Origin of the sequence: Methylobacterium sp. Leaf456 (assembly GCF_001425465.1) — a bacterium.
In the GTDB taxonomy this organism is placed as follows: domain Bacteria; phylum Pseudomonadota; class Alphaproteobacteria; order Rhizobiales; family Beijerinckiaceae; genus Methylobacterium.
Genome location: NZ_LMQV01000002.1, coordinates 334,410 through 392,080, shown reverse-complemented (window position 1 = coordinate 392,080; position 57,671 = coordinate 334,410). Strand labels below are relative to the sequence as shown.

Annotated in this window: 42 protein-coding genes (1 of these 42 only partly in view); 30 read left to right on the top strand and 12 right to left on the bottom strand. The window is 67.4% G+C overall.

The features are described 5' to 3' along the window. From ASG52_RS03935 to aat, 7 genes are all read left to right on the top strand, one after another. A protein-coding gene (locus ASG52_RS03935; RefSeq protein WP_200945566.1) for a mitochondrial fission ELM1 family protein crosses the window boundary here: on the top strand, positions 1-367 show its end. Its footprint begins 695 nt before the window's first position; 367 of the gene's 1,062 nt are visible here — the last part of the coding sequence; the start codon falls outside the window, past its left edge; its stop codon occupies positions 365-367. A 139-nt stretch (positions 368-506) separates the two neighbouring features. Continuing rightward, entirely contained in the window at positions 507-1,481 is a 975-nt protein-coding gene (trxB, locus tag ASG52_RS03930; RefSeq protein ID WP_056239264.1) for a thioredoxin-disulfide reductase, read from the top strand. 241 nt (positions 1,482-1,722) lie between these two features. Beyond that, a complete protein-coding gene (locus ASG52_RS03925; protein WP_056239522.1) occupies positions 1,723-2,613 on the top strand; it encodes a LysR family transcriptional regulator in 891 nt (296 codons plus the stop codon). A gap of 286 nt (positions 2,614-2,899) precedes the next feature. After that, entirely contained in the window at positions 2,900-3,355 is a 456-nt protein-coding gene (gene aroQ / locus ASG52_RS03920; RefSeq protein WP_056239261.1) for a type II 3-dehydroquinate dehydratase, read from the top strand. Positions 3,356-3,373: 18 nt separating this feature from the next. After that, positions 3,374-3,850, top strand: coding sequence for an acetyl-CoA carboxylase biotin carboxyl carrier protein (accB, locus tag ASG52_RS03915; RefSeq protein WP_056239258.1), 477 nt, complete (start codon positions 3,374-3,376; stop codon positions 3,848-3,850). A gap of 10 nt (positions 3,851-3,860) precedes the next feature. Continuing rightward, complete coding sequence (gene accC / locus ASG52_RS03910; RefSeq protein WP_056239255.1) at positions 3,861-5,228, top strand: acetyl-CoA carboxylase biotin carboxylase subunit; 1,368 nt, start codon at positions 3,861-3,863, stop codon at positions 5,226-5,228. A gap of 153 nt (positions 5,229-5,381) precedes the next feature. Then, complete coding sequence (aat, locus tag ASG52_RS03905) at positions 5,382-6,056, top strand: leucyl/phenylalanyl-tRNA--protein transferase (protein ID WP_056239251.1); 675 nt, start codon at positions 5,382-5,384, stop codon at positions 6,054-6,056. Between the two features lie 6 nt (positions 6,057-6,062). Here the strand turns inward: aat and ASG52_RS27600 are convergent, their stop codons facing one another. After that, positions 6,063-6,794 carry a TetR/AcrR family transcriptional regulator gene (locus tag ASG52_RS27600; protein ID WP_162249966.1) on the bottom strand — a complete coding sequence of 244 codons (732 nt, stop codon included), beginning with the start codon at positions 6,792-6,794 and terminating at the stop codon, positions 6,063-6,065. A 47-nt stretch (positions 6,795-6,841) separates the two neighbouring features. Here ASG52_RS27600 and ASG52_RS03895 point away from each other — a divergent pair, with 47 nt between their 5' ends. Beyond that, complete coding sequence (locus ASG52_RS03895; RefSeq protein WP_056239242.1) at positions 6,842-7,324, top strand: monooxygenase family protein; 483 nt, start codon at positions 6,842-6,844, stop codon at positions 7,322-7,324. Positions 7,325-7,387: 63 nt separating this feature from the next. Here the strand turns inward: ASG52_RS03895 and ASG52_RS03890 are convergent, their stop codons facing one another. After that, positions 7,388-8,050 carry a DUF2155 domain-containing protein gene (locus tag ASG52_RS03890; RefSeq protein ID WP_056239239.1) on the bottom strand — a complete coding sequence of 221 codons (663 nt, stop codon included), beginning with the start codon at positions 8,048-8,050 and terminating at the stop codon, positions 7,388-7,390. 506 nt (positions 8,051-8,556) lie between these two features. Between ASG52_RS03890 and ASG52_RS03885 the strand changes: the two genes are divergently transcribed. Beyond that, positions 8,557-10,704: a patatin-like phospholipase family protein gene (locus ASG52_RS03885; RefSeq protein ID WP_162249965.1), complete on the top strand. Its 2,148-nt coding sequence runs from the start codon at positions 8,557-8,559 to the stop codon at positions 10,702-10,704. 7 nt (positions 10,705-10,711) lie between these two features. Here the strand turns inward: ASG52_RS03885 and ASG52_RS03880 are convergent, their stop codons facing one another. Beyond that, entirely contained in the window at positions 10,712-11,128 is a 417-nt protein-coding gene (locus ASG52_RS03880) for an NADH:ubiquinone oxidoreductase subunit NDUFA12 (protein WP_056239233.1), read from the bottom strand. Between the two features lie 495 nt (positions 11,129-11,623). Between ASG52_RS03880 and ASG52_RS03875 the strand changes: the two genes are divergently transcribed. The 8 genes from ASG52_RS03875 to ASG52_RS03840 all read left to right on the top strand — a co-directional run bounded on the left by ASG52_RS03875 (position 11,624) and on the right by ASG52_RS03840 (position 24,200). Then, entirely contained in the window at positions 11,624-15,355 is a 3,732-nt protein-coding gene (locus ASG52_RS03875) for a vitamin B12-dependent ribonucleotide reductase (RefSeq protein WP_056239231.1), read from the top strand. A gap of 771 nt (positions 15,356-16,126) precedes the next feature. Next, positions 16,127-16,783 carry an RNA polymerase sigma factor gene (locus tag ASG52_RS03870; protein WP_156383770.1) on the top strand — a complete coding sequence of 219 codons (657 nt, stop codon included), beginning with the start codon at positions 16,127-16,129 and terminating at the stop codon, positions 16,781-16,783. Then, positions 16,780-17,379 (top strand): helix-turn-helix domain-containing protein, encoded by a 600-nt coding sequence (locus tag ASG52_RS26860; protein WP_156383769.1) that lies wholly within the window; start codon positions 16,780-16,782, stop codon positions 17,377-17,379. Before ASG52_RS03870 ends, ASG52_RS26860 begins: the two co-directional genes overlap by 4 nt. 2 nt (positions 17,380-17,381) lie before the next feature. Continuing rightward, complete coding sequence (locus tag ASG52_RS03860) at positions 17,382-20,744, top strand: UvrD-helicase domain-containing protein (RefSeq protein WP_082552325.1); 3,363 nt, start codon at positions 17,382-17,384, stop codon at positions 20,742-20,744. 108 nt (positions 20,745-20,852) lie between these two features. After that, a complete protein-coding gene (locus tag ASG52_RS03855; RefSeq protein ID WP_056239224.1) occupies positions 20,853-21,551 on the top strand; it encodes a multiubiquitin domain-containing protein in 699 nt (232 codons plus the stop codon). Then, positions 21,548-22,168: a putative metal-binding protein gene (locus tag ASG52_RS03850; RefSeq protein WP_056239221.1), complete on the top strand. Its 621-nt coding sequence runs from the start codon at positions 21,548-21,550 to the stop codon at positions 22,166-22,168. Before ASG52_RS03855 ends, ASG52_RS03850 begins: the two co-directional genes overlap by 4 nt. Positions 22,169-22,233: 65 nt before the next feature. Next, positions 22,234-22,653 carry a Mov34/MPN/PAD-1 family protein gene (locus tag ASG52_RS03845; RefSeq protein WP_286158930.1) on the top strand — a complete coding sequence of 140 codons (420 nt, stop codon included), beginning with the start codon at positions 22,234-22,236 and terminating at the stop codon, positions 22,651-22,653. 2 nt (positions 22,654-22,655) lie between these two features. Beyond that, the gene (locus ASG52_RS03840; RefSeq protein WP_056239216.1) at positions 22,656-24,200 is read left to right on the top strand and encodes an E2 ligase fold family C protein; all 1,545 of its coding nucleotides are present in this window, start codon (positions 22,656-22,658) and stop codon (positions 24,198-24,200) included. 72 nt (positions 24,201-24,272) lie between these two features. Here ASG52_RS03840 and ASG52_RS03835 read toward each other — a convergent pair whose 3' ends face one another. From ASG52_RS03835 to ASG52_RS03820, 4 genes are all read right to left on the bottom strand, one after another. Beyond that, entirely contained in the window at positions 24,273-24,695 is a 423-nt protein-coding gene (locus tag ASG52_RS03835) for a hypothetical protein (RefSeq protein WP_056239214.1), read from the bottom strand. A 115-nt stretch (positions 24,696-24,810) separates the two neighbouring features. Next, positions 24,811-25,383 (bottom strand): helix-turn-helix domain-containing protein, encoded by a 573-nt coding sequence (locus ASG52_RS03830; protein WP_056239212.1) that lies wholly within the window; start codon positions 25,381-25,383, stop codon positions 24,811-24,813. A 121-nt stretch (positions 25,384-25,504) separates the two neighbouring features. Then, positions 25,505-26,332 carry a hypothetical protein gene (locus ASG52_RS03825; protein ID WP_056239209.1) on the bottom strand — a complete coding sequence of 276 codons (828 nt, stop codon included), beginning with the start codon at positions 26,330-26,332 and terminating at the stop codon, positions 25,505-25,507. A gap of 15 nt (positions 26,333-26,347) precedes the next feature. Further along, positions 26,348-28,198, bottom strand: a complete 1,851-nt coding sequence (locus tag ASG52_RS03820) for a DUF262 domain-containing protein (RefSeq protein ID WP_162249964.1) — start codon at positions 28,196-28,198, stop codon at positions 26,348-26,350. Positions 28,199-28,804: 606 nt separating this feature from the next. On the opposite strand from ASG52_RS03820, the gene ASG52_RS26855 reads away from it, so the two are divergent. From ASG52_RS26855 to proA, 3 genes are all read left to right on the top strand, one after another. Beyond that, a complete protein-coding gene (locus ASG52_RS26855) occupies positions 28,805-29,860 on the top strand; it encodes a hypothetical protein (RefSeq protein ID WP_156383768.1) in 1,056 nt (351 codons plus the stop codon). Between the two features lie 448 nt (positions 29,861-30,308). Continuing rightward, positions 30,309-34,448, top strand: a complete 4,140-nt coding sequence (locus tag ASG52_RS03810; protein ID WP_056239202.1) for a lysozyme inhibitor LprI family protein — start codon at positions 30,309-30,311, stop codon at positions 34,446-34,448. Further along, a complete protein-coding gene (proA, locus tag ASG52_RS03805; RefSeq protein WP_286158929.1) occupies positions 34,445-40,423 on the top strand; it encodes an anti-phage protein ProA in 5,979 nt (1,992 codons plus the stop codon). Before ASG52_RS03810 ends, proA begins: the two co-directional genes overlap by 4 nt. Positions 40,424-40,623: 200 nt before the next feature. Here proA and ASG52_RS28610 read toward each other — a convergent pair whose 3' ends face one another. After that, positions 40,624-40,890 carry a helix-turn-helix transcriptional regulator gene (locus ASG52_RS28610; RefSeq protein ID WP_082552323.1) on the bottom strand — a complete coding sequence of 89 codons (267 nt, stop codon included), beginning with the start codon at positions 40,888-40,890 and terminating at the stop codon, positions 40,624-40,626. A gap of 46 nt (positions 40,891-40,936) precedes the next feature. Between ASG52_RS28610 and ASG52_RS03800 the strand changes: the two genes are divergently transcribed. From ASG52_RS03800 to ASG52_RS03775, 6 genes are all read left to right on the top strand, one after another. Beyond that, the gene (locus ASG52_RS03800) at positions 40,937-41,890 is read left to right on the top strand and encodes a 3'-5' exonuclease (protein WP_353612451.1); all 954 of its coding nucleotides are present in this window, start codon (positions 40,937-40,939) and stop codon (positions 41,888-41,890) included. Between the two features lie 4 nt (positions 41,891-41,894). After that, positions 41,895-42,236: a hypothetical protein gene (locus ASG52_RS03795; protein ID WP_056239192.1), complete on the top strand. Its 342-nt coding sequence runs from the start codon at positions 41,895-41,897 to the stop codon at positions 42,234-42,236. 583 nt (positions 42,237-42,819) lie between these two features. After that, a complete protein-coding gene (locus ASG52_RS03790; protein ID WP_056239190.1) occupies positions 42,820-43,548 on the top strand; it encodes a hypothetical protein in 729 nt (242 codons plus the stop codon). Beyond that, positions 43,545-45,872 (top strand): TnsB C-terminal domain-containing protein, encoded by a 2,328-nt coding sequence (locus ASG52_RS03785; RefSeq protein WP_056239188.1) that lies wholly within the window; start codon positions 43,545-43,547, stop codon positions 45,870-45,872. The genes ASG52_RS03790 and ASG52_RS03785 overlap by 4 nt, the downstream gene beginning before the upstream one ends. 111 nt (positions 45,873-45,983) lie before the next feature. After that, entirely contained in the window at positions 45,984-47,024 is a 1,041-nt protein-coding gene (locus tag ASG52_RS03780; protein WP_056239185.1) for a TniB family NTP-binding protein, read from the top strand. Then, the gene (locus tag ASG52_RS03775; protein ID WP_056239183.1) at positions 47,021-48,859 is read left to right on the top strand and encodes a TniQ family protein; all 1,839 of its coding nucleotides are present in this window, start codon (positions 47,021-47,023) and stop codon (positions 48,857-48,859) included. Before ASG52_RS03780 ends, ASG52_RS03775 begins: the two co-directional genes overlap by 4 nt. A gap of 693 nt (positions 48,860-49,552) precedes the next feature. On the opposite strand, the gene hpxZ is transcribed toward ASG52_RS03775, so the two are convergent. From hpxZ to ASG52_RS03755, 4 genes are read right to left on the bottom strand one after another with little or no spacing between them, the layout of a single operon-like run. Beyond that, positions 49,553-49,939, bottom strand: coding sequence for an oxalurate catabolism protein HpxZ (gene hpxZ, locus ASG52_RS03770; RefSeq protein WP_056239182.1), 387 nt, complete (start codon positions 49,937-49,939; stop codon positions 49,553-49,555). Further along, positions 49,939-51,351, bottom strand: coding sequence for an AtzE family amidohydrolase (locus tag ASG52_RS03765; protein ID WP_056239181.1), 1,413 nt, complete (start codon positions 51,349-51,351; stop codon positions 49,939-49,941). The genes hpxZ and ASG52_RS03765 overlap by 1 nt, the downstream gene beginning before the upstream one ends. After that, positions 51,348-51,548: a DUF4089 domain-containing protein gene (locus tag ASG52_RS03760; RefSeq protein WP_056239180.1), complete on the bottom strand. Its 201-nt coding sequence runs from the start codon at positions 51,546-51,548 to the stop codon at positions 51,348-51,350. The genes ASG52_RS03765 and ASG52_RS03760 overlap by 4 nt, the downstream gene beginning before the upstream one ends. Before the next feature lie 26 nt (positions 51,549-51,574). Next, a complete protein-coding gene (locus tag ASG52_RS03755; RefSeq protein ID WP_056239520.1) occupies positions 51,575-52,237 on the bottom strand; it encodes a cysteine hydrolase family protein in 663 nt (220 codons plus the stop codon). Positions 52,238-52,626: 389 nt separating this feature from the next. Here ASG52_RS03755 and ASG52_RS03750 point away from each other — a divergent pair, with 389 nt between their 5' ends. From ASG52_RS03750 to ASG52_RS03735, 4 genes are read left to right on the top strand one after another with little or no spacing between them, the layout of a single operon-like run. Further along, positions 52,627-53,655 (top strand): hypothetical protein, encoded by a 1,029-nt coding sequence (locus tag ASG52_RS03750; RefSeq protein ID WP_056239177.1) that lies wholly within the window; start codon positions 52,627-52,629, stop codon positions 53,653-53,655. Positions 53,656-53,657: 2 nt separating this feature from the next. Next, positions 53,658-55,223, top strand: coding sequence for an ABC transporter ATP-binding protein (locus ASG52_RS03745; RefSeq protein WP_286158928.1), 1,566 nt, complete (start codon positions 53,658-53,660; stop codon positions 55,221-55,223). Further along, a complete protein-coding gene (locus tag ASG52_RS03740; protein ID WP_056239174.1) occupies positions 55,213-56,304 on the top strand; it encodes an ABC transporter permease in 1,092 nt (363 codons plus the stop codon). The genes ASG52_RS03745 and ASG52_RS03740 overlap by 11 nt, the downstream gene beginning before the upstream one ends. After that, positions 56,304-57,230, top strand: a complete 927-nt coding sequence (locus ASG52_RS03735) for an ABC transporter permease (RefSeq protein WP_056239171.1) — start codon at positions 56,304-56,306, stop codon at positions 57,228-57,230. Before ASG52_RS03740 ends, ASG52_RS03735 begins: the two co-directional genes overlap by 1 nt. Positions 57,231-57,671: the final 441 nt, after the last annotated feature.

Genomic DNA, 57,671 nt, shown 5'->3' with positions numbered 1-57,671 from the left:
CGGCTTCCTCTGGGACGGCAGCGGCGCCAACCCCTATGTCGGCATGCTGGCCATCGCCGACCACATCGTCGTCACCTCGGATTCGGCCAACATGGTCGGCGAGGCGGCGAGCACCGGCGTGCCCCTCCTGCTGTTCGATCTGCCGCGTACCTATATCCGGCATCGGCGGATGTTCGCCGGGCTCGCGATGGCGGGTGCGCTCAAACCGTTCATCGGCCGCCTGGAGGCCCTGCGCTACGCACCGATCGACGCGACCCCGGAGATCGCCGAGGCGATGGCCAAGGCCTACGCGGCGCACCGCGAGCGGTTCGATCCGGCCCGCAAAGCCGTGCCGGCGAAGGCGACCGTGGCGAAGGGATCGATCTAGGCGAAGCGTACCGCCCGGAACGGGACATCGCGGCGGCATCATTGGCAAAAAATTTCTCAGCGCGCCGTGGCAGAGTGCGCGCGAATCGACAGGACGACGGCGCCCCTCGGGAGCTGCCGGAAACGAGGAGACGGCAGAGATGGCCCACACCCACGCGAGACTCGTGATCATCGGCTCAGGCCCGGCCGGCTACACCGCCGCGATCTACGCCGCCCGCGCCATGGTCGAGCCGCTGCTGATCTCCGGCTTCCAGCCCGGCGGTCAGCTCATGATCACCACCGATGTCGAGAACTATCCGGGCTTCGCGGAAGCGATCCAGGGCCCGTGGCTGATGGAGCAGATGCGCTCCCAAGCCGAGCATGTCGGCACCAGGATCGTCTCGGAATACATCACGAGCGTCGACCTGAAGAGCCGCCCGTTCCGGCTGGAGGCCGATTCCGGCGAGACCTACTCGTGCGACGCGCTCATCATCGCCACCGGCGCCCAGGCGAAGTGGCTCGGCCTGCCCTCCGAGGCGAAGTTCCAGGGTTTCGGGGTCTCGGCCTGCGCCACCTGCGACGGCTTCTTCTTCCGCGGCAAGGACGTGACCGTGGTGGGCGGCGGCAACACCGCCGTCGAGGAGGCCCTGTATCTGGCGAACCTCGCCAAGTCCGTGACGGTGATCCACCGCCGCGGCGAGTTCCGGGCCGAGCGCATCCTGCAGGAGCGCCTGTTCAAGCACGCCAACGTCACGGTGAAGTGGCACCACGCGGTCGAGGAAATCTGCGGCTCGGCCACGCCCCCCTCCGTCACGCACCTGCGCCTGAAGGACCTGCGCTCGGGCGAGATCGTCGAGCATCCGACCGACGGCCTGTTCGTCGCCATCGGCCACCAGCCGGCGACCGGCATCTTCGAGGGCCAGTTGCCGATGCGCCACGGCGGCTACATCACCGTGACGCCGGGCACGACCGCGACCGAGATTCCCGGCGTCTACGCGGCGGGCGACGTCACCGACGACGTCTACCGCCAGGCCATCACCGCGGCCGGCATGGGCTGCATGGCGGCGCTGGAAGCCGAGAAGTATCTGGCGGCGCTGGATGTCGGCGAGAGCCCAGCCAAGGCGGCGGCCGAGTAACGTTCGTCTGGGGATAAGGGTGGGCGCGGTTCGGCGGCGCCCACTTCCCTGTTGACGATCCTTTGACGCAACCAAATCGCAAGCTTGCCGTCCTAGCCTGAACCATGCAGGAACCCTACGGTTTCGCCAGGAGCCCTTCGCTCAGCGAATGGCGGCGACGCGTGTAGGGTGGATGTCGTGCAACGCCCGAAGGTCGCGGCCTCCCGTGACGGGCTGACCTCGACGGGCGGGAGTGACGGCCTTGGATTGGGACAAGATCCGGATTTTCCTCAACGTCGCGGAGGCCGGGAGCTTCACGCGGGCGGGCGACGACATCGGCCTCAGCCAGTCGGCGGTGAGCCGGCAGATCAGCGCGCTGGAGCGCGAGCTGAAGGCGCCGCTGTTCCACCGCCACGCCCGCGGCCTGATCCTGACCGAGCAGGGCGACCTGCTGTTCCGCGCCGCCCGCGACATGAAGCTGCGGCTGGAGAATACCCGCGCCCGCCTCGTTGAGACCAGCGAGCGTCCCTCCGGGGATCTCCGCGTCACCACCACCGTCGGCCTCGGTTCGTCCTGGCTCGCGGGGCGCATCTCCGAATTCCTCGACCTCTATCCGGATGTGCGGGTCGAGCTGGTGCTCACCAACGAGGAACTCGACCTCGCCATGCGCGAGGCCGACATCGCCATCCGCATGCGCCGCCCGGCCCAGCCGGACCTGATCCAGCGGCGGCTGTTCACGGTGCATTACCACGCCTTCGCCAGCCCCGATTACGTGAAGCGCTTCGGTGAGCCCAAGTCCATCGCCGACCTCGACGAGCACCGCCTCGTCTCCTTCGGCGGCAACGAGCCGTCCTATCTGCTGGCCACCCACTACCTCTCCAGCATCGGCCGCGAGGGCGAGGACCGCCGCCCGGTCCACTTCACGGTCAACAACATCAACGCCCTGCACAAGGCGATGGAGGCCGGCATCGGCGTCGGCATCCTGCCCGACTACGCCGTCGACGGCGACGAGAACCTCGTCCAGGTCATGCGCGAGGTCGAGATGCCGACCATGGAGAGCTACCTCGTCTACGCCGAGGAGATGCGCACCGTGGCCCGCGTCCAGGCGTTCCGGGACTTTCTGGTGAACAAGGCCCAGCGCTGGACCTACTGAGGCCCCTTCCGAGTCACCCTCCCCGTCATTCCGGGGCTCGCCGAAGGCGAGAACCCGGAATCCACCCGCGATGCGCGGCTGTTGGCGACGTCGTGGCCAGTCGTGGATTCCGGGTTCCGCTGCGCGGCCCCGGAATGACGGCGCGGGTTGAAGGACAGTGTGAGCGCGGGGACGCCCACCTCACGTAAATCACGACCGCCCTTGTCGCGGGCGCGCCCCCTCGTCTAAGACCGGCCCTCCGCGCCGGGCGGCCTCCGCACCCCCGGCGATCAGAAATCCGGCTGGCATGACCGCGATTCACTGCCTCAACGGGCCGAACCTCAATCTGCTGGGCACGCGCGAGCCGGGCATCTACGGCGCGGCGACGCTCGCCGACATCGAGCGCGATCTGCAAGAGCGCGCGGCCCGCCTCGATATCGCCCTGACCTTCCGTCAGACGAATCACGAGGGCGAACTCGTGTCGTTCGTGCAGGAGGCGGGCCGTGCCGGAGCCGGGGTGCTCATCAACGCCGCAGCCTATACGCACACGTCGATCGCCCTCCGGGACGCCATCGCCGGCACCGGCGTGACCGCGGTCGAGATCCACCTCTCGAACGTGCATGCCCGCGAGGCGTTTCGCCATGTCTCCCTGATCGCGCCGGTCTGTGCCGGCGTGATCGCGGGTTTCGGTCCCTACAGCTACCTGGCGGGGCTCGACGCCCTCGCCCATCTCCTGCGCGGCCGCACTCCGTCCGCCTCCTGACTGCAGAACCAAGAGCCGATGGCCAAGAACGAACCCTTCGATCCCGATCTGGTGCGCGAACTCGCCAAGATGGTCGCCGAGACCGATCTGACCGAGATCGAGGTGGAGAAGGGCGACCTGCGCATCCGCGTCGCTCGCAAGATCGAGACGGTCGCGGTCCAGGTGGCCCCGCCCGCTCCCGCCCTAGCGGCGGCGCCCGCCCCGGCCGCGGCGATCCCCGCCGCCCTGGCCCCGGCCCCCGCCAAGGCCGGCGCGGGCCATCCGGGCGCCGTGCCCTCGCCGATGGTCGGCACCGCCTACCTGCGGCCCTCGCCCGAGGCGAAGCCCTTCGTCGAGGTCGGCACGCGGGTCCAGGCCGGCGACAAGCTGCTGCTCATCGAGGCGATGAAGACCTTCAACGACATCGTGGCGCCCCGCGCCGGCACCGTCACCGCGATCTTCGTCGAGGACGGCATGCCCGTCGAGTACGGCGAAGCCCTTCTCGTTCTCGAGTGATGGCTGGCGGATGTTCGACAAGATCCTGATTGCCAACCGCGGCGAGATCGCGCTGCGCATCCTGCGCGCGGCCAAGGAGCTCGGCATCGCGACGGTGGCGGTCCATTCCACGGCGGACGCTGACGCCATGCACGTGCGGCTGGCCGACGAGAGCGTCTGCATCGGCCCGCCGACCGCCCGCGACAGCTACCTCAACATTCCCTCGATCATCGCGGCCTGCGAGATCACCGGGGCGGATGCGGTGCATCCGGGCTACGGCTTCCTGTCCGAGAACGCCCGCTTCGCCGAGGTGCTGGCCCACCACAACATCGGCTTCATCGGCCCCAAGGCCGAGCACATCCGCGTCATGGGCGACAAGATCGAGGCCAAGCGCACGGCCAAGGCCTTGGGCATCCCCTGCGTGCCGGGCTCGGAAGGCGGCATCACCGACACCGACGAGGCCAAGCGCGTGGCGGCCGAGATCGGCTACCCCGTGCTGGTGAAGGCGGCCTCCGGCGGCGGCGGGCGCGGCATGAAGGTCGCCCGCACCGAGGCGGATCTGGAGCAGGCGCTCACCATGGCCCGCACCGAGGCCAAGGCGGCCTTCGGCGACGACGCGGTCTACCTCGAAAAGTACCTGACCAAGCCGCGCCACATCGAGGTGCAGATCCTCGGCGACGGCCAGGGCGGCGCCGTGCATCTGGCCGAGCGCGACTGCTCGCTTCAGCGCCGGCACCAGAAGGTCTGGGAGGAAGGCGGCTCGCCCGCGCTGAACGCCGAGATGCGCGCCGAGATCGGCGGCATCTGTGCCAACGCCATGCGCCAGCTCGGCTATATCGGCGCCGGCACCATCGAGTTCCTCTACGAGGACGGGCGGTTCTACTTCATCGAGATGAACACCCGGATCCAGGTGGAGCATCCCGTCACCGAGATGATCACCGGGATCGACCTCGTCAACGAGCAGATCCGGGTCGCCGCCGGCGGCGGGCTGTCGGTCGCGCAGGAGGACATCAAGGTCGAGGGCCACGCCATCGAGTGCCGGATCAACGCCGAGCACCCGGCGACCTTCCGGCCCTCCCCCGGCCTCATCACCTACTTCCACCCGCCGGGGGGCTTGGGCGTGCGCGTCGATTCGGCGGCCTTCCAGGGCTACCGCATCCCGCCGAACTACGATTCGCTGATCGGCAAGCTGATCGTTCACGGACGCACCCGCAACGAGTGCCTGATGCGCCTGCGTCGCGCCTTGGACGAGTTCGTGGTCGACGGCATCGACACCACGCTGCCGCTGTTCCGCACGCTGGTGCGCAACACCGACGTCCAGAACGGCCAGTACGACATCCACTGGCTCGAAGGGTTTCTGGAGCGCGAGGGGCTTTCGGAGACCGACCCGAAGCGCTGAGCGATCGGAGCACGAGACGAGAGCCGGCCCCGTCATAGGGCCGGCTTTTTCATGCCCTGCACCGTCATTCCGGGGCGCCGGAGGCCAACCCGGAATGACGGCAGTCGAGGATGGGGCTGGCGTTCCCGTCCCGCCGGAGCGACAACGTTTCCGATGCACGACAGGACTTCCGTGGACATCACGCCCGACATCCTGCTCAAGGCCTACGCGGCGGGCATCTTCCCGATGGCGGAGGATGCCGACGACCCGACGATCTACTGGGTCGAGCCGCGGGCGCGCGGCGTCCTGCCCCTCGACCGGTTCCATGTCCCGAAGCGCCTCGCCCGCACCGTCCGCTCGGACGTGTTCGAGGTCGCGACCGACCGCGACTTCGACGCGGTGATCGACGGCTGCGCCGCCCCCCGCCGCGACACCGACCGCACGTGGATCAACGGCCGCATCCGCGACCTCTACGGCGCGCTCTACGATCGCGGCGCCTGCCACACGGTCGAGGTCTATCAGGACGGGCGGCTGGTGGGCGGGCTCTACGGCGTCTGCCTCGGCGCCGCGTTCTTCGGCGAGAGCATGTTCCACGAGGCCCGCGACGCCTCGAAGGTCGCCCTGGTCCACCTCGTCGCGAGGCTCCGCCGCGGCGGCTTTCGCCTCGCCGACACGCAGTTCCTCACCGATCATCTCGGCCAGTTCGGCGTCGAGGAGGTGCCCCGCCACGTCTACAAGCGCCGCCTCACCGAGGCCGCCGCCGAGCGGGCGGAGTGGGGCGACCCGGCGCGGGTGTTTTCCGGGAGCGAGGCCTTGGCCGATCTCGGCATCAAGCGCGACGCGGACTGATCGGCGTCATCGCCGACGCGCGTCGAGGGCGAGCAGCCGCTCGGCCAGCGCGACGACGGCCGGGACGTTCCCGCGCAAACCCGCGCCGAACGACCCGTCGAGCGCCAGCACCGCCATGCCGTGGACCAGCGCCCAGCACCGCAACGCCTCGTCCGCGGCGTGCTCCGCCGGCACCAGAGCCGCGACGCGGGCGGCCAGCACCACGAAGGCATCGCCCGAGGCCTTCGCCAGCGCCTCCGGGGGCGCGGCCGAGCAGCTTTTGAACATCAGCCGGAACAGCCCCGGATTGGCCGCCGCGAAGGTGACATAGGCCACGCCCTGGGCGACCAGGGCGGCTTGTCCCTTATCGGACTCGTCCATCTCCGCGGCATGGTGGACATCGGATCGAGCGCGGGTCCCCTCCCCCTTGTCGGGAGGGGTTCGGGGTGGGGGTGGCTCAGAAGGCACCACCTCCGGCTCCTCCCCACAAGGGGGTGGAGAGACGCTTCCGTCCGCTGCCGCCAGATCGGCCCGCAGCCGCTCGAACCCGACCGTGGCGACGGCGGCGAGCAGGGCGTCCTTGTCGGAAAAATGCCGGTAGGGCGCCATCGCCGAGACGCCGGCCCGGCGCGCCGCCTCCCGCAGGCCGAGCGAGGCCGGATCGCCCCCCTCCTCAAGGATCGCGAGCCCGGCCGCGACCAGCGCCTCGCGCAGCTCGCCGTGATGATAGCCGGCCTTCGCCGGCCGCGATGTTGACACTGTACGCGCCGCTTCTATGATGACGGTGTAAACATGGAGTTGGTGCCATGCCGGTGGATGCAGTGCAAGAGGCGGCTCAGGAGACGCGGCCCGACCGGGAATCGGTCGATCTCTCCGGCTATCCCGATCTCGTCGTGGTCTATCTCGGCTTCCGGGTCGGCACGTGGCGGGGCCTGATGGCGCTGCTGGGCATCACCCGCGGCCTCGGCGCCATTCAGCGGCAGATGCCCGAAGGGCTCCTGGTCCACGAGAACCTCGTGTTCGGCCTCAACCATGTTGGCATGCGCCAGTACTGGCGCGATCTGGAGAGCCTGGAGACCTTCACCCGCTCCGACCCGCACCGGACATGGTGGCGCAAATTCGCCCGCGACCGCTCCGGCACCGCCTTCTGGCACGAGGCCTACCGCCTCTCGGGCGGGATGGAGGCGATCTATGTCGGTCTGCCGAACCCCATCGGGCTGGCGCGCTTCGCCGGCTCGCGCAAGCCCGATGGGCCGTTCATGTCTTCGCGGCAAAGATTAGCGGGTTGAGGCAGGGCTCCACCCTGCACCCGCGAAAGGGCTCGCCCTTTCGAAACCCCAAGATTCCGGCAGCTACCGGAACAGCGCGTCGAAGAAGTTCTGCGGCTCACGCGGCTGTGGCGGGGCCGGGGCCGGGCCCTCGTTGTTCGGGAAGAACTTTCGCGAGGGCTTCTGCTTCGGCTGGACCGGCACGCCGCGCGGCCCCTCGACATCGACCTGACCGGCTTGGTTGACCTGCTGCGCGGTCTTGGTCGGGTCGCTGCCCTTCTTGCGGCCGGCCTTCTCCTGGCGCGAGGCGAGCGCGGGCACGTCCTCCTGGTCCTTCGCCTCGGCGATCACGTCGGTGCCGCCCTTACAATCGGTCAGCCACACGTCGTAGATCGGGTGCTCGATGGCGTGCAGCCCCGGGCTCGACGCGAACATCCAGCCGGTGAAGATGCGCCGGTACTTGCTGTCCAGCGTCACCTCGTCGACTTCGAGGAAGGCGGTGGTCTTGGGCGTCTCGGTGGGGGGGCGCGAGTAGCAGACCCGCGGCGTCATCTGCAGCGCGCCGAACTGCACCGTCTCGTCGATGGCGACCTCGAAGGTCACGATCCGCCCGGTGATCTTGTCGAGCCCGGAGAACACCGCGGTCGGGTTCTTGATCTTGTCGGCCGAGGCCGGCAGCGCGGCGAGGCCGAGAGCGCACACGGCGAGCGCGGTCCGGCGCAACGATCTGGCGGTGATGCGGCTCAAGGCGCCCTCTTGAGTCTTGTCATGGAGCGAGGATAGGTCCGGCCGTTCTCAACACCCCAAGGGTGGTGGAAAAAGGGCGGCCAGCCCGATCGCTGGCGCCCGAGCGCCAGGAATGCCCGTCTCTACCGCGCTCAACCTGTCGCCGCGAACCAGGCGGCGGGCGCCGCAACGGCGAAGGCTCACGCGCCCGCCGTCCGAGAAAAGGGCACCGCGATGCCGACCAGACTCATCGGGGAGCGGCACAGGGATGCGTCGTCGCCTCCAAAGGCAATAAATCTTTCCCGCATCATCCGGCCAAAACACATCAAATATTTCAATATTTTTAAATATCATCGGATACACAATATTATATGAGGCCAAAAAAATCTTTCAATTTTTTATAAAGCCTAAATCGAAATAGGCTCATATAATGAAACATTATATTTGAATTGCTCTGTAAAATTGTTGACCGTCATGATATGAGCCATTATAAACGAAAATTATTTTGCCAGTCTATTGGACGAATCATGAACGATAGCATTGAAAATTCCACTGGGGCCGTGCCCCGATCCGGGAAGCCCGATTTCGAGATCGGCCTAGCGCTCGCAGGAGCCATTTCGGCCGGCGCCTATACGGCGGGCGTCATCGACTTTCTCGCACAAGCCTTGAACGAGTGGGAGAAGGGGCGATCGAAAGACGCTCCGTCCCATCGTGTGAAGATGCGAACGATCGCGGGCGCGTCGGCCGGCGCGATCACGGGGGCACTCGGCATCGTCGCGCTCAAGCGAGGACTCTCGCCCGAGGCGTTGTCGGAGGCCGAGATCGGAGAGGCGGACTATACGTCCAAGGCTCCGCCGCAGAGGATCCGCTGCGTGCTTCCAAGCTTGCACAAGGCGTGGGTCGAGCAGCCGCGCATGGTCGCCGAAGCCGGGAGCAAGGCCAAGGATCTCCTCGGCAGCGACGATTTGGCCGAGATGCGTCGCGTGCTCTCTCTCCTGAATGCCAAGCTAGTCGACGACATCGAGAACGATGCCCTCGCCTGCCCACCCTTCGCGTCTGTCCCGGAGGACCAACCGGATCACCTCAAGATCTGCCCGGGACCGTTCCCGTTCCTCGCGGCGACGATGCACATCTTCATGACCGTGACCAATTTGCGCGGCATTCCGTTCAATCTCTTCTTCGGCCAAGCACGATACGGGATGCTTACTCACGGCGACCGCCTGCACTACCAAATCGAGAATATCGGCGCCCCTCTTACTCAGAACACGCGTTGGGACACAAAGCAATTCCTGCAGCTCGACCAAAAGATAACGCTCGATGCGAACACGCTTCCGTCGCGCCTCGGCGCGGAGGTGCCGCCGGACTGGAAGTCGTACGGCAACAGCGCCCTCGCCTCGGCCGCGTTTCCCGGCGGACTGGCCCCACGACTGATCGACACACCGTTCTCGCAATATATTGCGCGACAATATCCGATGCCGGTGCAATACGGCACGATCAAAGCAAACTTTCCTTCGGCTTGCGATCTCAAGAAGAGCTTCCGGTTCCTCTCCATCGATGGCGGAGTCGTCAACAACAGCCCGTTCGATTTCGTCGAGGCGGCCCTGTGGGATTTCGACGAACCGCGTGAGGCCAGCCGGTCCGCGGATCGGGCGGTCCTCATGGTGGCGCCGTTTCCCGAGCCGCCCACGTTTCTCGATCAGGGGCAGCCGGAGGCCGAACTCGGAGCGGTCGTCAAGGCGCTGCTGCCGACCTTGCTCAACCAAGCCCGGTTCCGATCCTCGGAACTCGGGCGCGCACTGGACAGCCAGGACCGCAGCCGGTTCCTGATCTCGCCGGTCCGTTCGCTGAAGGAAGGCGAGACGGAGACCTATCCGATCGCCTGCGGCCTGCTGGGTGGGTTCGGCGGCTTTCTCCACGAGCCGTTCCGCGCGCACGACTATCAACTTGGGCGCAGGAACTGTCAGCATTTCCTGGCCACCGTCTTCAGCCTCCCGCCGCAGAGCCCGAGCATCAAGGGCGAGGGGCAGGTCAACACCAAACACCGGGGCGATTGCTACGACTCGCCCGGGGAAGTGCTGATCATCCCGCTCCTTGGCGAGGCCGCTCGCGAGGTCGGCCTGCCTCCCTGGCCGCAGATCACGGGCAAGGATCTCCAGACCCTGTTACGGCGCATCCAGAAGCGGCTTCGCACGATACAAGGGCCGCTGATCGAAGCCCAGATCGGTAAATCGGTCGTCCAGCTCGTAGCGAACATCCTGCTCAATGCCAGCAGCGGCCGAATCCTTCGGTTCATTGAGACGAAGATTCTCGCCGACCTCGTTCGGCGCAACCAGATCGTCGGCTGGGAGCTACCAGCCGAGTTGCTCGCCGCGGACACCTCTGGCCGGGTGGCGATCAAGGCGGACGATGCCCGCGCCGTCCTGGCCCAGCTGATCCTCAGCGGAAAGGACGGCGCGACGGCGCAGGAGATCGCGCCTGCGATCCATATCGACGAACCAATCGTCCGGTTGACGCTCGCCCGCTTGACGAATCTTCCGGTGGACCGGACGCAGGCTGTCCTACGGAACGGCGAGCGCTACAGCCTCCAGATGTTCATCCCCACCGGTCTCCGCGCGCTACCGCTGGTGGGGAAGTACCTCGAGCATTATCGCCCGCAGCCCTTCCGCTACACCTGAGGCCTGCTCACTCCCCGGGCGTCCACGGCACGTAGTCGCCGGTCGCGGCGGGGCGCGCGCCCCAGGAGAGCTGCGAGCCCTTCGGCCGGTAGGCGGCGGCCGTGCCGGTCAGGTTCTCCTCGTGGGGCTTCTGCCACTCGCGCGGGCGGTAATCCTCCTCGCTCGGGGGAGTGTCGCCGTTGTGGCAGAGCCATGCGCGCCAGCCGGGGGGCACGCGGGAGGCGTCGGCATAGCCGTTATAGACCACCCAGCGCCGCTCCGGGCCGACCGAGCGGTCGATCAGCGGACCCAGCGCCTTGTAGTACTTATTGCCGAGTTCGTCCGTGCCGACGAACTGCCCGCTGCGCGCGGTGATGAGCGCGAGCGACACCGTCTGCCCGTTCCACCACGTGAAGATGCGCAGCAACGTGTCCTTGAGGGCCATGGTTCCTCCCGGCGCGCAGGCCGGCTCGTTCACGATGCGCGCGTTATGCGGCAGCCCGCACGCGCCGTCCAGCGAGACCGCGCCTCTGTCGCATTTTCGGCACGCCGCCCGGAGTTCCGAACGCCCGTTTACCATGCCATCGGCCGAGCCGGCGCGGTTGCCTGTGAATCCAAAATTTTTCGCAGGCGAATCCGAGAGGCCGAAACGGCACTTAGCGGAACGGCCGCGATATCCACAGGATTATGCCGCCAACCACTACATCTAGCGCGGAACACGGGTAGCCGGCACTAGTTATTGACGTCAGAGGCAGCCGGGCCTTAAGGTTCGGGCATCGCTTCGGACGGGTCGGCGCCGGGTCCAAAACCCGGTTCGCGCACCGGTCGAACGGTTTCGTGCGAGGGTCACGCGGCCGGAGCGGACATTCTGCTTTCCATCCTGACACGGTGCGGCACCTCCCGCACCGGGCGCTTCCACGCGTCTCACGGGGAAATGTTCATGCGTTTCGAGCGGCGCTACACCACGGCCGGCCAGTCCCCCTACGCTTCCATCGCGTTCCGCGAGGCGGTAAGCGAAATCCGCAACCCCGACGGCTCGGTGGTCTTCCGGCTCGCCGGCATCTCCGTGCCGGAGAGCTGGAGCCAGGTCGCCGCCGACGTGCTGGCGCAGAAGTATTTTCGCAAGGCCGGCGTCCCGGCCCGCCTGAAAAGGATCGAGGAGAACAGCGTTCCCTCGTTCCTGTGGCGCTCGGTGCCCGACGAAGCCGCGCTCGCCGCGCTGCCCGAGGACGAGCGTTACGTCTCCGAGATTTCGTCCACCCAGGTGTTCGACCGGCTCGCCGGCTGCTGGACCTATTGGGGCTGGAAGGGCGGCTATTTCTCCTCGGAAGAGGACGCCTCGGCGTTCCAGGACGAGCTGCGCTTCATGCTGGCGCGCCAGATGGTGGCGCCGAACTCGCCGCAATGGTTCAACACCGGCCTGCACTGGGCCTACGGCATCGATGGCCCGAGCCAGGGCCACTATTACTGCGACTACCGGACCGGCGAACTGGTGAAGTCCGCCTCGTCCTACGAGCACCCGCAGCCGCATGCCTGCTTCATCCAGGGCGTGCAGGACGACCTCGTCAACGAGGGCGGCATCATGGACCTGTGGGTCCGCGAGGCGCGGCTGTTCAAGTACGGCTCCGGCACCGGCTCGAACTTCTCGATGCTGCGCGCCGAGAACGAGAAGCTGGGCGGCGGCGGCAAGTCGTCGGGCCTGATGTCCTTCCTCAAGATCGGCGACCGGGCGGCGGGCGCGATCAAGTCCGGCGGCACCACGCGGCGCGCCGCCAAGATGGTGATCGTCGATATCGACCACCCGGACATCGAGGCCTTCATCGACTGGAAGGTGAAGGAGGAGCAGAAGGTCGCCGCCCTGGTGACCGGCTCCAAGGTCGTATCAAAACACCTCACCGCGGTGATGAAGGCCTGCACCCAGTGCGAGGCGGAGGGCGACGCCTGCTTCGATCCCGAGCGCAACCCGGCGCTCAAGCGCGAGATCAAGGCCGCCCGCAAGGCGATGGTGCCGGACGCCTACACCAAGCGCGTGGTGCAGTTCGCCAAGCAGGGCTTCACCAAGATCGAGTTCCCGGTCTACGATACCGACTGGGATTCGGAGGCCTACCTCACGGTGGCCGGCCAGAACTCCAACAACTCGGTCTCCTTGACCGACGAGTTCCTGCGCGCCGTCGCGGCCGACGAGGATTGGGCGCTGACCGCCCGCACCACCGGCAAGGTCACCAAGACCGTCAAGGCGCGCGAATTGTGGGAGAAGATCGGCGAGGCCGCCTGGGCCTCGGCCGATCCGGGCCTGCACTTCAACACGACGATGAACGACTGGCACACCTGCCCGACCGGCGGGCGGATCCGGGCCTCGAACCCGTGCTCCGAGTACATGTTCCTCGACGACACCGCCTGCAACCTGGCCTCGGCCAACCTGCTGACGATGTACGACCGCCAATCGAAGCACTTCGACGTCGAGGCGTTCGAGCACCTCAACCGCCTCTGGACGGTGGTGCTCGAAATCTCGGTGATGATGGCGCAGTTCCCCTCGAAGGAGATCGCCGAGCTTTCCTACAAGTACCGGACGCTCGGCCTCGGCTACGCCAACATCGGCGGCCTGCTGATGACCATGGGCCTGCCCTACGATTCCGAGAAGGGCCGTGCGCTCGCCGGCGCGCTCACCGCGATCATGACGGGCGTGGCCTACGCCACCTCGGCCGAGATGGCGGCCGAACTTGGCACCTTCTCGGAATACCCGCAGAACGCTGCTCACATGCTGCGGGTGATCCGCAACCACCGCCGCGCGGCCCACGGCGAGGTCCACGGCTACGAGGGCCTCAACGTCGCCCCCGTGCCACTCGACCTCGCCAACATCCCGCAGGCCGATCTCGGCGCCCACGCCAAGGCGGCCTGGGACCGGGCGCTGAGCCTCGGCGAGCAGCACGGCTACCGCAATGCGCAGGCCACCGTGATCGCGCCGACCGGCACGATCGGCCTCGTGATGGATTGCGACACCACCGGCATCGAGCCCGACTTCGCCCTGGTGAAGTTCAAGAAGCTCGCGGGCGGCGGCTACTTCAAGATCATCAACCAAGCCGCGCCCGACGCCCTGCGGGCGCTGGGCTATCGCGAGGCCGAGATCGCCGAGATCGAGGCCTACGCGGTGGGCCACGGCTCGATGGGTCAGGCGCCGGCGATCAACCCCGGTTCGCTTCGCGCCAAGGGCTTCACCGACGACAAGATCGCGGCGGTGGAAGCCGGCCTGAAGTCGGCCTTCGACATCAAGTTCGTGTTCAACCGCTGGAATCTGGGCGACGACTTCCTCACCCAGACCCTCAAGGTCCCGGCGGAGAAGCTCGCCGACCCGACCTTCGAACTGCTGCCGTTCCTCGGTTTCAGCAAGAAGGACATCGAGGCCGCCAACACCCATGTCTGCGGGGCGATGACGCTGGAGGGCGCGCCTCACCTCAAGCTCGAGCACTACGCGGTGTTCGATTGCGCCAACCCCTGTGGACGTACCGGCAAGCGCTACCTCTCGGTCGAGAGCCACATCCGCATGATGGCGGCGGCGCAGCCCTTCATCTCGGGGGCGATCTCCAAGACCATCAACATGCCCAACGACGCCACGGTGGACGACTGCAAGTCGGCCTACCTGATGTCCTGGCGCTTGGCGCTGAAGGCCAACGCGCTCTACCGCGACGGCTCGAAGCTGTCGCAGCCGCTCAACTCGGCGCTGATCGCCGACGACGAGGACGAGGCGGAGGAGACGCTCGAGGCGATCATCCAGGCGCCGGCCGCCGCCAAGGCGGCCATCGCGGCGGAAAAGATCGTCGAGCGCGTCATCGAGCGGATCGAGCGCATCCGCTCGCGTGAAAAAATGCCGGACCGGCGGAAGGGCTACACCCAGAAGGCGGTCGTCGGCGGGCACAAGGTCTATCTGCGCACCGGCGAGTACGAGGACGGGCGGCTCGGCGAGATCTTCATCGACATGCACAAGGAGGGCGCGACCTTCCGGAGCCTGATGAACAACTTCGCCATCGCGATCTCGCTGGGCCTCCAATACGGCGTGCCGCTGGAGGAATACGTCGAGGCCTTCACCTTTACCCGCTTCGAGCCGGCGGGCTTCGTGCAGGGCAACGACGCGATCAAGAACGCGACCTCGCTGCTCGACTACGTGTTCCGCGAACTGGCCGTGTCCTATCTCGGCCGCACCGACCTCGCCCACGTCAACCCGGCCGAGATCGGCGGCACGGTGCTCGGCGGCGGCGAGGGCGACACGACCCGCGAGACGACCAAGCCGGCGCCGGTCGCCTCCTCGGTGGTCTCCCGCGGTCTGCTGCGCGGCTCGGCCGACCGGCTCACCCTGATCCAGGGCGGTCCGTCCGGTTCGACCATCGGGGTCGGCGCGGCCTCGGCCGGCCAGACGACGCCGGCCGGCGGCGCGGTCCACGCGGTGCGCGGCGCGACCGCTCTCAAGGCGGAGCCGCAGGCACTGGGCCACATAGAGACCCTGCCCTTCGCCAAGCCGGAAGCGAAGGCCGAGCGCACCGTCGCGGATCGCCGCGCCGAGGCGAAGATGAAGGGCTATGTCGGCGAGGCCTGCCCGGAATGCGCGAACTTCACGCTGGTCCGCAACGGCACCTGCCTGAAATGCGACACCTGCGGCGGCACGACGGGCTGCTCGTAAACAGAAGCGCCTAACTGCAACGCAGAGGGGAGTTTTGTCCGGCGACAGATAGTTTTAGTCCTCGGACGCTAAGTTGGGGCTCGAACGAACCATAGTAGTAGCAAAGCGTGATGAAGCGTAGCCCATAAAATCGTCGTTTAGCCTGTAACCCAGCGTGATGCAGCCCATAAGCTCGTTGCGCTGGGTAAGCGAGAATAACCTGCGATTTCAACGCGATGGCTTCTTCAGGGCGAACGCTTTCCTGCCGTTTAGCCCATATACCTGTCGTACCGGTATAATTTTGCCCGTATAGGCGTCGCATGTGTAGCCATTACGAATACGTCAGATTGGCTATTCTTCCCTCATCTTAGCTACGATCACGGACCAATCTGACGATCTGCCTACGCAGAGCAGGCTAAGGCAGTACACCTACGCAGACCGGGCAGACCGCGCCCGGCCTGTATAAGACTTAACTGATGACGCGTAACGGCAGGCGACTCTTCCGGGTCGCCTGCCAAAAGGATTCGTCCAGCGAAAAGGATGAGACAGCCCGACGCGGCCGCGAAAGGCAAAACCGTGTTGCAACGACCGCGAGACACAACCGCGGTTCGAATGGGCGGGGATACAAATCCCGTCGGACCACCCTGTACTGGCCGGCGTTTCGGGCCGCTCGCTTTGGATCATGAAACCGAAGCTCTGCCGCTGCGGTGCGAGAATTTTTCTGCCCGCACTACCGGATCACAGCCGGCCCTCGCGCTCTGGGGGGCAGGCTCTCGCAGGATGAGGGCTCGTATGAACGCCAGCATTGGTGCCTCGCAGGAGCGACTGCGTGAGAAGTGGAAAGCCATCGTCGACGAGAATGGCTTGTCGGGACAGGATCCTCGGCAGATCGTGGCCGCGTGCCGCCAACTCTCTCCTGGTGGTAACGCACGTCTGTGCGGAGTCCTGGTCCAGCATCTCGCCGCGCGAGCTGATCGGATCGTGCACGCTATGTACGGGTATCGCCAACGGAACGACAGTGATGACCCTGTGGCCGAGGTCGTCGAGGATCTAATCGATGACATTCTCGATCTGCAATCCGCGGACGGTGCCGGGTTCGAAAAGTCCTTTAAGGGCAAACTGCGGCACCGTCTTATCGACAAGATTCGCAGGCGTAACGTTCGGCAGAACATCGAACAGCCTGCTCCATGCGATGCCAGCAATCAGCCGATCGAACCACCGGATGAATCGTCCCTGGGCCCGGAGGATCATGCCGTGATCGCAACCGTGCTCGGACAGCTTCCGGAGAAACACCGATTGGCCTACCAGCTCCATGAGGCTGGCTTCCCATACAGTTCGAAGACAGGAGCCAGCATCTCGTCGATGTTGAAGATCACGCCGAAGACGGCAGAGGATTGGGTCGATCGTGCTACGCAGCAGATCATGCAATTGCTGGGACAGCAGCCATGAGCGATGCGATCGAGCGACTGGAAGACGTGCTCATCCGCTTCCATGAAGCGGTTAATGCGATCACGCCCGGGATAATCGACGCCTGGATCTCAGATTACCCTCAGTATGCCGATGCCATTCGCGCTGAAGCGCTTGAAATCCTCAAGCTCCCCTATCATGGCGGAGCAACAGCAGCGGAGTATCAACCGCGAGACTATACCGCCAAGGTGCAGGCTGCTGTACGCCGTACGACCGAGCAGGATAGCAAGGCTGAGGTTCCGGATCTCCGGACGATGCTCGAACGACAAGACCTCGACGTTAGAACCTTCGCGGCCAAGCTTGGTATCGCGCGGTCGATCGTGTCGGATATCGGCACAGGCCAAATCGTCCCGTCAACGATCCCAGGGTGGTTCAAGCGCGCGGGAGCCGAATGTCTCGGATGCGCAATCGAATGGTTCGAGGCCATCCTAGAGAACTCGCGACCACGCGCACTGACGGCGGCATTCAAAGCGTCCGAACCGCCGACGACGGGTCGGGCCCGAACATGGGACGAAGCGATTCGCGCGTCCAGCATGTCCGAGGATCGCAAGGCATTCTGGCTAACCGGTAGGGGGTAGGCGTGGACGCTTGGCGCGGCATCCGGGTCATTGCGCGACGCGTACACGCTGAAGCTGCCGCACGGGCCGTCGACGGAACAGGAGCAGCTCTCGTCGCAGCGGCTCTGCAGATCGCCGACCTTGAAGTTGACACGCTCGAACCCGGAACTGTGTACGGCCCAGAAGTCATTGGGGCGCTGGAGCGAGGTGACGGCTTCATTCGTCTTGCAGGGCATCTTGACGCCGGTCAAAGGACGATCGTCACCGCGCACGAGATTGGGCATTTCTATCTACATGACGAGCGCCAATCGCTCGTGCGCTCGACCGAGCCCGGTTTCGGCGGTCAGGCTTTTGAAATCGGCGCGGAACGGGTCGTCGCCTACTCGCCGCGCGAGCGGCGCGAAACACAGGCCGACGTGTTCGCACAGGAGTTCCTGCTGCCGGCCGACCTGCTGCGCCAGCGTTTGGTGCGTGATCGCCAGACGCCCTCGCAGATCGCGGGGGAGGTCGGGCTTCCACTGCCGTTCGTGACGATGCAGGCGATCCGCGCAATGCTTCTGCCGCCGCTGCCTGAGCTGGACGCGATCGAGGAGCCGCCGCCGGCGATCCCGCTCGACCCGGACCAGCGGACCGCCGCGGAATGGGACGAGCGGCCGCTCATCCTCGACGCCGGGCCGGGCACCGGCAAGACGCGCACGCTCGTGGGGCGGATCGAGTACCTCCTCGGCATCGGCGTTCAGCCGTGGGAGATCCTCGCGCTCACCTTCTCGAACAAGGCGGCTGCGGAGATGCGCGAGCGGGTCGAGCGCCTCGACGCGGCCGCGGCCGCGCAGATGTGGATCGGCACCTTCCACGCGTTCGGCTTGGAGATCCTGCGCCTGTATGCGGCGCAGGCGGGGCTGCGCACCGACTTCGACGTCCTCGACGAGGCGCACGGGCTTGGCCTGCTCGAAGATATACTGCCGGACCTCAAGCTCCGGCATTTTCAGAATCTGTGGGACCCGACGCTCGAGCTGCGCCCGATCCTCCGGGCGATCTCGCGCGCGAAGGACGAGATGGTCGGCCCGGCCGCGTACCTCGCGGCGGCCGAGGCGGCGCTGGCCGCGGCCGAGACACAGGAGGCCGTCGAGGCGGCTGAGAAGGCGGTCGAGGTCGGCGGCGTCTACACGGCGTACCAAGAGGGGCTCGATGCCAGGGGCGCGGTCGACTTCGGCGACCTCGTCGGCAAGGCGGCCAGGGTCCTCGCCGACCATGCAGGGGCGAGGGCGACCGTGCGGGACCGCCACCGGTGGATCCTCGTGGACGAGTACCAGGACGTGAACGCGGCCGGCACCGCGCTGCTGGACCAGATCGCGGTCGACGGGCGGCGCGTCTGGGCCGTGGCCGACCCGCGGCAATCGATCTACCGGTTCCGCGGCGCGGCCCCGGCCAACGCGGCTGGCTTCGCGTCCCGCTACCTGGACGGGCAGAGCCGTTCGCTCACCACGAACTACCGCTCGGGCGAGGCGGTGGTGAAGCTGTTCGAACACTACGGGCGGGACATCGCCGCGGCCCCCAAGCCACCGGTCGAATGGCATCCCCACCGGGGGGCGGCGGGGTACGTCGACCATCTGCAGGCCGAGGATCTGCGCTCGGAAGCCTACGCGGTGCGCGACCAGATCGAACGGTTCAAGGCCGAGGAAATCCCCTACGACCGGCAGGCCATCCTCGCGCGGACCCACCTGTGCCTCGCCCGGTTCGGCCGGCTGCTCCAAGAGTTCGACGTCCCGATCCTCTACCTCGGCGACCTGTTCGAGCGGCCGGAGATCCGGGACCTGCTCTCCGTCGTGTCGCTCGGGGCCGACGCGGACGCGGCCGGGCTGATCCGCGTGGCGCAGCTGCCGGAGTATGGCGCGACGCGCGCGGACGCGCTCGTAGCGATCCGGGAGGCGGACGCCGCGCGCGAGGATATCCTCGCGGTGTGCGCGCGGGCCGAGGCGATCGAGGGGTTCACGGATGCGGGGCGCGTGGGCCTAATTCGGCTGGCCGGTCAGCTCACCGGGGTCAACCGGGGTACGACGGCCTGGCGTATGCTTGTGGGCTACCTGTTCGAGGGTAGCGGCTATCTCCGGCGCTTCGTCGAAGACCCGAGCGTCCGGTCACAGCAGTGCCTCGTCGCGATCTACCAGCTGCTCAAGTTCGCCCGCGAGCACGCCGACGCCACCGGCGGGCGGGGCGGGCGGCGCGCGTTCTTGGAGCGGATCCGCCGCATCGAGCGCCTCGACGACGATCGCGCGTTCCGCGTCGTGCCGCCGGAGGCCGACGGAATCCCCGCGGTGCGCATGATGACTGTGCACGCGGCCAAGGGCTTGGAGTTTGCGGCCGTGCACCTGCCTCAAGTGGCCACGCGCTACGTGCCGGGCAAACGCCAGAGTGTGCGCTGCCCCGCCCCGCCCGGAATGGAGCATCTCGCGATTGGTCCGACTGACCACGACGCCGAAGAGGAGTGCCTCTTCTTCGTCGCCCTGTCGCGGGCGCGGGACGTCCTCTCGATTACCAGCGCCAAGCGCTATACGGCGAAGGCGACCTGCAACCCGTCGAAGTACCTCAAGGGCCTCGGGGCGCGGCTGCCGAAGCCCCGGCCCGCGCCGACGGTCGCCCCGGGGACGCGGCCGGTCGAGGTTGTGGCCGTCGTACCCGTGGACGCCCACGACGGGCGCGACCTGCTGATCTGGACGAAGTGCCCGGCGCGCTACCGCTACGAGGTGCTGGATGACCTCGGCGACCGGAGCGCGGCCGGGGCCTACCTCGCGTTCCACCGGTGCGTGCGGGCGACCATCGACTGGATCTCCACCCAGCAAGCCGGAGGCGAGGCCGTGGATCCGGCCGCGGCTCGCCAGCGCCTCACCGAGGTCTGGGCCGAGCACGGGCCCGTCGACCACGGGTTCGAGCCGGTCTACCGCGCCGCCGCCGAGACCATGGTCGAGAATGCCGTCGCGCTGCTCGACGACGGCGGTCGGGCCGTAGACCGACGGTGGCACGCCGCCACCGCAGGCGGCACGATCGGCGTGCGCGCGGACCGCGTCGTGGAACGCCCAGACGGGAGCATCGTAGCGCAGGTCTACCGGACGGGACGCAAGTCGAAGAGCGAGGCACAGAAAGCGATCTGGGAGCTCCTGGGCGAGGCACTCCGTCAGGCTCACCCCGACCGCACGGTCAGGCTGCAGGCGGTCTACCCGGCCACCCCCGAGGCGGTGGACATCGACCCGGACCAGGGCGGCGCGGGCCTCGCCGCGTACGCCGATGCCATCGCCGGGATTGAGGCCGGTCGCTTCCCGCCGACCCCATCGGGGGACTGTCCCACCTGCCGGTTCTACTTCGTCTGCACCGCCGAAGATTCTTTTTAGCTCGACTACCGAATCGCCGTCCCCGGCCGCGCTGGAGGGATCAGAAGGGCGGCCGCGGGGCCGCCCACGGGCGGCGAGAGTGCGATGCACGGACACGGAGAGGACCGCGTGGCGGTCCAGATCGGCGACGAGAACCTGAACTTCACCGAGGTCCACCTCACGGACCCGGTACCCACGGGGCGGCAGATCATCAGGGCGGCAGGCAAGCACCCCGTCGACGACTACGCCGCCCTCGCCCTGTTGCCGGACAACGCGCTGGAGCCGCTGCGGCTCGACGAGACCTTCGACCTGCGCCACCACGGTGTCGAGCGGTTCCTGGTTTGCCGCAGCGACACCCTCTACCGCTTCTTCATCGACGGGCAGGACCAGGAATGGCCGGTCCGCCGGATCACGGGCGTCGTCCTGAAGAAGCTCGCCAGCGTCGATCCCGCCGCCTTCGATGTGTACCTCGTCCTGCCCGGGGCCGACGACGTCCGCGTGGCCGATCACGAGATGTTCGACCTCGCGCGGGAGGGGGTTGAGCACTTTCAAACGGTCAAGCGGCGGCCCCCCGCCGCCCGCGACATCACTCTCAAGGTGGTCGTCAACGGTACCGAGATCGCGCTCAAGGTCCGCCCGGACACCCCGCTCGCGCAGGTCCGCACCGAGGCGCTGCGGAAGTCCGAGAACGTCGGGCGGCCCGAGGACGAGTGGCAGCTGAAGGATGAGCAGGGCACCCCGTACGACCTGACGCAGACCGTCGCTGGCGTCGGGCTGCACGATGGCGACCTCGTGTGGTTGAGCCTCAAGGCGGGGGTCGCCGGGTGAGCGGCCCGCAGACCGTCGACCCTGCGGTCTCCCGCGCGAAGTTCGCGCGGGAGGTCACCGCCTATCGGGCCCTGGAGGGGACCTACCGCAAGCGCGGCCAGATCCTCCTCGACGCCGAGTTCCCCGAGGTGTGCGTGATGTTCGCGGCCCCCAAGCTGCGCCCGTCGCCCATCGTCGCCTGCGTGGTCGTCGATTTCACCGATTACGACGTCCGGCCGCTTTCGGTGCGCTTCGTCGACCCTTTCACCCGCGCGCCGATCAAGGCGAGCGAGCTCAACATCAACATGCTGCGCCGGCCACCGATGCCGCCGGGGATGCCAAAGGAGATGTACCTCCAGCTCATCCAGATGGGGCAGATGCCGGCGACGGACTTAATGCAGTTCAACTCGCCCGACGACCCGCCATTCCTGTGCCTGCCCCGCGTCCGGGAATACCACGACAACCCCGCGCACACAGGTGACGCATGGCTTCTGCACCGCCGCTCTGGCGAAGGCTCCTTGGCCTTCATCCTCGACACGATCTGGAGCCACGGGGTCAACCCGATCGAGCACTACCAGCTGGTCGCGCAGATGCCGGCGATCGGCATGGGGTTGAACCTCGAACGCGTCCCGGAGTGAGCGGGCTCGCGGCGGTGCGGTCGGTCTCGCTCCCCCGGGCGTGCGCGGACGCAGCCCAGGAGCATATGCGCTCGGTCGGCCGCGCCGGCCATGAAGGGCTGGCGCTCTGGGTCGGCCGTCAGGACGGTGAGCGGTTCGCGGTCGAGCAGACCTGGGTCCCCGCCCAGCGCCACGTCCGCACCGACGACGGCGTCTGCGTCTGCATCGGACCGGACGAACTCCACCGCATCAACGTCCGGCTCCACCGCGAGAAGCTCACGCTCTTTGGGCAGGTCCACAGCCACCCCGGCCGGGCCTATCATTCGGACACCGACGACGCCTTCGCGATCGCCACGGCGGTCGGCAGCCTGTCGCTCGTCGTGCCCGACTACGCGGCCCGCCCGTTCGCGCTCGCCGACACCGCCGCCTACCGGCTCGACGCCCGCGCCCATTGGGTGCGGGTCCCCGCCGGCACACTGTCGCGACTCATCACGATCATAGGTTGACGATGGCCCTCGCGAACTTCTTCGACCGCGCCGCAACCGCCGCGTCGCAGATCCTGGCCGACTTCGGTACGGCCGCCTTCTCGGGGCGGCTGCAGGCGCAGGTCGTCGGACTCGCCTTCGACGGGGAGGCCGCGCATTCGGCGGAAGGCGCGGCCCTGCTCGACCTCACGGTCCGCTTGCTCGCCCGCCTGTACCCGACCCTCGCGATCCACGCCCTCGACGGCCCAGCCGCCGAACGTGCCGTCGAGCTGTGCGGCTTGGCCCGAGCGATCAACCCAGCCATCGATCTGGGGGGCGACGTCAGGCGGGCGAGCGTCGCCGTCTGCGTCGGCCGCACCGGGGTGGAAATCCCGGGGCGGACGCTCTTTGCTGGATCTCACGGCTGGATCGCGCGATTCTCCCCCGCGGGGCCGGTCGGGTGCGGGCCGAGCGCCAACCCGTTCGGTGCGGGGGGCGCGGCCTGCATCGCGGCCGCGAACGTGTTTCGGGCCGTGGTCGCCGACCAGATCCCGGGCGGGGGCCTTGACGGAGAGGTCGCCCTCGACCTGCGCAGCTATCGCCCGGCCGCACAGGGGGCCGCGGGCGGCGAGGTTGGCCCCGTCGACTTGGGCGAGGTGCATCTCGTCGGCCTTGGGGCCATCGGGAACGGTGCAGTTTGGGGGCTCGCCCGCCTGCCCGCCCTGGCCGGAACGCTGCACCTAGTCGACCACGAGGCCGTCGACCTGTCGAATTTGCAGCGCTACGCGATGGCGGCGCAGGTCGACGTCGATCGTGCGAAGGTCGAGGTTGCTGCCACCCTGCTGGCCGGGACCGGGCTGCGCGTTGCACGCCACCGCGCGACGTGGGCCGAGTATCTCGCCGCGCGGGACGACTGGCGGCTGGATCGGGTTGCCGTCGCCCTGGACACGGCGCGCGACCGCGTCGCGGTCCAGGGTGCCCTCCCCCGATGGATCGTCAACGCCTGGACCCAGGAGGGCGACCTCGGTGTCTCACGGCACGGGTTCGCGGACGGCAAGCCCTGCCTCGCCTGCCTCTATCTCCCCGCCGGCGCGGTGAAGGACGAGGACGATCGCATCGCTGAGGAACTGGGTATGCCCGAGGCGCAGCCGGAGGTGCGGCGGATGCTGCAGACTTCGGAACCGGTCCCCGCCGCGTTCGTCGAGCGGATCGCCGCCGCGCTGGGCGTTCCAGCCGAGCCCCTGCGACCCTTCGCGGGGCAGCCCCTGCGGAGCTTTTATCAGCACGCCGTGTGCGGGGGCATCGTCTTCCAGCTGACCGATGGCGGACAGCCGGTCGGAGCCACCGTCCCGATGGCGTTTCAGTCGGCGCTCGCCGGCGTTATGCTTGCCGCCGACCTCGTGAGGCACGCCCGGGGGGAACCGGACGCGCCGACGTCCGTCACACGCATCAACTTGCTGCGACCGCTCGGCACCCACCTCGCCGATCCCCACGCGCGCGACACGACGGGCCGCTGCATCTGCGGGGATGCTGACTTCGTCGCTGCTTATAAGGCCAAGTACTCATCTGCCCACCGTTCGGCGGGGTGAGTCTACCGGTGGAGGTCGTGCGGGCGTTGCCGGACGAAACGAGCCGGGCTCAAAGCTGCCGCGGAGACGCGATCACGTGTACGGGCTGAACATGGACCGCTGCACGGCGGGTAGGATCACATCGCCCCAGTCGCAGTCCAGGCTCCGCAGCCTCTCCTTACCGTCGGAGGTGTAGATTTGCACCTCTTTCGCCGCGCGCAACCCGATGAGGGCGTCGGAGACGCGCGCGACCGTTGCGGGCGTCGTGTCGCAGATCTCGGTGAACAGGGTACCAACCGTGACGCCGCCGTCCGCAACCCGGTGCTTGTCGAAGATGCGGTGCGGCAACTCCGCCATGAGGGCGGACTTCGAGCGCGCACTCGCGTCGTCGAACAGAAAGTCTGGCGGGAGCTGACCGATAGGTCGCCCGGGGTCGTGGCACAGCATCTGCGTGCTGGCGCGGCCGTGATGGATGAAGTGGTTTGTCAGTTGCCAGTCTTGACCGACGCGTCCCACCCCGCCCGCGATCTCGGAGAGACGCGGTGATCCCAACCGAAGTATGCCGGCTGTATGCGCGGAGCGGGAATAGGCGGCATACACATGGACAGTAGAGCCGTCAAAGCTGTAGATCTTACGTATCCTCTTGGATATCGCTTCGCTTAAACGCTTCAGCTCCGCGCTTGTTGAGTACGTTGTGCGACCCGAGAAATCTAATCAATAGCATCTCGATCTTGCTGCACATATTGATATCGTTTATCTCAATGTACCGGGCTTTGGTAACGATTGGGTCTCGAAACCAAAATCTGTCCTTGTGCTGCTCAAGACGCTTCCTGATGGTCTGTTTAACCGCCTTGCCAACATATACTGGGCGATCGAAGGTATCGTATAAGACATATATCCCCTTCGTCTCTGGGGCGTCGCCCGTATCATGAGGATTAAACTCCTCGAGGTTGCCCATCCCGACGATGTTGGTCTCTGATTCAATCGTCTCGACGATCTCCTTCTCTGGTTTTGCTTTGAGCGCCTTCTCGATGCTGTCTCGGGTCGCTTGCCTGGGATTCTGCGTCTTTCCGGAGACGATGAGGTAGATGCCTTGCGGGCTCACCCCGCTTTCATCGGCCAGCGCGAGTTGCGTTATCCCCTTGGCTTCGAGTTGGTCGGTCAGCCACTCGCCGTATGTTTGCTCTTTCTTCTTTCTCACCACGCCGAGCCCCCCTCTTCAAATCGATTTTTAGTCCCATGTGAGCGCGATGTGATTTGACTTCTTCGTCGCCGGTGCTCAGGCACCTGGATCAGGACGCTTGCGATGGTCGCTCGCCCCTCCGTCAGGACCACGAGTCCGACTGCAGATGGCGCGTCCCGAGCATGTACACGCCGCTGTGCGCGTCGATGAGGCCCCAGCTTGGCAGACCGGCGCACAATTCCTGCAAGAGGCTGTTGTTGACGTACAGCGCGCCGGGCTCGAAAGCCTGATCGTCGAGCTCGGTCGAGGCCGGGCTGTTCCTCAAAACGCCGGCCTTGTGCAGCATCTGCAGCCCCCGGAAGATCGGTCCGCCGGGCGGCAGCATCGGCTTCGGCTCGACCTGAGAGGCCGCCAAGCCGGGTTGGGCGAACAGAGCAACCATGAACATCGCCGTCGCGTTCCAACTGCCGATGTAGCGCGGTCGATCCGGCCCCGTCAGGATCGGTGCGAACCAGCGCTGCTGGGCCGTCGCGAGGCGATCGAGGGTCGTCGGCAGCGCGTCCGGTAGCAGCACCCGCCCGAACAGGTTGTGCGCGCCGCGGAGCGACTGCTCGATCGGCGTAGGCCCGCGCTCCATGTGGAACGTCTTCGCGGCAGCGAGGTCGCCGTCGTTCCAGTGGCCGAGTACGCCCGCGACCGCCCCAGTGAAGTCGACGTCGAGCCGAGCAAGATGTCCCCAGGACAAACCGATGGCGAAACACACGTGCCAGGGGTTGGCTCTTGGATAGGCCGCCAGATGGGCCTGCGCTTCCCGGTGCGCGAGCAAGTTGAGGCTTTTTCCGCTGGCGCGGAGCAATTCCAAGACCTTGCCGCGGGGTGCGCCGCCCCGCGCGCAGCCGCCCGCCTCGCACAGGCGCAGGAACTCGCGCTGGGTCTCGTTGACCGGTCTGGGGAACCCCTTCGTGTTCATGACCGCCTCTCCCGATCACGCCGCTCCGGCCGGCGGTGCGGGCGGGGCCTGCCAGAGCTGAGCCGCGACTTTGAATAAAGACGTCCCGCGGGCCGTAATCGTCTCTTCATTCCAATCGGCGTGGTCGTGCAGCTCGCGGTTGAGAACGAGCGCCGATTGCGCCCGGATCGCTGGCATCTTCACCGAGAAAGCGCCGTTCGAGACGGCGGCATTCAGAGCGTGCGTGAGCAGCGTCAGATTGCCCAGCGTGTGGACTTTGCCCTCGCGAGCCGATTGTCGTGAGAGGTACTCGGCGCTCGGCGCGGCCTCGTCATCGTGACCGAACCCAGAGATCGGCCAGTGCGTCCGCCACTTCTGGGGCATGATGTGTTCCAACGTGAGATCGGTCTTGATCTCGACGATCTCCGAGGCATTCGCCCGCTTGCGTTCCTCGAGCCGCTCGAACAGGTGACGCAGCCTGCCCTGCCGCGCCGGCTTGTACTGCGTGCGAGAGCGCCAGGCATCGCCGAACTCGGCATCATCGGGCCAGCGAACCGTATCGAGGGTCCCCGCGGCCAGACCGTCCCGCAAGGTGCCTAGCAGAGCTTGGCGATTTACCGACCGCAGGCGTGAGATGAGGTCGGTGAAGACCTTGTTGTAGCCCGCCGTCGTCAGTCCGCAGATGTCGCGACGGACGATGAACGACTCGATGATGGCGAGTGCCGCACCCAGTTCGGCGGGGTCGTTGATCGTCGTGCCGAGGTAGAGGACCAGCGGCGTCGCCGTCGAGACGTCGAAAGCGCGCGAGAACCGGCCGAAGCGTCCGAGCACGTCCGTTTTGTCCTGAGCGGTCAGGCGACGAAAAACGGCTGCGCTGTCCGCGATCGACCTCAGCTCCGCCTCGACATCGCCGCCGAACGGCTTGTCGTCGATGATCCAGCGTCGATAGCTGTCGAACAACGTCTCCACCGAGACGAGCTCGGCCTTCATCATGGCGAGATGGTCGGAGAGGAGCCAATCTAAACGTGGGCGGGTCAGGCGACCGCGGGTGTCCCCCTCGCGCCAGAACCACGCGTCGAGGGGTAACCAGTACCGCCGATACAGGTTATCGACGATCAGATTGACACCCTCCAGGCCGAGCCCGGTGGCCCGCTGGAAAATGAAGTTGCGCATGAGGTCGCCGGCCGTGAGATCGACGCCCCGGCTGTTCAGCGTCTCGAAGATGGTTTGCGGATCGTCGCCACCTTCGAGCTCGATCGCGACGACCGCAAGGCCGGATTTTAAGGCCTCGAACAGCTTCTCGAGCTTGAACGCGTCGTAGATGCCGTCCGGAGCGACGTACGCCCTAATGCGATCGACGAAGTAGGCGTGCGCCGCCGTGGCCGGGCGAACCACGCCTTCCTCGACGTCCGCAACGTCGGCGTCCGGGAGGACGGCATCGACGTCGACGGCGGTCGCGAAAGCACGTCGATCCGACAGGGTCGGCCACAACTTGAAGCGTTCGACCTGTGGGTGTTCCATCACCCCGTCGTTCAACAGGTGCTTGCCCGCCTCGGCAGCGTACTCCGGGGAATACGCACGCGCCACATCGCGCAGTGCTATCATGAGCAACTGGAATGTAGTCAGCCTCTGCTGCCCGTCGATGACCTCGTAGGACGGGACTTGCCGCCCGAACGTTTTGACCTGAGCGATCACCATCGCGCCCATAAAGTGAGGCGCAACCGCGACGCCGCCCTTCTCCAGCCGCGCCGTCTCGCGCGCGATATCATGCCAAAGAAGCTCGAGCTGCGGTGAAACCTTCCAAGCGTACTGACGCTGGTACAGTGGGATGAGATAGCGCCGCTTGCCGTCGAACAGCTCGATGATGGTGCGCGTAAACGGCTTCATCCGGTTCCCCATGCGACCGCATTCGTGCTTCGCTCGACTGGCGATGGCGCGGCCTGCAACGTGTGACGATAGACAGAAGTGATCCCGTCGGCCACGCCATCGTCGGTCTCGGCGCACGACGCGACCCCGGTGTTGCGCGCTCGCAATTGCATGACCACGACGGCGGCCCGAAACTTCAGGTCGTCGTTGGGCTCACCCGCCACCCTCATGAGGTGGCATTTCGCTGCCACACAGGGATCCGGTGAGTGTCAGTTGTCTGGGACGGCATCACAGCACGGCAGGGTCTCTATGAGGACCATGCCGCTCGCCGGCACGCGCTTGCCGATGCCGCGAAGGGCTACGATTGGACGAGGGTCCTCTCGCTCGTCGAGGAAGATCCGTCCCTCGCCAACACCACAAGCTGATCTCTGGCTTTACGCTCATATCAGCCGTTCAGGCGGGCTGACGGCCCACTCTGGAGCCGACGCACGATGGGAGGGGCAATGGCGCAAATAAGTCCAGGCTGTGCGAGAATGCGCTGCTTGGAGTGTCTCTCCGAGGTACCCTGCAACAACCCATTCGATCCACGGTGGTGACGCCCTCTAAGCCTTCGAAGAGCAGCAAACAATGCATCCGCATGTTGTGAATTTGATTGAAAATCTCAAGCATCGCCATCAAGGCATTGTAGCTTCGTGTAAAACGCAAGAATACCGAGATATTATTAGCGATGGCGAAGGTTATTCGCTAGTAAAAAATACCTGTGCGATGCATCGTGATGCACAAGAGCAAATCAAAAATGTAATTAATTATAATGGAAGTAAGATCTTTGAAGAAGTTTTCGAAAATATCATATCTGACAAGCAGAATTTCAAACACCCTGCCTGCTGGGCCCTATTTTGGGCAATAACCGAGGCAGAGCATGAGACAGCCAAGCTATATGAAATGGATACTCATGAACCAGAATTGAACGGCGCTTTGATATCGCAAATAGCATCTTGTGTCCCGAAGTTTATAGCATATAGCCGTGCTGTATCTACTGAAGGATTCAAAGAATGCGTCATAGTTGACGTATTCAATCTTGCAACTAAGGGCAATGAGGCCAGAACTGGTGCAGATATGGGGGTGATTATTGATCAAAGAAGAGGCAACAACCGGGTTGTGTTTCCTGCATTGTTCCAAGCAAAACGAGCTCACGAGCGGACTGTTGATGTATACCGCAAGGCAGGGGTGACATCAACTCAACTGGAGCAACTGTTGCTATCAGGGATTGGCAATTATCTGTTCTATAACGAGTTTGATAAAGCAACATTCCCGCCTACAGCCATGTCGGCCGAACTAGTCGACAAGTTTTATAATAAAGGTCACAGTGTTTGGCCGCTTTTTTCAAGCAATGGCTTCGCGGCCACAATTGCGTTTGGACTTGCGCTCGGTGAAATTGTAGGAACAGTGCGGTGTCATAGCCCTGAAGATGCGCTTCTAAAAATATATAACCCCGATATTAAAGATATAGACCCAGGATTCCCCTTGGTTTGCGTACTAAATGATCGTGAATTTACGTTCGATGAGCGGGTCGATATCGAGAATGAGTGGCGTGATCTCGTAAACGAGGCTAAGGAGGACTTAAAGAATGGCGTCAAGCCATTTTCCGGTAGGGGCGGCTCGATACCGGGACTTGGAAGCTGATTGCGCGTTAGGCATCCTTGAGATCCGCCGAAATAATATGCATAACGACCTGCAAGCTCTTTTGCGACGGAGTTCTACTTCGAAGATCGTGAGCGGCCTTAACGGTAAAGTCCGTCTCTCTGCCAAGTGCGCTCTAACCGGACGGGAGGCTGGCAGCCATGCTCGCTCTTTCGAGGCCAATCGGACTGCCGATATGCAGACCTCCCGAAGGCCCAAGAAGGGTCGCGAGCGGCTCCTGGCGGCGAATATCAAACGGACCGTGCAGACCGCCGCCATTCGGGCTTGGTCCCCACCTTGCTCATCCGCACAGACGCGCCGTCATCCGTGGGCCAGCATTTTCTGGATTGTGGCCGATTCAACCTTGAATGGGTCATGCCAACCCGGCAAACCGTGCGTAACAAATGTACGGGGTGCGACAATGGCCCGGGGCGGAACGCGCGGTTTTCTGTTGGTCGCAGCGATCACGGTATCAATCGTGCCGGCCATCGCCCAGGTCACGCCGCTCGACATTTTCGGTGGGCTTCTGGGTGCCGCCCAGGCGCAGGCCGCCCGTGATGCCTGGGCTCGGCTCTCCAATACGGACCGGTTCTGCCTCGATCGCGCACTCGCGCGCCGGAACGCCGACATCGCCGGCATGATCCAGCGTGGCATTGCCCCGGACGACGGGCGTCTCGGCAGCTTCTTCACCGAGTGCCGGCGCTTCACCGAGCCGAACCTGCGGAGGGGCTTCAGCTGCACCACGTCGGACGAGAACGGCTGGTCGGTCTCGACTACCTGCAACCAGTCCTTCGCCTACCGCGACGGCAGCAACCGCGTCCTGGCCGTCGAACCGCGCGAGGCGATCGAGCTGCATTTCTCGGGCACTCGGATTATCGTCGCCGATGTCGAGACTGCGGAGGCGCGCGAGCTGCGTCAGGCGCGGGCCGAGGCGCAGGGCCGGGCCGAGCAGCTTCAGGTACTCAAGACCACGCTCGCGAACTACCAGCGCGACGCCTCGCCCGTCGTGCGTTCGGAGGTTGCGCGGATCCAGAGCCGGATCGAGCAGCAACTCGCCGCCCGGACCGGCCCGTCCGCACCCGATACGGACACGATCAGCCGGGAGGTCGGTGGGCTCGGTGCGTTGTCTCAGACCGAGGCCGCGCGACTGTCCGCGCTCGACCGGATGGGTAGCCTGCGCGCGCAGGCCGAGGCGCGGACCAAGGCCGAGACCTCGGACGGGCTGAAGAAGCGGCTGGCCGACCTGCGCAAGGAGGCCGCCGCCGTGTCCGAGCCCCCGCGCACCGCCTCGTTGCCGAAGCCGGTGGCGTCGACCCGCGATCTCGGGCCGTCCTTCGACTGCGAGAAGGCCAACACCCCGCTGCCGATCCTGATCTGCGAGGATGCCGGCCTGCGCCGCATCGATCTCGAGATGGCCCGGCCCTTCTACGCACTGCGTCACCTCAAGCCCGACGCCGGCGCGGAGCTGAAGGCGGAGTCGAACGAGCTGGTCGAGCGCACGCTCAAGACCTGCCGCATCCCGGAGACCGGCAAGGTCACGGCAGCTCTGCGCGCGCGCGCCGTCCCCTGCATCGCTGCGACTTACCAGCGTCAGAAGGAAGCCTGGGCAGCGCGCGTCGGACGCGATGGTCCCCCTGCGGCACGCCAGGAGATCGGGCGGCCGATCGAGGACCATGTCCGCCTGCAAGAGGCTCTGCGCGCGGCTAGCTATCTTGCGGCCGATGCGATCGCCGACGGCGTCTACGGCGGGGTGACGCGGCGGGCGATCACGAGCTTCGCGGATGCCCAGGGCTTGGCTGGGGACGGCTTCCTCAGCACCGGCCTCGCCGACCGGCTTGGGCGCGGACCGAGTGTTGGCCCGAGCCTCGCCGTGGCGATGGATGCCAGCCTGCCCGCCCGCATCGAGGCCGTCGCGCGGCGCTACGAGGCCTATCTCGGTGACCTCGGGGGCGAAGAACGGGACCGCAGCTCCCGCCTCCAGGCGCAGCGTCGGCTCGGCGAACAGCGCCAGCGTATCGAGGCCCTACTGGGCGGCCCGGTAGCGGAGGACCTGCGAACCGAACTGGCTCCGCTCCTCAAACAGTCGGAAGGGGCTTCGCCGCAGGAACTGCCGCGTGTCGTGGAGACCATCGAGCGGCGCTTTGCGCAGATCGAGCCACGCGTGCGCGAGGCCGAGGCGGTGCAGCGCGCCGTCACCGACAAGAACCGCTTCCTCGTCGAGGGCGATCCCGGCGACATCCTGCTCCTCTACAACAGCTCGCCGCGCGCGGGCGCGGTCGTTCGCGGCCTCGACGGCAACCTCGTCTTCGATCCTGAACGCACGCTGGCCTGCGCCCTGCCGGACGCGCCGGCCGACCGGATCGCCCTCGAACAGCTCGTCGCCAAGCTGCGCAGCCTCGGTGCCCCGGTCCGGGAGACCCTGCCCCGCTGCACCAGCGCGCAGCAGCTGAGCGCCGACCTGCTGGCCCTTGACCGCGGCGCGCTACGTGCACAGTCCGGGCTCTTCGGCACAATCGCTTCGGCGGTCGATACAGGCGTTTACGCGCTCGCCGGCACGGTGCTGAAGTCCGACATCGAGGCCGCACGCCAGCAAGAGGGCATCCGAGCGGCGGAAGCCGAGAGCGAGGTCTCGCGCGGGACCTCGGAGGGCCTGGCCGTGCTCGCCTTCGGCACCGGCTCGCGCACGGTCTGCCGAGTGGCGACTGGGGACAAGGCGCTGCACGACCGTCTCCTGGAGCTCTACGAGGCCCTGCTGAAGGCGGAACTCGGCGGCGCGACCACCATGGTAGCGGCGAGTGCCGACGGAGCTTTTCTGTCGATCAAGCGTGGTCAGTGCGGGGCCGTCTACGGCAGCGCCAAGGATCTCGCGCCCCTGGTGAAGGGGCTGACCCGCGACGGCGTCAGCTTCCGCTATCTGCCGATTTGGATCGCACCCGAGGTCGCCGCCAAGGCGCAGGCGACGCTGGCGGAGCAGGGCGACGCCAAGCGCCGCGAGCGCGAAGCGGAGGAGCGCCGACGCGAGCGCGACAAAGCGGAGAACCAGCGCGCGGCTCTCGTCGAGCGCCTGAAGCGCGACGCGGCCGAGGCCGAGACCACCCTGAAGGGCGGTATCCCGCAGGATCTCCAGACCTTCCTGTCCGGCTTCGTCGCCGACGTGACCGGGATCTCGCCCGACACCTCCGACGAGCGCCTGAAGGAGCTCGCCGACGCCTACGCGGGCAAGCGCGCCCGCATCGATGCGGCGGCGCGGCTCGCCCGGGCGGTGACGGCCAAGAGCCGCTTCCTGATCGAGGGCGGCCGCGGCGACCTGATCGTGCTCTACAACGACAGCGGCAAGGCTCCCTCCGTCGTGCGCAACCTGCGCGGCGAGCTGGTGTTCGAGGATGGTCGTGGGGCCGCTTGCCTGTACCACGCGCCCCTGTCGGACGTGTTCCTGAACCGGCAGATCCGCGATCGGAGCGCGGCGCTCGGGGCCAAGCTCGATCTGCCGCTCGCAGCCTGCGGGCCGAACGACCTCGCCAAGCAGGACCTGATCTTCGCCGAGCGCGAGCGCCTGCTGCGCGAGCCGGTCGACCGGGTGATCACCCTGGTGGAGGCGGTTAACGGCAACCTGTTCGCTCGGCTCGCCATCGTCGATGCGACCGCCCTGGCCTCCGCGCGGCAGGCTGAGGCGGCCAAGGCCAACGAGGTCGAAGCGCTGGTGCGTGAGCGCAAGGGCGAGGGCTTCGGTGTCGTCGCGGTGCCGAACGCATCGAGCGTGCTCTGCCGGGTTGCGCCCGATAAGGCCGAAGCGCACGCGGCCATTCTCGCTCGGCTCTCGGATCGGCTCGGCGACGAACTGCCGGGCCAACCTGTCGTCGCGCCGACCTCGGCGGATGGGGCCTTCATCGCCGTCAAGCGCGGCGAGTGCGGCGCGGTCTACGCGGCGTCCGTCGATCTCGCCACGATCACCGAGGCCATGACCCGGGACGGCATCACTCACCGCTACCTCCCCCTATGGATCGAGCCGGCCGAAGCCGCGACCACGCAGACCGAGATCGACGCGAGCAAGACCCGTAGCGTCGAGGAGCAATTCAAGCGTCAGCGCGAGCTGGAGGAGCGCAGCAAGCTCGACCGTGAGAAGGAGAAGGAGGCGAGCGCCCGGCGCGAGACGCGCGAGCGGGCCTTGCGCGCCCAGTGGGGCGAGCGAGCGCGCTTCTTCGAGCAGGCGCTCGGCGAGGAGGCGCAAGCCTTCGCGACAGGCGACCGCCCGGTCGGGTTTACAGGACGGTACCCGAAGCTCGCCCGCCATTATCAGACCCAGCGCGACGACCGCTGGGAATTCATGTCGGCCGAGACGCAGATCCTCGACTACGGCACCGCCCTCTACAAGGAGCGTCCGCTCGAGACCGCCATGGCGACCACGCGGATCAAGATGCGCAACCGCATCAAGGGCGAGTACCAAGACGTCTGCTACGTGACCGGCTACGTCAATGACGCCGAGTTCAGTGTCATCCGGGATGCGTTCGGGGAGACCTGCGACGAGGTCGGACCTAAGCTCGCCCGCTACAAGCAGGGCGAGCGCTTCTCGAGTCGATGGATCGTACAGTGAGCAACGAGACGATCGAGCCCGTCGCTGAGATCGACGTTCAGGAGGTCGTGCGGGTCGCGTGCACGGCGACGGAGCATGTCAGCCTCGCCTACTACGAGAACGCTATTCCGGTGATCCGGGAGATTGTGGTCGCGAACCCGTCCGATGAGGATCTCGTCGATCTCCGGGTACGGATCGAGAGCCGGCCGGCCGTCGTGCAGCCGCTGACCCTGCGCATCGACCGTGTCCCGGCCGGCTCGAACCATCACATCGAGACGCCCGATATCCGGCTCGATGCGGCGCTGCTCGCCGGCTTCACCGAGGCGAGCCGCCTCGAACTGACGAGCGTCCTGGAGGATGCGGGCGGCGAACGCGCCCGGAGCGTGGCGGAGATCCGCCTGCTCCCGCCCTCGCAATGGGGCGGCGGCCGGAGCGCCCCGGAACTGCTCGCCGCCTTCGTCCGGCCGAACGACCCGGCCGTCGACATCGTGCTGCGCGATGCCGCGACGAAGCTCGGCGAGGCCGGGCGCGAGACCGGCCTGAACGGCTACAGCGCGCGGAAGAAGGCCCGCACCTGGGAACTCGCCGAGGCGATCTGGGCGGCCATCGCCGACCGTCGCATCGCCTACGTCCTGCCGCCGGCGAGCTTCGAGCAGGCCGGCCAGAAGGTGCGCGGTCCGAGCGAGGTTCTGGAACGCAAGGTCGGCACCTGCCTCGACCTCTCGCTCCTCTACGCCGCCTGCCTGGAGCAGGCGGGCTTAAACCCGGTCCTGGTGCTGACGGAGGGCCACGCCTTCGTCGGCCTGTGGTTGCAGGACGAGGATTTCGCGAGCGCGACCGTCGACGACATGCAGCTCCTGCGCAAGCGCCGGGACCTGCAGGACCTCGTCCTCGTCGAGACGACACTGCTGACCCACAACCCACCGGCCGCGTTCAAGGTCGCGATCACGCAGGGTAGCGCCCAGGTCGAGGACGACGCGCCCGCCCCGCTCGAAGTCGCGATCGATGTTCGGCGCTGCCGGCGGCGCGGCATCCGCCCGATGGATCTTGGTGAGGGCAGGCCGGCAGACCTCGCGCCCGCGCCGACGGCACCGCTCAACCAGCCGCTCTCCGCACCGCCCAGCTTCGACGAGGAGGCGCGACCGCCCGCCGATGAGGCTCCCGAGACCCCGGTCGGTCGAATGGAGCGCTGGAAGCGCAAGCTCCTCGACCTGACGCTCCGCAACAAGCTCTTGAACTTCAAGCCCGGCAAGGGCTCGGTCGTGCTCGAATGCGTTTCCCCCGGGGGCCTGGAGGACGGCCTCGCGGCGGGGCAGGAATTCCGGTTGAAGCCCGTCTCTGACGTGCTGAGCGGGGCCGACGAGCGCAGCGCCGATCTCTACGCCCGGCGTCATCACGACGACGGTCGGCGCAGCTATCTTGAGGCGGCGCTCGCCCGGCGGGAGATCTACACGACCTCGACCGAGGCAGAGCTCGACCGCCGCCTGCTCGATCTCTTCCGCCTCGCCCGCAACGGCTTCGAGGAGGGCGGGGCCAACATCCTCTATCTCGCGATCGGTTTCCTCTCGTGGACCCGCAAGGAGGGCGAGGCCGCTTACCGCGCTCCGCTGCTGCTGGTGCCGGTTTCGCTGAAACGCTCCAGCGTCCGCGCCGGCTTCCGCCTGGCGCTGCACGACGACGAGGTGCGGATCAACCCGACCCTGCTGGAGATGCTGCGCGAGGACTTTCGGCTGCGCATACCGGAGTTCGAGGGGGATCTGCCGCGGGACGCCTCCGGCATCGACGTCGACGCCATCTTCAAGATCGTGCGCGCGCACGTGCGCGACCTGCGCGGCTGGGAGGTGGTGCCGGACGTCGTGCTCTCGGCCTTCTCATTCACCAAGTACCTGATGTGGAAGGACTTGGTCGACCGCGCTGAGGTGCTCAAGCGCAATCCGGTGGTGCGCCACCTCATCGACACGCCGAAGCATTCCTACGGCGACGGGACGCCCTTCCCCGAGCCCGCGCGCCTCGATTACGAGTATCCGCCCGAGACTGTGTTCGCGCCGCTCTCGGCCGATTCGTCCCAGCTCTCTGCGGTGCTGGCCGCCGCCCAGGGCAAGGACTTCGTGCTGTTCGGGCCGCCCGGTACGGGCAAGAGCCAGACGATCGGCAACATGATCGCCCAGTGCCTCGCGCAGGGCCGCACGGTGCTGTTCGTCTCGCAGAAGACAGCCGCCCTGGAGGTCGTGCAGCGCCGCCTGCAGGAGATCGGTCTCGGCGACTACTGCCTGGAGGTCCATTCGACCAAGGCGCAGAAGTCGGCAGTTCTCGGGCAGCTGCGCCGGGCCTGGCATGAGCGCACCACGCCCTCGCAGGGCACCTGGGACGCGGCAACCAGTGAGCTCGCGAGCCTGCGCGAGGAGCTCAACGGCCTCGTGAACGCGCTCCATCGACGGCGTGAGAACGGCTTGTCGGCCTACGAAGCCTTCGGCCGCGTGATCGCGGCCGGTGGCGGCGACCTCGGGCTCGTGCTCACCTGGCCGGACCATCTCGCGTACGGCGCGGAGACGCTCGCGACGCTCCGCGCGGGCTGCCGGGAATTGCGCCCAGTCCTTTCCTCGGTGGGCTCCCTCGTCGACCATCCGCTGCAGGGCGTCGAGGCCACCCAGTGGTCGCCGGTCTGGCGCGACGATATGGGAGCCGCGATCCGCGCCAACACAGACGCCCTGTCGACGCTCCGCGTCAGCGGCCAAGCCTTCGCCGACGCGATCGGCCTGCCCACCCTGCTCGCGACCTACGCCGGCACACGCGGGCTCATGGTGCTCGGCAACTATCTCGTCCGGCCCGAGGCCCGCTGCGGTGCCGCCTTCCTGGCCGATGGCTCCGGCGATCTGCGCCGGGCCGTCGCCGCGCGCGAGCGCTTCCAAGCGACGCGCACCGAACTCCTCGGTCGCCTCTCTGGCCGGTACCGGCCGGGCATCCTCGACCAGAACCTTGCCGGTCTCCTCACCGAGTGGGTCGCCGCACAAGGATCCAATTTCCTGGTTCGCAGCGGACGGCTGAAGCGCGTGCTGCTGCAGGTCCAGCCCTACGCCGAGGGCACACTGCCGGAGGATATCGGGCCGGATCTCACCGGTCTGATCGAAGTCGCCCGGCACGTGAAGGCGGGCTGCCTTGAGGAACTCGTCCTCGCCCGGCTGGGGCTACCATGGAGCAACCCGGAGATGCCGGCGGCCGAGTTCCAGCCGGCCATCACCTGGGCCGAGAAGGTCGAGCAGCTTCTCGACATCCTCGGACCACTCTCGCTCAGCATCGACGGCCTACGCGACCACCTCGTGCAACTCGTCGAGCAGCAGGCGCGGGCGCTGGCTGAGGGCGGTCGCATCGCGCAGGCCTATGCCGCCTTCGCGCAGGATCGTGCGCGCACCACTGATGCGATGAAGGCACTCAGCCAGCTGGCCGGGCGCGCCGACCCTGACGAGCCGTTGGCGGCGGAGGCCGACTGGATCGAGCGCAGCATCGCACTGGCGCAACGCTGGGCCTCCGGGCTCGGGCGGGCTCAGGGCTGGTGCGCGTGGCAGGCGGCCGCGCAGAACGCGCGCGGCAGCGGCCTCACCCCGCTGATCGAGGCGTTGGAGGAGGGACGCGTCGCTCCCGACCGGGCCGAGGCGGCGTTCGAGACCGCCTATGCTCGGTGGTGGATCGACCGCGTCGTCAGCCACGACCCGGTGTTGCGCCGCTTCCTCCCGGAGCGCCACGAGGACACAATCGCCCGCTTCCGCGCGGCGGACCGGCGCGTCACCGAGCTCTCGAAGCAGGTGGTGCGCTCGCGCCTCGGCGGCGGCATCCCCGGGCCGACCGCCTTCGGGGCCGATCCGGAATGGGGCACACTCTCGCACGAGCTGACGAAGAAGACGCAGCACATGCCGCTGCGCAAGCTGTTCGGCCGGATGCCGACGGCGCTGACCAGGCTCACCCCCTGCGTGATGATGAGCCCGCTCTCGATCGCGCAGTACCTGCCGCCGGACAAGGAGCCGTTCGACGTCGTCATCTTCGACGAGGCCTCGCAGATCTCGCCCTGGGACGCGGTCGGCGCGATCGCGCGGGGCAAGCAGGTGGTGATCGTCGGCGACCCCGAGCAGCTCCCGCCGACCAATGTCGGCGACCGCGGCGTCGACGACATCGAGGACGGCAGCGACGTCTCGGACCAGGAGTCCATTCTCGACGAATGCCTGGCCGCCAACATCCCGCGGCGGAACCTCGACTGGCACTACCGCAGCCGGCACGAGAGCCTGATCGCCTTCTCGAATGCGCACTACTACGGCGGCCGCCTCGTCACCTTCCCGTCGCCGGTCACCGACGACCGGGCCGTGCGGCTGACTCTGGTGCCCGACGGCGTCTACGAGCGCGGCTCGGGGCGCGTGAACCGACCCGAAGCCCGGGCAGTCGTCGCCGAGATCGTGCGTCGCCTGCGCGAGCCGAGCTTCGCGCAGGAGCGCCGCTCGCTTGGCATCGTCACCTTCAACGGCGAGCAGCAGCGACTGATCGAGAACCTGCTCGACGAGCAGCGGCGTTCGTATCCGGAGCTGGAGCCGTTCTTCGACCGGGACCGCTGGCACGAGCCGGTCTTCGTGAAGAACCTGGAGAATGTGCAGGGCGACGAGCGCGACACGATCATATTCTCGGTCGCCGTCGGCCCGGACCAGACGGGACGGCCGGTCAGCACCGTGTCCTCGCTCAACAAAGACGGCGGCTACCGCCGCCTGAACGTTGCCATCACCCGTGCTCGGCGCGAACTCGTGGTCTTCGCCTCGCTCCGGCCTGAGCAGATCGACCTCGGCCGCACGCGGGCGCGCGGCGTGCGCGACTTCAAGCACTTCCTCGAATTCGCTGACCGCGGCGCGCGGGCGCTCGCCGAGGCCTTCGCGCCAACCGGTGGTGATGTCGAATCCCCCTTCGAGGCGGCCGTGCTGGCTGCGCTTCAGGCGAAGGGCTGGACCGTGCACACGCAGATCGGCGTGTCGGGCTTCCGGGTCGACCTCGGCGTGGTGCATCCGGACGCCCCTGGCCGCTACCTTGCCGGGGTCGAGTGCGATGGCGCGACCTACCACAGCTCGGCCACGGCCCGGGACCGCGACCGCCTGCGCGAGCACGTGCTGACCGACCTCGGGTGGCGCATCCGTCGCGTGTGGAGCACCGAGTGGTGGATGAACGCAGAGGGCGCGCTCGCCAAGCTCGACCAGCGTCTGCGCGAGGATCTGGAGCAGGATCGCACGCGGGCCGCCGAAGCGGCTCAAGCCGATGCGTCCACTACGCCTGCTACCCCAGAGCCGGACAACCCCGAACCTACCGACGAGATGCCGTCCGTCGTACCCGTTGAGGAACCTCCACCGGAGCCAGCGAACGATCCGCAGGCTCCGTCGGACCCGATCTCGCCGAGCCTCTATGCGGATCAGATCACGCTGCGCCGCAGCTCAGCTCCCGCGATCGAGGTTTCGCAGGGACAGCAGAGCTACCGGATTGCCGACCTCGCCGACTGCGGCCTTCCGATCGAGCCGGCTCGTTTCCACGATGCTTCCTACCGCAACGTGCTGCGAGCATCTGTGGAGCATGTGGCCGCCGTGGAGGGGCCCATCTACGAGGATGTCCTGCTACGGCGTATTGCGCGGGCCCATGGACTCCCGCGTGTCAGCACCCTGATTCGCGAAGCCGTCTCGGACCAGATCGGCCCTGCCATTGCGCGAAGCGAGGATGACGGCCGGACGGTGCTGTGGCCGCCCCACCAGCCGCCGCAGGTGAGCTGTTCCCACCGTGCATCCGATGCCGGCCTCCGCAATCATGCTGATACGCCAATGCCTGAGCTTATCGGCCTCGCGCAGACACTGCGATCCGATGCTTCGGAAGCCGAGCGCGTCCGTATGATGGCGCAAAGGCTTGGCCTATCCCGAATAGAGGCCTCAACGCGGGCGCGGTTCGAGCGTGCCAGCGTCCTCGCGCGAGATATGCTTGTGTAATTCCGCAACTGACGACGCTTTGTTCGGGGCGGGATGATCGACGGGTGCAGCAATGGTCTTAATCTTCTGATCACGCTGGCGACCGGCTGATCCGGTCCGCATCGTCTTGTGTTCTTCAGACGGGGAGCGCTTCGCCGGCACGACGTGTCAGGACGCACGTCACTTTGCGGAACGAAATCCGCATAGCTCTCAATCGTCTATTACGTTTCGTTCGGACGATCTACGTAGCCTTGAGCGTACACATCGGCCCGCAGGACAATCCCAGCCGCCCCATCCTCACGCCTGATCTCTTCAACACCTCCGACCTTCAGAGCAGCGATTAAGCTTTCCATCGTTCGGGAGTGGGGAACCTGCCTACCGTTTTCGAAGCGGACGACCACGAGCCGCTGCACGCCAGCGCGTTCCGCAAGATCGGCCTGCGACCATCCGAGCGCGACCCGTCCAGCCTTGAGCAGCCGCCGATCCATGCTACAAGGCCCGCTCACGAAAATGTGATCGCTTTAAAACGATACCCTGTGTATCGTTTCCCACAGGAACATCTATGTTGAGCTTGCCCGCAACGAACGGAGAGCAAGCCACATGCTCGATATCGATCCCGAACTGGTCGCCACTGCGCTTGAGCGAAACGGCGATTATCGTGTGCTGCGTCGTCATAAGCCTCGTCGCACCTTCGATACTCCAGGTGATGCCGAGGTCAGAAAGGGCCTCATTATCGATCTCGAGACCACAGGCCTCGACCCCACATATCACGAGATCATCGAAGTCGGGCTGTTGCCTTTCACGTACACTGTGGACGGACGCTTAGTCGCAGCCGGCACGCCGTACGGCTCATTTCAGCAGCCCTTTGGAGTGATCCTGCCCGAAATCACCCGGCTGACCGGGATCGACGGAGCGATGGTCGAGGGCCGGATGATCGACCGCGCTCAAGTCAACTCGCTGGTAGCAGAGGCCGATCTGGTGATCGCGCACAACGCGAATTTTGATCGGAAGTTCGCGGAGGACCTCTGCCCGGCGTTGGCGACCAAGCCGTGGGGATGTTCGCTCGTGCAGGTCCCGTGGGCGGCCGAGGGCATGGGCAGCAAGCTCTGCTACATCGCAACCGACTTGGGCTTCATTTACTCGGCCCATCGCGCGGTCGACGACTGCCAGGCGACACTCGAATGCCTGGCGCGTCGGCTGCCGCAGTCCGGGCGGACAGGATTCAGCTACCTCTTAGAGCGGGCGTTCGAGAGCGTTTACCGCCTCAAGGCGGTGCGTGCGCCGTTCGAAGCTAAAGATGCCCTCAAGGCTCGCCGGTACCGCTGGGACGATGGCAACGTGAGCAAGGTGCGCGGCTGGTACAAGGACGTGCCGGCAGACGAGGTCGCTGCCGAGGTCGGCTGGCTCCGCTTGGAGATTTATCGCTACGAAGCCGACATCCCGGTCACGGAGATCACGCCTTTCGATCGATTCTCGAACAGGAGTTGATCCGATGACGCTGCACACAAGCCCTACCTCGGCACTGACGCAGTCCGGCTTCACGCCGACGCAGGCCAACGCGTTGGCCGCCGCGATCGAGCGGTCAGCTGCAGGCGCAGTCGACGATCTCCGACACGACCTGGAGAGCTGGCACATCCACCTGGCCCTCTACCTGTTGATCCAGATCGGCGTGGTGCTGCTCGTCATGCTGCTCGTGCAGACCATGCGGGAGCCCGGATATCGAGCTCTCACGAGCGTTCCGGCCCATCGGACCAATCAGATGAGCCGGCCTGCGTCGGCGATTCATGGTGAATCGCCAGTAAACCTTACTCGATTCGCAATGTTTCGAGCCTGAACAGACCCGCCTCGGAACAAAAAGCCGAGTCCGGCCAAGCGGTTGACTCGACAGCGATTCCTGGCGAATCGCACCCGCTTCAGGCCCGCGGAGGCGCATCCGGGAGAGCGATGCTGCTAGTGCCGCGCCGCGATTTACGCTTAAGTTTTGCGGTGAGCGGCGGCAGAGGCCGACCAGCTACGAAGAGGAGACCGCCATACGCAGTCTGTGATCTTTCCGGATCACCAGGGGACGCCCGACGCCACATCGGACGCCCCCCATCGGTGATAACCAGAGTGCCGACGCCAAAGCCCTAGAAAGCTTGTCGGCCATCCCAACCACGAGATGAGGATGCTGTGATCCTCCAGTGCGATGAATCGCACTGGACTGGCACATGCTGGAGCGTCGCATGTCGATGACAGCGACGCAAGCGCCTGCGCCAAGTTTTGGGAGCCGGACCAGCTCCAAGGCAATCCCAGCATCCTCCCGTCCACGAGCCCAGCCGTCATCCCCCCTGCGCCGCATCGCGCCGCAGATCCCCGACGGCTGTCCGCTCCCGCTCGCGTCGCCGACCGGCAACGTGACCCCAGACGAGAGGATACCCATGTCCGAGACGACAAACCCCATGCCCCTCGAGGGCCCGAACGAGCCAGACGCGTCGTTCACGCCGCCCACCGCCTCGACCGCCTCGCGGACGATCACGTTGCGCTCCAAGGGCTCGCTCCGCGGCAGCCTGGTCACGACGACCGACCATCGGCAGCTCACGTACGAGAGCACCATCGAGCGCAACGCCGCTCACCTGCTGCTCGCCCGGCGTGACGTCGTCCGCCTGGACGATCAGCCGCCTGCCGTCGCGTTCGTCCTCCCCGACGGCACACCCAGCCACCACACCTTCGACTTCCGGGCTCACCTCGTCAACGGACGCCGCATCGCGATCGCCGTCAAGGACGAGGAACGCGCCACCAAGTATGATCTCGCGGGCTTCCTGCGGCACATCGCGCCGCAGATCCCACGCGACTTCGCCGATGGCCTCGCTCTGATGACCGAGCGACGGATGTCGCCGGTCTCCATCGCGAACGCCTGCCTCTTGCACGCCGTTCGGCGGGATCCCCCGAGCATGGCCGATGCCGCCATCCGCGACATCGTCAGAACCATCACGGGCGATGCGTGCATCAGCGACCTCGTGGCCAGGAGCGGCCATGGAGCTGCCGGCTTCCGCGCCGTCGTGCGGCTCATTGGAACCGGTGACATCGTGTTGCTGCGCGACGAGCGCATCGGCCATGCGAGCCGCGTCGCGGCGGCCTCCCGCACCGATTGGGAGGGCGCGCGATGAACCTCCCCATCGTACCGAATGCTGCGAACCTGCGGCTCCAGAAGTCCGACGGCCTGACGGTCGACGGCACGCCCTACCGCGTGATCGGCGAGACCGAAGCCGGCGTCGTCCTCCACAACGTCGACAGCGGGATCCACGAGGGCTTCGAGCGCGAACGCCTCGCAGCGCTGTCGCTCGCCGGCCGGATCGAGTTCAGCGCCCGCCACCACGGGGCCCTCGCGGTCCGGACGCGGCTCGAAGCCGGGGCGAGTTCCCTCGCCGGCCTGCCCGATAGGGATCAGTCAGAGATCGCCCGCAAGCTCGACTGGGTCACTCGGATCCTGAAGCGAGAAGCCGCGCAGAAGATCGATGATGCAAGCAAGCCGCGCCGCGAGCGTGGCCCGCGGCTTCGCTCGAAGGCTTGGTTCGAGGCGAACCTCCCCGAGATCGAGGAGGAGATCAACTCGGACATAGCGGCGCGCGGCCGGCCGCCCTCCGCGGACGGCAAGCCCGCCAAGCCCAGGAAACCTCGCTCCGGTGGCAGGAAGGCTGGGTACGAGGGACCTGGGTTCCGGAGAGCGCGCCAGTGGCTGGCAGCCTACGAGCGGGCGGGTCGCAGCCCGCTAGCGCTGCGGCCGAAGCTCCACCGCTGCGGCAACAGGACACCGCGCTACGCCCCCGAGGTCGAGAAGCTGCTGCTCGAGCACGCAGCCGGCTTCGCATCCGGCTTCGAACGTGGCTTCGTGTCCGAGAAGAAGCCGACCCGGGAGGGATGCCACAAGAAGCTACGCGCGGCCCTCGACGAGTTGAACGCGCAGCGCGTGGAGCAAGGGCTCCCGTCCTATGCCGTGCCGTCGGATCGAACGCTCTCGCGCCGCATCGCCGCCCTCGACGAGTTCCTCGTCATGGCGGGACGGGAGGGCGTCGAGGCGGCCACCCGCACGCATCGCTTCATCGTCAGCCAGGCCGAGGCACTCCGCCCCGGCCAGCGCATCGAGATCGACGAGTGGAAGATCGACCTCTTCGTCCTGCTCTCGAGCACTGACCTCCTCGACGGACTGTCCCAGGAGCAGAAGGACGAACTCAGGAAGCGTCGCTGGATACTTTGCGTCGCGATCGACGTCGCTACGAAGTGCATCCTGGCCTTCCACCTCGACGCGACGGCGAGCGTCCGGAACGCACTCTCGACCCTGGAGATGGTGGCTTCCGACAAAGGTCACCTCGCCGTCGCGGCCGGAGCGCGCTCCGCTTGGGATGGCATGGCCCTACGCCCCGAGGTCGTCGTCACGGACAGCGGCTCGTCGTTCATCGCCGAGGAGTTCCACCTCGCCGTGATCGCCCTCGGCAGCGCCCACGACGTGCCTCCCGCCGGGATGCCGCACCTGCGCGGGACCGTCGAGCGCATGCTCCGGACGATCAGCCTCGGTTTCATCAGGGAGTTCACGGGCCAGACCTTCGCGAACTCCGTAGCCCGCGGCGACTACCCCGCGCTGGATCGCGTCAGCGTCCCGATCGAAACCGTCGCGATGACGCTCGTGCGTTGGGTGCTCGACGCCTACCACAACCTACCCCATGCGGGTCTTGGTGGTGAGACGCCTGCGAATGCCTGGAAGCGGCAGACCGACCTGTACGGCGTCATCCCGGTCCCGGGTCGCAACGAGCGGCGCGCGATCTTCGGCCTGCGGCTAGAGCGGACCCTCGGACGACACGGCTTGCGCTTCATGGGCCTCGACTACCGGGCCGAGGTACTGCGCAGGCATTACTTGAAGCGGGGCGGCGTGAGCCTCGCCGTCAAGGTCGATCCGCAGGACATCGGCGCGATCTCGATCGAGATCGACGGCACGTGGCACGAGGCCCGCGCGGCGACCTCCGGGTTCGACGGGGTCCGCCTCGCCGATCACATGGCCCTCTGCGCGCGGCTCCGGCAGCAGTACGCCGACCAGGCGCGGATGAGCGAGGCGGCCGTCCTCGAGGCGCTTCGCGCGATCCAAGCCCGGACGAGCGAGGCCGAGCGGGCGGCGAACTTCCTGACGCGGTTCGCCGAGCCGGAGGACATCGCGCGCGCCGAGAAGGATCTTCTCGAGTTCGCGATCCCAACCGACGCGGACTTCGCCGGACGCGCCGTCGTCGATCCGCTCGCTACCGCCATCCCCACCGGTGATCCACTCGCGGCCGCCATCCCCGTCAGCGGAACTGTCTCGGGCCCAGGCGGTGACGCTTCCGCTGGCGAGCCCGCCGCGCCAGCCACCCCGCGGCGACCGCGGAGACCGACCCTGCGCGTCGATCCCGACGAAGGCGGGCGGCCCGCGCCGAAGAAACGTCCCGGCCTCAGCATCGACGACTGACGCCGCGCCGTCGGCGGCGGGGGCAATCCCGCACGGGCCGCCAATCGACCAACCCCGATGTTTACCAAATAGGAGCACGCCGTGAGCAATTCACATGATTTGCGGATCGTCATGGAGAAAGTCAGGAGTAAGTACGTCGCCTCGAAGATCGATAGGGAGCTCGGGGAGGCGATCGCGCGCCTCCTCGTCAACCACGCCTTCCGCGCCAACCTGACCATTGGGAGCACCAACGAGAACCGGCCCGAGGGACGCCTGCTAGTCCTGACGGGACCGAGCGGGGCCGGGAAGACCAAGACGTTGACGCGGGTGATCCGCCGTCACCCGCTGCTGCAGGGGTACGACCTCGACGGTCCCGATGGGCTCCTCGTGTCCGTGACCGTCACCTCGCCCTGCACGCTCAAGCAGCTCGGCCGCGATACAGTGAGCACAGTCGGCTATCCCCTGGAGAGGGATATCAAGGAGCACCTCGTCTGGGAGCGCACACGGTTCCGCTTGAAGGACCGGAAGAAGATACTGCTCATCTTCGACGAGATGCAGCACATCACCCAGACCGTGAACGCCGCCGAGCAGGTTAAGGTCGCCAACACCATCAAGGACCTGATGATCAACCTCGAATGGCGGTCGTCGATCATCGTCTGTGGCTTGCCCGCCGTCGCCGACTTCATCCGAGGTGACGAGCAGCTGAAGCGGCGAGCGACCTTCCTGCAGATGAAGCATTTGCGGATGCCGGACGACAATGAGGATATCGCCGCCATGATCACGGGCCTGGCGAAGGTCGCAGGGCTCACCGCCCAGGGTGACGACGAGATCGCGCCGCGCCTCATCCACGCCGCCGGCGGTCGCCTCGGCGTCGCGGTCGAGGTTACCCAGGACGCCATCGAGATGGCGCTCGTGCCAGCCTACCTCGAATCCGATGAGGCCGACGACGAGATCGCCCTCCACGGGTCGCGCGACGCAGCCACACCCGGCGTCCTCGCCATCCACCACTTCGCTAAGGCCTTCGGGAGGCGTTCCGGCAATGCCGACGACGAGAACCCGTTCGTCAGCCGCGACTGGACCGGCACGACGGCTCCGAAGCCCACGCCGCCGGACGGGCCGACGCAACCTCGTCGCCGGCGCTCGCGCAAGACGTCGGGAGGGAACGGTCGATGAGCCCCGTCCTTGCCCTGCGCTGCCGTCTCGCCCCCGGCGAGTCGGTGTCGAGCTTCACCGCGCGGCTGGCCGAGCGCAATGGCGTTCGGTCCGCACGCGACTTCTGCCTCGATATGGGCATGACCTTCCAGGCCTGCGTCGACGGCGAGCCTACGGCGCTCGCGAAGCTCGCGATCCTAACGGACATACCCGTCAAGGCTCTCGAACAAGCCTCGCTCCGGCGCGACGGCATAGACTTCCGCCTGCGCGGCGAGAGCCTCGCCAGACGTTCGGTCAGGCGCGCTCGAATCCACGCATGCCCTGCCTGCCTGCGGGCCGACATCGAGGCAGCCGCAGGATGCGACGAGCCCGCCCCCTACGGCCGCACGGAGTGGCTGTTGCGCGTCTTCCGGGCATGCCCGGTGCACGCTTGCGCGCTCGTCGAGATCGGCCGCGAAGAGCTCGACGGTCCTCACGCGCTGCACGACTTCGCCTTGCACATGCGGGGGCGCGAGGCCGAGATCGCACGGCTCGCCGACGCGGCCGTTCCACGGACGCCGTCAGCCCTCGAGGCCTACGTCCGCGATCGGCTCGAAGCGACCGCGCGAGGGGGGACGTTGCTCGACGGGTTGGACCTGCACGCCGCGATCACGACCTGCGAGATGCTGGGTCTGCTCGCAACCCGGGGACCTGCGGCGAAGCTCAGGTCGCTGACGGAGGAAGAGTGGCATGACGCCGGCGATGCCGGCTACTGCTTCGCCCGCGGAGGCGAGGAGGGCATCCGTGCGCTCTTCGAAGAGGTATGGCGAGCCCATCCGTTCGGTGGACGCGGGGGCGAGGGACCCCATGCCGCCTTCGGCCTCCTGTACGAGTGGCTGGCCCACGACCAGGAAGGTGCGGCCTTCGACGCTGTCCGCGGTATCCTTCGCCGGTTCATCGTCGAGACGGTACCGGTCGGACCGGGCGACGATGTCTTGGGCCAACCCGTCGAGAAACGGGTGCTGCACTCGATCTACACCGCGTCGCGCGAGTACGGTCGTCATCCCAAGCGGCTGCGGAAAGTTCTCGCGGCTGCCGCCCTGATCGGCGAGGACCATCAGCGCTTCGCCGATCACCTCGTGACCTTCGATGCAGAGCGTGCCCGCAGCTTCCTGGTGAACGATGAGACCTGCATCCCGCTTAAGGAAGTCGCGACGTACCTCAACGCCGGCCGTGTCCCGGCACAGATCCTAACCGCCCAGGGCTTCGTCACCCCGCTCGCCGTTCACACGGGCGGACGTGGTCGGCGCAGGGCGAGCTATGCCACCGCCGATCTCGACGCCCTTCTCGCGCGCCTGCTCGACGGAGCCGAAGCCGTCACGGGCACGCGGGACCAAGCCTACCCTATCCCCTTCGCCGCGAAGCGCGCCAACTGTTCCATCGCCGAGATCACACGGTTGATCCTCGATCGAAAACTCACCTGGATCGGCCGTCAGGCGGGCGTCGACGGTTATCTCTCGGTCCTCGTCGACCTGCCGGAGATCAAGCGGCACGTCCACGGCCCCGCGTACGAGGGTATGACCGCACGCGCCGTCGAGAAGATCCTGAAGACGTCGACAGCGGTCGTGACAGGCCTGATCCGGGAAGGGTTCCTGCCCCGTCGGACAGTCATCAACCCGATCAATCGCTGTCCCGTCGACCTCATCAGCCACGCGGACCTCGATACGTTTCGTGCGAAGTACGTCTCGCTGTCCGAGTTGGCGAAGACCAGGGGAGTATGGCCGGGGGCGCTGGTAGAAGCTCTCACCGGCGTTCCACCCGCGATCGAGAAAAGCCGCGTAGGAGCGGCTTTCTATCTTCGGGAGATCGTAGAGTAAAACGAAGCGTATGTATTATTGCAACACTGAACCCCGGCCCTGACCGGGGCTTTTTGTTGTCGTGACCTCCTCCAGGGCTGCTACGTGGGACGCTACTTTGCGTCGTCCAGGTCGATACTATGGTTCGGAACTGCTCCGAGTATGGGTCGCATTCCTAGGCCAACCCAAGCAAAAACAGGCACTTACAGGGGGCTTCGTGTAATACTATGGGTCGCCTTACAAGTTTGATCCCAAAAAGAGGGGAGATTGAACCCTTCGCCATAGGCAAGTTTGGTCCCTACCGTCCGAAACCGCGAAATCGGTCGCACATTCTGGATCGGATCGAACTAGCCCACCACGGCAAAAAGAGCGGGCCGTGACCTCAAGGTCCGGCCCGCTTCCATTTCGGCTCGTCCGCATCGGCATGCCCGGCGCGCCGTTTCCCTGGCCCTTCGGAGCCCAAACGCGTGCCTCATCTTCGCGGGCGACGATGCCCACGGGAAAGTGGCCGGCGATGGGAAATGCCGATGAAATGCGAGATCGAATTCCTGCCCGTTGGAGGTGCCACGAAGGCAGGCGATGCCATCGTCATCCGCTAACCCCCACAGATGGTCGTCGGTGATGGATCGGATCTACTGTTCTCCGCAGGCTTGAGAAGCGCACCGAGCCACACGACCTCGGCGGTCGGGCTTTTGCGGCGAGCGTGCAGCACCTTCAAATCGGCCGGTCGATCACGCTCACATGGGCGGCCACCACCTTCCAACCGTCGGCGAAGCGCAGCCAAGTCTGGCTCTGGCGCCCGATCCGGCCAAGCGCGTCATCCCGCGTGAACAGGGTCATCGCCACGGCGATGTCTCGTCCGTAGGTGGTAATGACGGTATCACTCAGAGAGCGGGCGAGACCCGTTGGTGCGCGCAAGCGGCGAAAGGCGCGGATCGCGTCCATGCCGTAGAGGTTCTCGGCCGCGCCGTAGCGGATCGTGCGGGGATCGTCGTGGAACAGGGCTTCCAGCACCGCCACGTCGTTGCCGACGAGGGCGGCCTCGTAGTGCGCGAACACCGCCTCGACCTCGGCCTTCACCGCGGGATCGTCGATCACCATCAGGCCTGCTCCAGCGCGGCGACGGGCGCGCGCGAAAACCCCTCGCGTTCGAGATGATGCGCCACCCGCAGGGCAAGGTCCTCGCGCCAGGGCGCGGCGATGACCTGCACGCCGAGCGGCAATCCGCCATCGAGCCGGACCGGCACCGCGGCGACCGGCAGGCCGACGAACGAGATCGGCTGCGTGAACAGGCCGATATTCGGGCGCACCGGCAACTCCACGCCGTCGAGCACGAAGGTCGCCTGCCCCGAGCGCGGCGCCCGGCACGGCGTCGAGGGGGCGAGGATCACGTCCACCGTCTCGAACAGGGCGAGCACGGCCGTGCGGTACCAGCGGCGGAAGCGCTGCGCCCGCTCGACGAAGGGGGCGGGCAGCATCGCGCCCGCGATCAGCCGGTCGCGCACCGCCGGATCGAAGTCCCGCGCCCGCGTCCGCAGGCGGTCGAGATGGAGCGCGGCCCCCTCGGCGGCGGTGATCAGGTAGGCCGCCGCGCGGGCGCGCGCGGCTTCCGGGATCTCGACCGTACGGGTGATGCCGAGCGCGCGGGCGCAATGGGCGACCGCCTCGAAGGCGTCGGCCTCCCCGCCCCGCGCAAAATAGCCGCCCGCCACGGCGATCCGCAGGCCGGCCGCACCCTCAGTCAGATGCGGCGTGACGGGTTCGGGCGGGCGTGTGGTGGCGACGGGGTCGGCGGCGTCCGGGCCCTGTAGGGCGTCGTAGGCGAGCGCGAGGTCGAGGGTCGTGCGCGCCATCGGCCCGAGATGGTCGAGGCTGCCGACGAAGGGGAAGGTGCCGGCGCGGCTGAGCCGCCCGTAGGTGGGTTTCAGCCCGAAGCAGCCGCAGAAGGCGGAAGGGACCCGGATCGAGCCGTTGGTGTCGGAGGCGAGCGCCAGCGGCACGAGGCCGGCGGCGATCGCCCCGCCCGAGCCGCCCGACGAGCCGCCGGACATGTGCCCGAGGTCGTGCGGGTTCAGCGTGTTGCCGTCATGAACGTTCTCGCCGGTGAAGTCGTAGGCGTACTCGCCCATGTTGAGCGCGCCGACGAGCACGGCGCCCGCCGCCTCCAGGCGCGCGATCAGCGCGGCGTCGCGGGTCGCGGGCGGATGTGCCCGATTGATCCGCGCGCCTGCGCGCGTCGGCAGGCCGGCGATGTCGAACAGGTTCTTGGCCGCGAACGGCACCCCCGCGAGCGGGCCCGGCGCCTCGCCGCGGGCGCGGGCGGCATCGAGCGCCCCGGCGCGGCCGAGCGCGCGCTCGGCCACCACGTCGGTGAAGGCGTTCACGCGCCCGTCGAGGCAGGCGATCCGCGCCAGCGCGGCTTCTGTGACGGCGTGGGCGGTGACCGCGCCGGCGGCGAACGCCGCGGCGATGTCCGCGGCCGGGGCGGTGCTCCAGTCCGTCACCGCGCTCACGCCGTGAACACCGGCGCGGCCTCGGCCTCGTCGGGCAGCGGGAAGGCGCCGACGGTCGCGGCCGCGGCGTGCAGCACCCGCAGGTTGGCCGCGACCGGCGCGATCCAGGCCGGATCGAGCGCGATCCCGAGGGCGCCGGCCACGGCGCCCGCATAGGCCTCCGGATCGAAGGCCGGCGGGGTGGATTCGTCGCACATGCGGTTCTGGCCCCCTGCCTCTGCCGTCATCGGAGCGCGGCGGTGACGGCGGCGGACTCGGCGACCCAGCCGAAGATGCCGCCCTGGGCCTTGATCATGGCGAGCCCGGCCTCGTGGAAGGCCGGGATGTACGAGGCGCAGGCATCCGAGACGACGACGCAGCGATAGCCGCGGTCGTTGGCCTCGCGCACGGTGGTGTGGACGCAGACTTCCGTGGTGACGCCGCAGACGATCAACGTGGCGATGGCCCGCTCTTCCAGCAGGGCGCCGAGACCGGTGGCGTAGAACGCGCCCTTGCCCGGCTTGTCGATCACCGGCTCGCCCGGCTGGGGCGCAAGCTCGGCGACGATGTCGTGGCCGGGCTCGCCGCGGATCAGGATGCGGCCCATCGGCCCCGGCTCGCCGATCCGCAGGCTCGGCGCGCCGCGCTCGCGCTTGGCCGGCGGCGCGTCGGAGAGGTCGGGGGCGTGGCCCTCCCGCGTGTGCACCACGAGGAGGCCCGCCGCCCGCGCGGCGGCGAGCAGCGCCCGCGTCGGCGGCACCGCGGCGGCGAGCAGCGACACGTCGTTGCCGAGGCTCTCGCCGAAGCCGCCGGGTTCGAGGAAGTCGCGCTGCATGTCGATGACGATCAGCGCCGCCGTCGCGAGATCGATCGGCAGGGGCGACGGTTCGGCTTCGAGGACGGGCATCGGTTGGGTCTCGCGGGCCGCGATCCGGGCGGGGCGGATCGAAGTCATCATCGTCCGCCGGCCGCAAGACGCGTGCCCACCCCGCCCGACGACGCGGCACGCGAGCCGCCGGTATGGCTTCGCCGGACAATGATGCAGATGCGCGCCGATTGGGCAGAAATAGAGTCCGAGATCAGGCCCGATGTTCGGCTGCGCGGCCCGGCCGTGATCTGATCAATCCTACCCGCGCCATGGTCACGACCGACTTGCCCCGTCGGCTCGACCGGCTCGGGACCGGAAAATGTTGCCTTTATGTGACGCGCGGGGCCGCCATCGCGGCGCAAGCTTGCCCTGGCATATCGGTTGCTGCCCGCCACACACGGGATTGCGAAGAACTAAAGGGGACGGCCATGGCGGCTCGGGGGCTCACGGCGGGTTTGGCGGCGGCACTGTCGCTCGCCCTGGTCGGACAGGCGGCGGCGGCCGACCCGGCGATGGAGAAGGTGCGCAAGGGCGTCGCGCCGGTCGAGGCCGCGCCGGTCAAGCCGGTGTCGTTCTTCCTCTTCGCCGACACGCAGGTCAGCTACCGCTACTCGTTCCCGGCTTCGGAGCCGGGCGTCCCGAGCACCAAGAGCGCCGACCCGCTCGCCGGGCGCGACATTCCCAAGCACATCCTCAACATCTCGCACGCCGATGCCTGGGAATACGGCACCAACTTCTTCTCGCTCGACATCCTGAAGTCGGGCAGCCAGGACCCGGCCGGGACCTCGAACGGCCCGGGCGGCGCGAACGTCGTCTACGATTACGGGGCGACGGAGGCCTACGGCCTGTATCGCGGCACGCTCAGCCTCACCAAGCTGACGGGGGCGACGTTCTTCGCCTATCCCGGCCTGATCAAGGACGTGTCGCTGTCGTTCGGCTTCGACATGAACGCCAAGAACACCGTGTTCGGGCCGATGAAGCGCGACGTGGTCGGCGGCCTCTCCTTCGCCATCGACGTGCCGGCCGGCTTCCTCAACGTGGCGGTGCACGCCTACAAGGAGTGGAACCGCAACGGATTCGTGCCCGAGCCGTTCCGCAGCGTCGAGTTCAACACCGTCCCCGAGTTCGAGATCGTCTACAGCTTCCCGCTCGATGGATTCCTCGGCGGCTTTCCGCTGAAGCTCGCGGGCTTCAACAACATCGTCCTGCCGAAGGGCAACGGCGGCATCCCCGGCACGGCGCCGACCAACGTCGAGTTCCTGTCCCGCACCAACCTCGTGCTCGACGTGGGCAAACTGGTCTGGAACCAGCCGGGCAAGCTCGATGCCTTCGTGGGCTTCCAGTACTGGCGCAACAAGTTCGGCGTCGACAAGGATATCGGCTTCGCGCAGGGCGGCGCCGGTCCGGGCGCGGAAGAGAAGTCGTTCCTCGCCGGCATCTCCGTGCACGTGTTCTGACGGTGAGCGCATCGGGGCCGACGCCGCTCTTTGCCGCCTACGGCATCGTCAAGCGCTTCGGCGCCTTCACGGCCAATGACGGCGTCGATCTGGAGATCAGGGCCGGCGAGATCCACGCGCTGCTCGGCGAGAACGGCGCGGGCAAGTCGACCCTGATGAAGATCCTCTACGGCCTGCTGGAGCCGAGCGAGGGCGTCGTCACGCATCGCGGCGACATCGTGCGGCTCGGCAGCCCCGAGGCCGCCCGCGCGCTCGGCATCGGCATGGTGTTCCAGCACTTCTCGCTGTGCGAGAACCTGACGGTGGCCGAGAACATCGCGCTGGTGATGCCCAAGTCCCTGAATGGGCGGGCGTTGCGGGAGCGGATCGCCCGGCTCGGGCGCGAATACGGCCTGCATCTCGATCCCGAGCGGCCGGTCTGGTCGCTCTCGGCGGGCGAGCGCCAGCGCATCGAGATCGTGCGCTGCCTCTTGCAGGACCCGAAGCTGATCATCCTCGACGAGCCGACCTCGGTGCTGACGCCGGGCGAGGCGGAGGGGCTGTTCGCGGTGCTGGAGCGACTGCGCGACGAGGGTCGGGCGCTGCTCTACATCTCGCACCGCCTCGACGAGGTGCGCCGGCTCTGCACCCGCGCCACGATCCTGCGGGCGGGCCGCGTCGTCGGTGCCTGCAATCCGCAGGACGAGACCGCCCGCTCGCTCGCCGCGATGATGGTCGGCACGCAGGTGCGCGCCGTGACGCCCAAAACCGCGCCCGCGGGGGGCCGCGAGCGCCTGCGCTTGGAAAAGCTCGACCTGCCCGCGCCGGGCCTGCACGCCACGCCGCTCCGCGCCATCTCGCTGTCTGTGGCGGGCGGCGAAATCCTCGGCATCGCCGGCATTGCCGGCAACGGGCAGGCGGAACTGTTCGCCGCGCTGTCCGGCGAGACCCTGGCGCCGCGGCCGGACGCGTTGCGGATCGACGGTGCGGCGGTGGGCCGGCGCGGCATCAACGCCCGCCGCCGTCTCGGCGCGGCCTTCGTGCCGGAGGAGCGCAACGGCCACGCCGCCGCCCCGTCGATGCGCCTGTCGGAGAACGCGCTGCTGGCGCGCCACGCCACCGCGCCGCTCGCCCGGTTCGGCCTGCTGCGCCTCGGCGCGGCGCAGGAACTGGCGCGGCGGGTGATCGAGACCTTCGAAGTGCGCAAGGCCGGGCCCGATCCGGCTGCAGGCACGCTCTCGGGCGGCAACCTCCAGAAGTTCGTGGTCGGGCGGGAAATCCTGGCCGAGCCCGGCATCCTCGTCATCAACCAGCCGACCTGGGGCGTCGATGCGGCGGCGGCCGCGCAGTTGCGCCAAGCCGTGATCGATCTCGCCGCCCGCGGCGCCGCCATCCTCGTCATCAGCCAGGATCTCGACGAGTTATTCGAGATCGCCGATTCGATCTCCGTCCTACACGACGGCACCCTCTCGCCGCCGGTGCCGACCGGGCGGACGAACCGCGCCGCCATCGGCCTGCTGATGGGCGGCGCGAGCGATGCCATCCCGGCCCCGCAGAGCCGCTCGGAGGCGCTGGCGCATGCGTCTTGATCTGATTCCCCGCGCCCGCCGCTCGCCCTGGCTCGACGCGCTCACCCCCGTGCTGGCCTTCGCGCTTGCGGTGCTGATCGGCGGGATCGCCGTCTCGGCGCTGGGCGTCGCGCCTTCGCAAGCCTTCCTCACCTACTTCGTCGCCCCGTTGAGCGAGGTGTGGTCGATCCAGGAGGTCGCCCTGAAGGCCGCGCCGCTGGCGCTGATCGCGACCGGCCTCGCCTTCTGCTACCGCGCCGGCCTGTGGAACATCGGCGCGGAAGGGCAGTACGTCGTCGGCGGCCTCGCGGGCGGGATCGTCGCCATCGCGGCCCACGGGATGGAGGGCTTCAGCCTCTGGGTGCTGCCCGCGATGCTCGTGGCCGGCACGCTCGCCGGGCTTGCCTACGCGATGATCCCGGCGCTCTTGAAGGTGCGCCTCGGCGTCTCGGAAATCCTGACGAGCCTGATGCTGGTCTACGTCGCGCAGTTGCTGCTCGACTACATGGTCCGCGGCCCCCTGCGCGACCCGAAGGGCTACAACTTTCCCCAGAGCGTCGGCTTCGATTCCTTCGCCCGGCTCCCCTATCTCATGGAGGGCGAGTCGCTGCATGCGGGCGTGCTGGTCGCCGCGCTCGCCCTCGCGCTCGCGGCTCTGGTTCTGGCCCGCACCCTGTTCGGCTTCGAGGTGCGGCTCGTCGGCACGAGCCCGCGTGCGGCGCGCTTCGCCGGGTTCTCGCAGGCACGGCTGACGCTGGCCGTCTTCGCGATCTCCGGCGGCGCGGCGGGGCTCGCCGGCATCCTCGAAGTGGCCGGCCGCATCGGCCAGCTCCAGCCCGAGATCTCGCCGGGCTACGGCTTCACCGCGATCATCGTCGCCTTCCTCGGGCGCCTGTCGCCGCCGGGCATCCTGATCGCGGCCTTCGTCATCGCGCTCACCACCATCGGCGGCGAGAACGCGCAGATCGACCTCAAGCTGCCCCTCGACCTGACCCGCGCCTTCCAGGGCCTGCTGCTCGGCCTCGTGCTCGGCGCCGACGTGATCGCCCGCTGCCATGTCCGGCTGGTGCCGGGCGGCCAGGCCGCGCGCCCGGAGGTTTGATGACCCTCGACATCGTCCAGATGGTGCTCGTCACCGTGCTGACGGCGGCGACCCCGCTGATCCTCGCCGGCATCGGCGAACTCGTCACCGAGCGCGCAGGCGTGCTCAATCTCGGCGTCGAGGGCATGATGGTGCTGGGCGCCGCCGCGGGCTTCGCGGTGGCGATGCAGACCGGCTCGACCGGGCTCGGGGCGCTGGGCGGCGCGGGCGCGGGCGTCCTGCTGGCCGCCCTGTTCGGGGTGCTGACGGTGGGGTTGGCCGCCAATCAGGTCGCCTCGGGGCTGGCGCTGACCATCCTCGGGCTCGGGCTCTCGGGGCTTGTCGGCGCCTCCTATGTCGGGATGAAGCGCGAGCCGGCGCCGCATCTGGCGCTGCCCGGCCTCACCGACCTGCCCGGCATCGGGCATCTGTTCTTCGGGCAGGACGCCTTCGTCTACGCCGCCCTGGTGCTGGTCGTCGCCGTGTGGTGGTTCCTGGGGCGCACCCGCGCCGGCCTGACGCTCCGCGCGGTGGGCGACGACCACACCGCGACCCACGCGCTGGGCGTGAAGGTGCGCAAGGTCCGCTTCCTCGCGGTGCTGTTCGGCGGCGCCTGCGCCGGGCTGGCCGGCGCCTACCTGTCGCTCGCCTACACGCCGTTCTGGGCCCCCGCGATGACCGCCGGGCGCGGCTGGATCGCCCTGGCGCTCGTCGTCTTCGCCTCCTGGCGCCCGTTTCGGGTCGCGGCCGGCGCCCTGCTGTTCGGCGGGGCGACCGTGCTCCAGCTTCACGCCCAGGCCGCCGGCCTCGGCCTGCCGGGGCAACTGCTCTCGGCGATGCCCTACCTCGCGACCATCCTGGCCCTCGTCCTGCTCTCCCTCGGCCGCCGCCGCGGCGGCTCGCCGGGCCCGGCCGCCCTCGGACAGGTTTTCACGCCGAGCCGGTGAGAGGCGCCGCCGTTTGCGTGCATTCCCTCGCCCCGCACGCGGGGAGAGGGCCGCGACGACCTCGTCGTCGGCGCGGCGAGGCGGCAGCCGAAGGTGAGGGGGCGCATGCGGTTGCGCTGTATCCTGAGATACCCCCTCACCGCCGCTTCGGCTTCGCCTCCGCTTCCTGCCTGCACGACAAGGTGAAGGCAGGCCTCTCCCCGCCCGGCGGGGAGAGGGGGGAGCCAACGGGCCTCGAAGAGATCGATTGGTTGTCGTACGGGCACGACGGTGCAGCTGCCTGCCGCGAAACTATGCAAGCTTTGGCCATGCCGCTGGGCGATGGCTCCGCCATTGTCAATTTTTCGTGCAGATGTGAGAAAATTCTTCCCGCCAAATGTTCCGGCGCGTCGCCCGGCTGGATTGGGTCCGACTTTTGCACCGGCTCCGCCGGCATCGTCG

Excerpts from the sequence above, each read along its gene's own strand:
- trxB (WP_056239264.1), top strand. The coding sequence starts at position 507 with ATGGCCCACACCCACGCGAGACTCGTGATCATCGGCTCAGGCCCGGCC.
- aroQ (WP_056239261.1), top strand. The coding sequence starts at position 2,900 with ATGACCGCGATTCACTGCCTCAACGGGCCGAACCTCAATCTGCTGGGC.
- accB (WP_056239258.1), top strand. The coding sequence starts at position 3,374 with ATGGCCAAGAACGAACCCTTCGATCCCGATCTGGTGCGCGAACTCGCC.
- accC (WP_056239255.1), top strand. The coding sequence starts at position 3,861 with ATGTTCGACAAGATCCTGATTGCCAACCGCGGCGAGATCGCGCTGCGC.
- aat (WP_056239251.1), top strand. The coding sequence starts at position 5,382 with ATGCACGACAGGACTTCCGTGGACATCACGCCCGACATCCTGCTCAAG.
- ASG52_RS03895 (WP_056239242.1), top strand. The coding sequence starts at position 6,842 with ATGCCGGTGGATGCAGTGCAAGAGGCGGCTCAGGAGACGCGGCCCGAC.
- ASG52_RS03885 (WP_162249965.1), top strand. The coding sequence starts at position 8,557 with ATGAACGATAGCATTGAAAATTCCACTGGGGCCGTGCCCCGATCCGGG.
- ASG52_RS03880 (WP_056239233.1), bottom strand. The coding sequence starts at position 11,128 with ATGGCCCTCAAGGACACGTTGCTGCGCATCTTCACGTGGTGGAACGGG.
- ASG52_RS03875 (WP_056239231.1), top strand. The coding sequence starts at position 11,624 with ATGCGTTTCGAGCGGCGCTACACCACGGCCGGCCAGTCCCCCTACGCT.
- ASG52_RS03870 (WP_156383770.1), top strand. The coding sequence starts at position 16,127 with ATGAACGCCAGCATTGGTGCCTCGCAGGAGCGACTGCGTGAGAAGTGG.
- ASG52_RS26860 (WP_156383769.1), top strand. The coding sequence starts at position 16,780 with ATGAGCGATGCGATCGAGCGACTGGAAGACGTGCTCATCCGCTTCCAT.
- ASG52_RS03845 (WP_286158930.1), top strand. The coding sequence starts at position 22,234 with ATGCGCTCGGTCGGCCGCGCCGGCCATGAAGGGCTGGCGCTCTGGGTC.
- ASG52_RS03840 (WP_056239216.1), top strand. The coding sequence starts at position 22,656 with ATGGCCCTCGCGAACTTCTTCGACCGCGCCGCAACCGCCGCGTCGCAG.
- ASG52_RS03825 (WP_056239209.1), bottom strand. The coding sequence starts at position 26,332 with ATGAACACGAAGGGGTTCCCCAGACCGGTCAACGAGACCCAGCGCGAG.
- ASG52_RS03820 (WP_162249964.1), bottom strand. The coding sequence starts at position 28,198 with ATGAAGCCGTTTACGCGCACCATCATCGAGCTGTTCGACGGCAAGCGG.
- ASG52_RS26855 (WP_156383768.1), top strand. The coding sequence starts at position 28,805 with ATGCATCCGCATGTTGTGAATTTGATTGAAAATCTCAAGCATCGCCAT.
- ASG52_RS28610 (WP_082552323.1), bottom strand. The coding sequence starts at position 40,890 with ATGGATCGGCGGCTGCTCAAGGCTGGACGGGTCGCGCTCGGATGGTCG.
- ASG52_RS03795 (WP_056239192.1), top strand. The coding sequence starts at position 41,895 with ATGACGCTGCACACAAGCCCTACCTCGGCACTGACGCAGTCCGGCTTC.
- ASG52_RS03790 (WP_056239190.1), top strand. The coding sequence starts at position 42,820 with ATGTCCGAGACGACAAACCCCATGCCCCTCGAGGGCCCGAACGAGCCA.
- ASG52_RS03785 (WP_056239188.1), top strand. The coding sequence starts at position 43,545 with ATGAACCTCCCCATCGTACCGAATGCTGCGAACCTGCGGCTCCAGAAG.
- ASG52_RS03780 (WP_056239185.1), top strand. The coding sequence starts at position 45,984 with ATGGAGAAAGTCAGGAGTAAGTACGTCGCCTCGAAGATCGATAGGGAG.
- ASG52_RS03775 (WP_056239183.1), top strand. The coding sequence starts at position 47,021 with ATGAGCCCCGTCCTTGCCCTGCGCTGCCGTCTCGCCCCCGGCGAGTCG.
- hpxZ (WP_056239182.1), bottom strand. The coding sequence starts at position 49,939 with ATGGTGATCGACGATCCCGCGGTGAAGGCCGAGGTCGAGGCGGTGTTC.
- ASG52_RS03760 (WP_056239180.1), bottom strand. The coding sequence starts at position 51,548 with ATGTGCGACGAATCCACCCCGCCGGCCTTCGATCCGGAGGCCTATGCG.
- ASG52_RS03755 (WP_056239520.1), bottom strand. The coding sequence starts at position 52,237 with ATGCCCGTCCTCGAAGCCGAACCGTCGCCCCTGCCGATCGATCTCGCG.
- ASG52_RS03750 (WP_056239177.1), top strand. The coding sequence starts at position 52,627 with ATGGCGGCTCGGGGGCTCACGGCGGGTTTGGCGGCGGCACTGTCGCTC.
- ASG52_RS03740 (WP_056239174.1), top strand. The coding sequence starts at position 55,213 with ATGCGTCTTGATCTGATTCCCCGCGCCCGCCGCTCGCCCTGGCTCGAC.
- ASG52_RS03735 (WP_056239171.1), top strand. The coding sequence starts at position 56,304 with ATGACCCTCGACATCGTCCAGATGGTGCTCGTCACCGTGCTGACGGCG.